Consider the following 54,872-nt stretch of genomic DNA (forward strand, 5'->3'; position numbering starts at 1 on the left):
CGCCGACCGCGAGCCCAGCTTCGACTGCTCGACGATCTCGCTCGAGCCCGTCGCCGTGGAGCGCTGGGACCAGTGGATCTTCGTCAACCCGGACCCGAACGCCGAGTCGCTGGCCAGCGTCACCGCCCCGATCCGCGACCTGACCGACGGCGTCAACGCCCAGCTGCGCGAGTACGAGTTCCAGGTCCGCTACGAGTACGACATGGAGTGCGACTGGAAGCTCTGGGCCGAGAACGCGCTGGAGTGCTACCACTGCCCGACGCTGCACAACACCAGCTTCGGCAAGACCTACGACGCCTCGCCCGACGCCTACGCGATCGAGTCGTGGGAGGACAGCATCTGGCACGCCAGCCCGATCAAGTGGCTTCCCACCGGGGTCGACCCGAAGGGCCTGCAGGGCTTCCGCTTCGCCTTCACGTTCCCGTCCTCGTTCTACGCCCTCGACGACTACGTCGGCTTCGTCGGCTCGATCCAGCCGGTCTCGCCCGGCAAGAGCTGGGCCTTCGTCGACATGTACGCCAAGCCCGGCGCCGACGAGCGCGTGGTCAAGGAGTGGCTGGACATGTGGGACCGCACCCTGGTCGAGGACAAGGCCGCCACCGACATCCAGCAGATCGGCTACAACTCCGGTCGGGTCCCGCACGGCCAGATGATGGTCGACTCCGAGGGTCCGCTGGTGCAGTTCATGCGCACCACGCTCAACCGGTTGCGCTGATGGCCACCCGCGTCGTCGCCGACCTCCACGCCTGCCAGGGCTACGCGAACTGCCTGGTCAACGCGCCGGACGTCTTCGACCTCTCCGAGGAGGGCAAGGTCGCGATCCTGGTCGAGGACGTCTCGCACCTGGACCGGCGCGAGATCGAGGACGCCGTCGCCTCCTGCCCGGCCGCCGCACTGCGCCTGGAGTCGGCATGAGCCGCGTGGTCGTGGTCGGCGGGTCGGTCGCGGCGGCCAAGACCGTCCAGGGGCTGCGCGAGCGGGGCCACGACGGCCCGATCGTGCTGGTCTCCGACGAGCCGCACCCGCCCTACGACAGGCCGCCGCTGAGCAAGGAGTACCTCGCCACCGCCGATGCGGCGTCCCTCGAGCTGCTTCCTGCGCAGTGGTACGCCGACCACGACGTCGAGCTCCTGCTCGGCACCAGCGCCACCGGTGTCGACCTGCAGGCCCGGCGTCTGGAGACGTCGGCCGGCTCGATCCCGTACGACGATCTCGTGATCGCGACGGGAGCGCGTGCCCGGACCCTCCCCGGGGCCGATGCGGTGACCGGCGTACACACGCTGCGCAGTCGCGGTGACGCCGACGCCCTGCGTGAGCAGCTGGCCCCCGGGGCCGAGGTGGTCGTGATCGGGGCCGGGTTCATCGGCTTCGAGGTCGCCTCCACCGTGCTGGGCCTGGGGGCTCGGGTCACCGTCGTCGAGGCCGCCCCGGCACCGCTGGGGCGCAGCCTGGACCCGGCGACCGCTGCGGTGCTGGTCGACCACGCCCGCGCTGCCGGTGCGGTGGTGCGGACCGGGGTGGCGATCAGCGAGCTGAGCACCACCGACGGTCGTGTCGACGCGGTGCTGCTGGCCGACGGCACCCGGCTGCCCGCCGATGTCGTCGTGGTCGGGATCGGGGCCACGCCCACCGTCGGCTGGCTGGAGGACTCCGGCCTCCCCGTCGGACCGCACGGTCTGTCCGCCGAGATGACCGGGGCGGTCGCGCCGGGCGTGTGGGCGGTCGGTGACGTGGCCGGCTGGTCGAGCCCGGAGGGCGAGGGCCGCCGGCACGAGCACTGGACCTCGGCCAGCGACCAGGCCCGGGTGGTGGCGCAGAACATCGTCGCCCAGAACACCCCCGACCCCACCGACCCCACCGACACCCCCGACGCCGCCGCCGCCCCCGCCGACACCACCCAGGCCCGCACCACCTCGGGCCCCGACTACGTCTGGTCCGACCAGTTCGGCCTGCGGATCAACATCATCGGCGAGCCCCTGCTGGCCGACACCCTTGTCCGGGTCGACGACACCCCGGCGACCCTCACCGTGCTCTACGCCGCCCGCGGCCGACTCGTCGGCGCGTGCATCGCCCACCAACCGCGGCTGATGGCCCAGGCTCGTGTCTGGGTCGCTCGGGACACGCCCGTGGATCAGATCCCGCTGTGGGTGGAGCAGCAGAACTCACAGGACCCCTCAAGGAGCTACGCATGACAACGTCAGCACCGCAGGAACCGCCTGCCACCGCGACGCACCCCGGTGCGCACGCCACCGAGATGGTGCGCACCCTGACCTGGCGCGACGGCTTCGTCTTCGCCCTCAACATGCCGATCGGCCTCTTCCTCACGCTGGGCTACACGGTCGGTGCGATCGGCGGCTGGACCGCGATCACGATCTGGGGTGTGGCGTGCTTCTTCGCCCTGCTGCAGAACAACCTCTTCGCCGAGATGGCAGGGATGTTCCCCAACCGGACCGGCGGGATCTCGGTCTACGCCTACGAGGGTTGGAAGCGGTACTTCGCCCCGCTCGGCGCGATCGCCGCCTTCGGCTACTGGATGGGCTGGTCGCTCTCGCTCTCGGTCGAGGGCGTCGTGCTGGGCACCCTGATGGAGCAGGCGTTCTGGCCGCACAACTCGATCAGCGTCGACCTGCCGGGACTGCACGCCCTGGGGCTGCCGTACCTGATCGCGATCGCCGCCCTGGTCTCGGCGTGGGCACTCAACTACTTCGGCATCAAGATCGCCTCCGGCGTCGCGAACATCACCGGGACGCTGCTGATCCTGGGCCTGATCGTGCTGGTCGTCGGACCGTTCGTCTCGCCGCACGCCCACTTCGACGCCTCCCAGATCGGCTGGCACGGGACCACGCAGCACCTGGACTGGAAGGTCGTCGTGGTGTGGTTCTACATCACCGCGTGGACGACGTACGGCACCGAGGTCTGCGCCTCCTTCACCGCCGAGTACAAGCGACCGGCCAAGGATGCCGCCAAGGCGCTGCGCGTCTCGGGGGCCTTCATCATGGGGCTCTACATCCTGGTGCCGTACGTGATGGCCGGTGCGCTGGGTGACGGCACGATCGGCTCCAACCCGGTGAACTACATCGGGATGGCCTTCGATCAGATCCTCGGCTCGTGGTCGTGGATCGGGGAGATCCCGATCATGGCGGCGTTCGTGATCGCGATGATGACGGCGACCGCCGACGGTGGCCGCTCGCTGTACGGCATCGCCCGGGAGGGCGGCACGATCAAGCAGCTCGGCGTGCTCAACCGGTACGGCGTCCCGGGCCGTGCCCTCACCACCGACATGGTCCTCAACATCATCATCCTGCTGGTCCTCGGCGAGCCGATCGCCATCCTGCTGGCCAGCAACCTGGGCTACCTCAGCGCCGTCACCCTGGCCGTCGGAGCGTTCGTCCTGCTGCGCCGCGACCGCCCTGACATGGAGCGCCCGACCCGGCTGTCGAACATCTGGGTGCCGATCGCCTGCGCCCTGTTCCTGATCGACACCTTCGCGATCATCATCGGGATCACGAACCCGGCGCTGACCGGCTACGGCGGCTTCAAGGAGACGGTGATCGGGATCGGGATCCTGCTCTTCGCCGCGGTGCTGTGGTGGTTCCGCCAGCAGGTCCAGGACAAGACCACGATCGCCTGGCGCATCCGCGACGACGAGGACGACCTCCGTACGCCGGCCACCGACCCGTCCGACGGCCGCGAGCCGTCACTGCCCACCCGCCACTGACATCCGATCCACCGAGATCCACTGAGATCCGAGAACGAGAAGGACAACCATCATGCGCGCTGTACGTGTGAGCGAGTACGACAAGGCCCCCACCATCGAGGAGGTCGACGACCCGAGGCTCACCTCGCCCCTCGACGTGATCGTCAAGGTGCAGGGGGCCGGGGTGTGCCGCACCGACCTGCACATCATCGAGGGGCAGTGGGAGGCCAAGAGCGGCGTCACCCTGCCCTACACGATCGGGCACGAGAACGCCGGCGAGGTCGTCGAGATCGGCTCCGCGGTGTCGAACGTCGCGGTGGGGGACAAGGTGATCCTGCACCCGCTGGCGACCTGCGGGCTGTGCCTGCCGTGCCGGGCCGGCGACGACGTGCACTGCCAGAACTCCCGGTTCCCCGGGATCGACGCCGACGGCGGGATGGCCGACCTCCTGCTGACCTCGGCACGCAGCGTCGTCCCGCTGGCCGACAACCTCCGTCCCGCCGACGTGGCTGCCCTGGCCGATGCGGGGCTGACCGCCTACCACGCGGCCCGCAAGGCGGCGGCCTTCGTCAGGCCCGGCGACACGGTCGCGATCATCGGTGCCGGCGGTCTGGGCCACATCGGGATCCAGGCGATGCGGGCGCTGAGCGCAGCCCGGCTGGTGGTGATCGACTCCTCGGCCCAGGCGCTCGCCCTGGCCGCCGAGCTCGGTGCCGACGAGACCATCCTGGCCGACGCCGGCGACCCGGCCGCGCAGCTGCTCGAGCTGACCGGCGGTCACGGTGCCGCTGCGGTGCTCGACTTCGTCGGTGAGGGCTCGGCCCTCGACTACGGCGTGCGGATGCTGCGCCGGGCCGGCAACTACTACGTGATCGGGTACGGCGGGGACCTGGTGGTGCCGACCATCGACATCATCTCCGCGGAGATCAACTTCGTCGGCAACCTGGTCGGGACCTATCTCGATCTGGTCGAGCTGATGGCGTTGGCCGCCGACGGTCGGGTCACGCTGCACACGGCGACGTACGCGTTCTCCGACGCGCTCACGGCGCTCGACGACCTCCACCACGGTCGGGTCCGGGGGCGGGCGGTGCTCGTTCCCGACGCCGAAGCCTGAGCGAACCGCACCCCTACACTGGCCGGGTGCGACGGATGGCAGACATCGAGCAGAACTCCACCACCCCGATCGTCCTCGATGACCTGGATCGTCAGATCCTCGCTCGACTCGCCGAGGACGGCCGGATGCCGTACCGCCAGCTCGCTCGCGAGCTGGGCGTCTCCGAGGGGACGATCCGCGGTCGTACGGGCCGGATGGAGGAGAACGGCATCCTCCGGGTGGTCGCGATCGCGGACCCCACCCGGATGGGCCACAACGTGCTCGCGTTCCTGCTGATCAAGGTCGCACCCGGTCGGTCGGGAAGCGTCGTCGACGCCCTGGTCGCGTGGCCCGAGGCCACCTACGTCTCCGACTGCGTCGGCGAGGCCGACATCTACGTGCAAGTCGTGTGCCGGGACAACCAGCACCTCCACGACCTGCTCAACGACCGCATCGCAGCGGTCGACGGCATCACCAGCGTCAGCACCAGCATCGAGCTGAAGATGCACAAGATCTCCTACCAGTACAGCTGATCGACTCGCCTCGGGGCACTCGCCGGGTTCGAGCCGCAGCACTCGAACCGAAGTGAGGAACCCCATGACCGCACGACTCCAGGACAAGGTCGCCTTCGTCACCGGCGCAGCCCGTGGACAGGGCCGCAGCCACGCCGTCCGGCTCGCCGAAGAGGGCGCCGACGTCATCGTCACCGACATCTGTGGCCCGGTCGGCGACACCGGCCGGTTCTACGGACCGGCCACGCCCGAGGACCTGGCCGAGACCGTCAGGCTGGTGGAGGCCGCCGGCCGCCGGGCGATCAGCTACCAGGCCGACGTGCGTGACTACGACGCGCTCGCCTCAGGTCTCGCCAGCGCCGTCGCCGAGCTCGGCCGGCTCGACATCGTGTGCGCCAACGCCGGCATCTTCCAGTTCGGTGACGACGTCGCCGAGACCGGCATCCAGGACTGGGCCGACGTGATCGACGTCAACCTCAACGGCGTCTTCCACACCTGCAAGGCCGCGGTGCCGCACATGCTGGCGGCGGGCAACGGCGGCTCGATCGTGATCACCTCCTCCGACGCGGGCACCAAGGGGTTCGCGAAGTTCGGCCACTACGTCGCCTCCAAGCACGCCGTGATCGGGCTGATGAAGACGCTGGCGATGGAGGTCGCCGAGCAGCGGATCCGGGTCAACGTGGTGGCGCCGACAAACTGCAACACCCCGATGATCCAGAACGACGCCGTGTGGCACCTGTTCCGGCCCGACCTGGAGACGGTGACGCTGGAGGAGTTCGCCGAGTCCTCGGGCACGCTGCTGGCGCTGCCGGAGCCGTGGGTGGAGCCGGTCGACGTCTCGAACGCGATCGTCTTCCTCTCCTCCGACGAGGCGCGCTTCGTCACCGGTGTGGTCTTCCCGGTCGACGGTGGCTCCTCGATCATCTGAGCCTTCGGCTGACGTACGTCGACCCGGCACCTTCTGTGGAGGGTGCCGGGTCGACGTACGTGCGGAGGAGGGTCAGCGGGTGACGCTCAGTCCTCGCAGGATCAGCTCCCACATCGCGTCCAGGTTGTAGCGGGTCGGGTCCAGGGCGGTGGCGTTGCCGCCGGTGAGCTCACGGTCGGCGATCCGGGTGAACTCCTCGACGCCGAGGAACATCCCGACGATGATGCCGGCGTAGGTGACCGGGTCGAGGTCGGAGCGCATCTGACCGAGCAGCTGGGCCTGACGCAGCCGGTAGCCCAGGTAGTCGCACCAGTCGTCGAACGGCGAGGCGATGTCGTCGTCGATCGCGTCGGCCTCGCGGGCGAGCTTGATCGCGGCCCGGGCGGTGACGTCGTCGCGCAGCTGGCGGCCGAGGATGCCGAGCAGGGAGCGGATCGCGGCCAGGCCCTGGACGCCCTCGCCCTCGACCAGCCGCTGCACCCCGGGCCAGGTGGCGTGCTGGCGCTCGATCAGGGTGCGGGCCAGCTCGGACTTCGAGGAGAAGTGGAAGTAGACGGCACCGCGTGTCATGCCGGTGCCGAGCACGATCTCGGCCATCCCGGCGCCGACGTAGCCGCGCTGGTCGAAGACGCGTGCAGCGGCGAGGAGCACCTTCTCGCGGGTGTCGATCGCGCGGTCCTGCAAGGCCATGAGTCGTCTCCGAAGAACAGTCGTGAAACCGCGTATCTGTGGAGGCGATACGCGGTGTGAATACCCACGTTAGCCAATGCGAACACCACCACGCACCAGCAGCGGACGTGGTACTGACGGTATGCCGGGCGTCGTCGTCGTACGGGCGGAGAACCCCCGCTGAGGGACCGAGGTCCTTCACCCGACGTTCACCAGATGGCCCGGGAACGTTGTCCGGCGGACCTGTTGTTTCGCTCCACCCCCCGGTGTCAGGCTCGACGCGTCGGAAGGTTCGGACGCATGACATACCGATCGGTTGGTTTTGTGCACTCGGGGGCACTGACAGACCACAGCACGGGCGTCTCGCAGGACCGACCGGCGCGTGACCGGAGTGCCACATCAGGCGTGGTGAACCGGAGGCGCCCGCACCGGGGACTAGCCGATGCGGGCGCGTTGGTCGGGTCTGACCTGCAGACGCGACTGGAACAAGAGATTAAGGAATCGAAACAATGAAGTCGAAGTTCCTCATCACCGGCGTGGCGGCTGCCGCCGTTGCCAGCACCATCGCCATGACGGCCCCCTCCGCTCTCGCGGACCCGCCGTCGGGCACGTACCGCACCTACGCCGCTGTCGGCTCGGACACGATCCAGGACGTCTGGAACGCTCTGGCGAACACCGGTGGCGCCCTGGCCGGCGACGACATCGCCTCCTACGACGCCTTCACCACCCCCGCCACCACCACGATCAAGACCAAGGCCGCTGGGGCGACCTTCACCCGCCCCACCGGATCGGGTGAGGGCGTCAAGGCCCTCAGCGCCGTGTGGGACTCCAGCTACGCCGGTCACGCCTACAAGGGCACCGCGCTGGTCAACGGCGAGGTCGACTTCGCTCGCTCCTCGTCGCGTCCCTCGGGCACCGGCACCGCCCTCACCTACGTGGCGTTCGCGCGCGACGCGGTGAGCGTGGCCTACCGTCCGACCACCGGGCTGTCGGCCGGTCTCGACCTGACCACCTCGCAGCTGACCGAGCTCTACTCCGGGGTCAACGACTCGACCAACGACTCGGGCACCGCGGCCACCGTCGCGATCGTCTCGGGCGTGCCGAAGATCAACGGCGTGACCGTGGCGCCGAAGATCCCGCAGTCCGGTTCGGGCACGCGGTCGTTCTTCCTCGGTGCGATCGGCGTCACGACACCGGCCAGCTACGTCGAGACCAGCACCGCTCCCAGCACGCTTGCTGAGAACAACGGTGCGTCGATCCCGAACGGCGGCGACCTGATCCCGTTCTCGGCGGCGCAGTGGATCGCCCAGACCAAGGGCACCACGACGTCGACGATCTCGGGTCTGGAGATCGCCAAGGTCAACGGCTCGGCGCCGACCAACGGTCTGACCGGCGCCAGCGCCGCGCCGGGCCCGCTCTTCGGCCACACGGATGCCAACGGCCGCTACGACACCACCCCGGCCACCGGCGTGGGCACGTTCAACCGCGACACCTACAACGTGGCCGACACCGCCAACCTGGGCAACGACCCGGTCCTGGCCAACGCCCTCACGACTGACGTGAAGTCGGCCGCGGCGCGGACCACGATCACGAACTACGGCTTCGGCAACCTGAGCTACGCCGGCAGCACCGCCCTCACCGGCCCCTACGTCCACTGATCCCTGCATGCTCGGCCGGTGGCGAACACGTCGCTGGCCGGGCATGTCCCCTCCTCCTGAGAGACAAGGTCCTCCGATGCACCTCCGATCCCGTCGTCCCCTCCTCACGCTGGTTGCCGGCGCACTCGCGCTCACGGGCGTCGCCTGGTCGGCGGCGCCGACCGAGGCGCTCAAGCCGCAGGGCTCCCGCGTCGAGCTCCTCTATGGGTCGCCCGACCCGGCCCAGGCGATCACCGAGGCCAATACGCTGTTCGACTGGATCGGGCGTTCCCTCTACGTCTCGCAGGCCAACACCCTGCCCGACTCCGGATGCCACAGCGACGACCAGTTGGCCGAGGCCGTGGTCGAGACCACCGCCGACGGCTCGGCCGAGTCGCCGGTGGTGCCCAACGACACCACGGGCCTCTCCTCGCTCTTCACCTGGTCTTTCCCCGGCGAGGTCTTCAACGGCGCCAACACCGTGATGGGGGCCGACAAGCACGACTTGATCAACGGGCTCAGCGGAAGTAGCTCGCTCTACACGCACGAGGGCTGGACGGCCAGCCCGAAGGTCAAGACGTCCTTCATCGCCAAGCTGTGGCCGGCCGGCACTGCCCTGAGCCTGGTCGTGGTCTGCGTGCTGCCGACCCCTGACGCATCGGGTGAGTACATCGTGCGGCGCGACGCCACCGGCCACGCCGCCACGTCCTGGCTGAACTTCGTCACCGTCGCCAGCCCGACCAACCCCGCCTGGACCTCGCAGGGCTGGCGCCTCGTCTCGCCCAAGACGGTGCCCACCGTCGGGGTGGCTGCGTCGTTCGGAGCCGACGGCACCTCGGGGAACGTCACCGTCTCCCTCAAGGGCGAGGGCGTCTCCGTGCTCAGCGGGGCGACCGGGAGCGTGGCGCTGTACGCCGGTGAGTCCACCACGGGCACGCCGGTCGGAACGGCTGAGGTCGCCGCCGGCACCGCCACCGTCCCGGTCTCCGGCCTGACGCCGGGCTCGGTGGTGAGCTACACCGCCGTGTACACGCCCGACGCCGCCGCTGAGGCGACGTACGCGTCGGCCACCTCGGACACCGCGACGTTCCAGGTCGGCAAGGCCGCCGTCGCGACCACCACCGCCCTGACCGTGACCGGAGCGCTCGTCCAGGGCCAGCCCCAGACGCTCAGCGCCACCGTGACACCCGCCAACGCCGGCGGCACGGTCACCTTCAAGGACGGCGCCGCAACGCTCGGGACCGTGGCCGTCGCCTCGGGCCGGGCGAACCTCACCCGGGTGCTCTCCGGCGGGGAGCACAGCCTGACGGCGACGTTCAACCCCACCGACACCACGGCGTACGCCGCCTCCAGCTCGCCGGCCCAGTCGGTGGAGATCGCGTCGCGGACCGCCAGCACCGTGACGCTGACGGCTCCGGCCGGTCGCTACGGCACTGCCACCACGGCGTCGGTCGCCGTCACCTCGGCCGGCGCTGCGGCGACCGGCTCGGTGACGGTCACGCTCGACGGCAAGCCCGTGCGCACCGTCGCGCTGGCCAACGGCCGGGCGAACGTGGCCCTGCCCGCCACGACCGGAGCCGGTCGTCACGCCCTCGCCGCCAGCTATGCCGGCAGCGGGACCGCTGCTGCGGCGACCGGATCGACGACCCTCACCGTCGCGAAGGCCACCTCCCGGGCCAGCCTCACGGTGACGCCGAAGAAGGTGACCAAGAAGCTGGCGCGCAAGGGCAAGGTGGCGGTCAGGATCACTCTCACCTCGCCCGGAAGCTCGCTCCGTCCCCGCGGACGGGTCACCCTCACGGTCGGCGGGCGCACGGTCGCCGGGACCGTCGGTGCCAACGGCACCGTGACGGTGAAGCTGCCCAAGTCCACGGCCTCGAAGCTGACCGTGGTCCTCACCTATCGCGGCGATGTCAACGTCTCCGGTACGTCGGCCCGCCTCGTGATCAAGGTCAAGCGCTGAACCTCCTGCCATGACGTCGGGGCTCGGGCTGTCGCACAGCCCGAGCACCGACTCATGCTCCGCACTTCGCTCTCTAGGACGACATGGTGAACACCACTCGAGCATTCGCATCCACCTCGGTACCAGGCGTCGCCGCCGGCCTCGCCCTGGCGCTGGTGAGCGCGTTCGTGCTGCTCGCTCCGGGGGCGGCCGACGCCACCGCCACAGCCAGTGACGGATCGGACTGGGGATCCCAGGGGAAGCTGTCGAGCGACAGCGCGGTGACGCTGCGGTGGGACAACACCGACAATCCGGCCGGCTCGGTGGTTCCCCGCGACTCTCGTCAGGCTCTGCCGCACACCGACGGCAAGACCTACGCGAGCGTGTCCAAGTCGATCCGCGACGCCTACGCGGCGGCGTTCGGCGCGGGCAACGGACTCGGCGGCCTCCAGGTGAGCGTCTCCCAGACCCGGGACCTGGTCAATCAGGCGGTCACGGTCGAGGTGTCAGGCGGCACCGGAGGCACAGCCGTCCCGGGAAGCGGCATGGCCAGCTACGTGCAGGTGTTCCAGTGCTGGGGCGCGATGGGAGCCGACGGCAAGCCCGACTCGGAGGCCGCCGATCCCGACCCCGCCACCTGCCAGACCGGGGCCGGTGGCGCGGACTGGGTGTCGATGACCCGGCAGGAGGACCGCTTCGTCGGCGGGGATGCCGCACTGCTCAAGGGCGGCGACTGGTCGACGTACGCCCAGGCCGCCGCGACCGGGCGGCAGGACCCGCCCTTCCTGACCGTCTCCGGCGACGAGGACGGCAGCGTGCTCAACCAGAAGAGCACCTACTTCAACGCCACCACCACCAACGAGCTCTCCCACGCCACGCTGGACGGTCGCGGCGCCGCCCAGCGCAGCTTCGAGATGCAGACCGGCAGCGAGGCGCCCGGGCTCGGATGCGGCTACCGGACCGATGCAGCCAGCACCCGCACCTGCTGGCTGGTGATCGTGCCGCGGCTGGCACTCAACACGATCGCGGACTCCCAGATGGGTCCGATCTCCCCCTCGATCTGGGGACAGCGCCTTCAGGTCCCGCTCACCTTCCAGGACGTTCCGACCGCCTGCCCGAACGGCCGGGCCCGGGCACTGATCGCCGGATCGGAGATGGCTCGGAGCGCGTTCGCCTCGTGGACGCCCGGTGTGTGCGAGAAGGAGAAGCTGACGCTCGGCTACTCCACCGTCCCGGACTCCGTCGCCCGGACGCAGTACGCAGGCGGGGGGAGCGACGCGATCCTCACCTCCGAGCCGATGGCGAGCACGCAGCGGGCGGTCTATGTGCCGGTTGCCCTGACGGCTCCGGTGATCGGCTACACCTTGGACTACAAGCCTGAGTGTGTCGCCTCCGCGTCGTTGGCGATCGCCGACGTCGCCACCGAGGCGGCGGCGAGGAAGTGCGGCTATGACAGCCTCGCCGATCTCACGACCGACCGCGCCAAGAGCGGCTCCCTCGTCCGCGACCTGCGGCTCACCCCGCTGCTGATCGCGAAGCTGCTGACCCAGTCCTACGGCTGGGCCAGCATGGACGAGCAGCTTCCCTGGCTGGTCCACGCGCCGGTCAGCCTCTTCGCCGACCCGCAGTTCACCGCGCTCAACCCGCAGCTCCACCTCGGCCGCTTCGGTGGCAACGGTGACAAGCGGCTCGCCTCCAGTCTGCTGGTCGAGGCGAGTCGATCCGACGCCGCCAGTCAGCTCTGGAACTGGCTGTTGGCCGACCCGGCCGCGTCGTCGTTCCTCGCCGGATGCCCCGACGCCGAGGGGATGGCGATCAACCCGTTCTACTCGGCACGGACCTACACCTCGTGCCGTTCCCAGGCGACGGCCTTGGAGAGTGCTGCGGCTGCGGCTCGCAAGGCCACCTCGAAGCCCGACGGCTACGTCGACCTGGCGGTCAGCTACCCGCCCGAGGGCTCCCCGTACCCGCTCCCGGAGTGGTACGACGGCGGCCACCCCGCGGGCGCTCGGTCCAAGACCGAGACGGACTGGCTGCCCCGAGACGACTCGATGGCCATCACCGCGCGGAACACCTTCAACGGCGGGAAGAAGGCCGCCACCCAATGGTGTGCCACCTCCGTCGACGACAGCTGCCAGCCATCGCCGGGCAAGTGGGTCGCTCCGAGCGGGAAGATCGCCTTCGGCGATCGCCAGGCCTTCACCGTCACCGACGCCTCCTCCGCGGCGCGCTACCGGCTCCCGACGGCGACGCTGTGCGACGACGACGGGAGGCACTGCGTCGGTGCCACCACCGCGAGCCTGCGGGTCGCCGCCGATCAGTTCGAGCGGTCCTCGGTCTCCAACGTCAGGTCCCCCGGTGACGCCGACCTCGCCGACGGCGCCTACCCGCTGACGATGCCCGTCTACGCCGCGGTCCGGCCCACCCTCGATGCGGCCACCCGGACGGCGTACGCCGACGCGCTGACGTTCCTCACCGGCACCGGTCAGACGGCCGGGCTCCAGGTCGGTGACCTTCCGCCCGGCTATGCGCCGCTCACCAAGACACTGGCCAAGGACGCGGTCGACGCGATCGCCGCCCTGCGCGCCGGGCTCCCCACGACGGCGGTCTCGCCCTCGGCCACCCCCTCGACCAGCACCACCGCCCCCTCGACCACCCCCACCTCCGGGGCCGGCACCGGTCCCAACCCCGGTGGCACCGGGATCACCGTGCCTGAGGGCACCACCCCCGGTGTCACCACCGTCGCAGCCCCCGGGCCGGCGACGGTGACGCCGGGGGCGCTGGTCCCGACCGCGGCGGGGACGGAGACGTGGCCGAAGTACACGCTGCCGCTCGGTCTGGCGATCGCGTTGTGGTGCGGTCTGTTCGGGCCGCTGATGCGGACCCGCGCACGGTTCCGGGTGAGCCGATGAGCACGCTGCTGCCGGAGTACCCGGCCGAGGGGATCGACGACGCCAAGCCGCAGCGCGTGGTGACGACGTACGCCGCCGTCGACCGCGCCTTCCGCGAGACCAGCCGCGGCGCAGGCACCTTCGTGCTGCTGGTGATGGTGCTGGTCGGGGCCTTCCTCACCATCCGGGCGGTCAAAGCGATCTCCTCGGTCGGCGTGGTCGACTTCGTCACCACCCAGAAGTGGTCGCCGGAGACCAACCACTTCGGCATCGCCGCGGTGCTCACCGGCTCGGTCCTGATCGCGGCCGTGGCGCTGATCGTCGCGGTCCCGGTCTCGCTCGGCGCAGCGCTCTTCATGAGTGAGATCGCCACCGGGCGGGTGCAGAAGACGATCACCAGCCTGGTCGACCTGATGGCCGCGGTGCCATCGGTGGTCTACGGCCTGTGGGGGCTGGCGTTCCTCCAGGTGCACGTGGTGCCGTTCGCGCGCTGGCTGTCGACGTACTTCGGCTGGTTCCCGCTCTTCCACGTGGACGGGGTCGACCCGAAGAACCCGCTGCCCAACGACGCGCTGTACACCTCCTCGACGTTCATCGCCGGGCTGGTGGTCGCGCTGATGACCATCCCGATCATGACCTCGATGATGAACGAGGCGTTCTCCCGAGCTCCCGCCGGGGAGCGCGAGGGCGCCTACGCCCTGGGGGCGACGCGCTGGGGGATGATCCGCAAGGTCGTGCTGCCGTTCGGCAAGGGCGGGATCATCGGCGGCGTGATGCTCGGCCTGGGCCGGGCGCTGGGCGAGACGATCGCGATCTACCTGGTGATCTCGCCGGTCTTCGCGATCAACCTGCACCTGCTGCAGAACGGCTCGAACTCGGTCGCCGCCCTGATCGCGCTGCGCTACGGCGAGGCGAACCCGTTCTCGATGTCGGCGCTGATGGCCGCCGGTCTGGCGCTCTTCATCCTCACCATGATCATCAACTTCACCGCCTCGACGATCATCGCCCGGTCCCGCTCCGGCGCCGAGAGCGAGGGCTGAGATGACGACCACCGCCCGACGTACCCCGCTGGCGACCGTCACCCCGCGTGACGGACTGGCGCCGCTGACCAGCGAGCCGCCCCGGATCCGGATCGGGCGCTCCCGGCACGAGGTGCTGGCCCTGATCGGCGCCGCGGCCGCCGGACCCGCGATGGCGCTGCTGCTCGGTCCCGTGCTCGGCCTGATCGGCCTGGGCTGGGTGCCGCTGGTGGCCTACCTGTGGTTCGTCATCACCTACGGCGTGCTGATCTCCCTGACCGAGAACGGTCCCGCGGTGCGCGACCGGTTCTGGTCCGTCGTGCTCTGGTCGGCCGGGATCTTCATCATGGTGATGCTGGCCCTGGTGATCGGCTACACCCTGGTCCGCGGTGAGTCGGTGTTCCGGGAGCTCAACTTCTCCAACTGGCGCAAGAACTTCTTCACCGACGACATGGGGCTGACCGGGCCGCTGTCCCCGCTCAGCCAGGGCGGCATCTTCCATGCCCTGGTCGGCACCCTGGAGCAGATCGGGATCGCACTGGCGATCACCATCCCGCTCGGCACCGCCACCGCGGTCTTCCTCAACGAGGTCGGCGGGCGCTACGCCCGGTTGGTCCGCACCGTCGTCGAGGCGATGACGGCGCTGCCCTCGGTCGTGGCCGGTCTGTTCATCTACGGCTCGGTGATCCTGCTGGTGACCAAGCAGTTCAACGGCTTCGCGGCGTCGCTGTCGATCACGGTGCTGATGCTGCCGATCATGATCCGCTCCGCCGACGTCGTCTTCCGGCTCGTCCCCGGCAACCTGCGTGAGGCAGGGCTGGCGCTCGGAGGCGGTCAGTGGGCCGTCGTACGCCGAGTGGTGCTGCCTACCGTCCGCTCGGGCCTGACCACCGCGATCATCCTCGGCACCGCGCACGGGATCGGGGAGACCGCCCCGGTGCTGCTCACCGCCGGTGTGACCAACAACCTCAACTGGAACCCGTTCAACGGCCCGCAGGTCTCGCTGCCGCTGGCCGCCCTGGAGTTCATCAAGAGCCCCGAGCCCGGGATGAAGGCGCGCGGCTTCGCCACCGCGGCGTTCCTGATGTTCGTGGTGCTGATCCTCTTCGTCGCCGCCCGGCTGATCGGCGGGCAGCGGGCCGGGGAGGTCACCGACCGGCAGCGCCGTCGGCTCGCGGTCCGCTCCGAGCACGACCTGGGCCGGATCCAGGGCAACCACGACGTCGTCGCGGCGGCCCTGGCCCAGCTCCGTCCGGTCCGCCCCGACTCCGGGGTGGTCGACATCGCCAAGGCCCGGGCCCTGACCGCGCTGGAGGAGACCGACGGCGCCGGCCTGACCCACCGATCCACCTCAGGAGACGACTCATGACTACCGCCTCTCGCCTCGTGACCCGGCTGCGGGCACCGCTGCTCGGCCTCGGCGTGCTGCTCCTCATCGCCGCCGCGGCGTTGTGGCCCGCGACGCTGCCGACGGCCACCGCAGCGTCGTACCTGCGGATCAGCGGCGCCGGCTCGTCGTGGGCCGGCAACGCGCTCACCCAGTGGACCACCGACGTGAAGGCCCAGGGGGTGACCGTCGACTACAACCCGAACGGCTCCTCGCTGGGGCGGGCGAACTTCGCCAACCGGTTGACCGACTTCGCGGTCTCGGAGATCCCCTACAAGGGCGACACCTCCGACCCGCAGGACAACAGCTCGCCCGGGTTCTCCTACGGGATGCTGCCGGTCGTCGCCGGTGGGACGTCGTACATGTACAACCTCCAGGTCAACGGCAAGCGGCTCACCACCCTCAAGCTCTCCCAGGCCGCGCTGGCGAAGATCTTCTCCGGCCAGGTCACCACCTGGAACGACCCGATCATCGCCGCGACCAACAAGGGCATCGCGCTGCCAGCCCAGCGGATCACGGTCGTGGTGCGCGCCGACGGCTCCGGTGCCACCGCGCAGTTCACGCTGTGGATGATGCGGCAGTTCCCGAAGGACTACGCGAAGCTCTGCGCCAAGGCGGGCTGCAACGCGGACAACGCCACGTCGTACTTCCCCTACCAGGGGCTGTCGAACTTCGTCGCCCAGACCGGATCGAACGGCGTGACGACGTACACGGCCAACACGCCGTACACGATCAACTACGACGAGTACTCCTACGCCCAGGGCGTCGGCTTCCCGGTCGCCCAGATCGAGAACGCCGCCGGCTTCTTCACCGTGCCGACCGACACTGCGGTGGCGGTCGCCCTGACCCAGGCCAAGATCAACACCAACAAGGCCTCGGCGAACTACCTGAGCCAGGACCTGTCGGCGGTCTACGCCTACAAGGACCCGCGGACCTACCCGATCTCGGCCTACTCCTACCTGATGGTGCCGACCCAGACCTACGGCTCCTTCAACAACGCCAAGGGCGCCACGCTGGCCTACTTCTCCACCTACAGCCTGTGCGAGGGCCAGCGCACGATGGGCGCGCTGGGCTACTCGCCGCTGCCGATGAACCTGGTGCTGGCGGCGATGGACCAGGTCAGTCGCATCCCCGGCCTCGACTCGGCCACGGCCTCCCTGATCGCGAGCACCAAGAAGGGAGCCAGCACCGGCAACGCCAACCCCTGCAACAACCCGACCTTCAAGCCCGGCGACTCGCCGTCGGTCAACCAGCTGGTCAAGACCGCGCCGTTCCCCGAGGGCTGCGCGGCGGCCTGTCAGGCGCCGTGGACCGGGGTCTCGGCCGCGACGAACAACGGTCCCGGCACCAAGAAGGGCACCAAGACCGGGTCCTCGGGCGGTGGCACCACCCCGACCGCGGGGACCAGCGTCGCCGCGGTGCCCACCGCGGGCAGCGTGCCGACGGGGGTCCCCTCGGCCGGGTCCTCGGTCCCGGCGACCGCCTGTGACCCCGACACCGGTGTGTGCGGCGGTGCCAACGTCACCACCGACGGCACCCAGCTGACCGCCAGCCCCGCAGTGATCGACGGCCAGTCCACCTGGGGCCCCGCCCAGGTGGCGCTGATCCTCAGTGTCCTGATCGGGCTGCTCCTGATCTTCGCCCCCGCCGTGGTCTCCCGTGCTCTCGACGTACGCCGGCCCGGGGCCGGCTCCGCCGCTGCGGGCTCGGCGACGGAGTCCAGCGGTGACGGAGCGGGCCGGTGACCGAGCAGGGCATCGTGGCGCGCTCGGCCGGCACCTGGTCGATGCGCTGGCCGGCCGGGCTGCCGCGGGTGCGGCGCGAGGTGATCGACAGGCCGCCGGACTACCGGGTCGTGATCGTCTCGCACGCGATGACGATGGTCTCGGTGCTGCTCCTGCTGATCCTGGTCAACCTGATGCTGGTCGGTCAGGTGCAGCACTTCACCGCCCAGCACCGGCTCTACGGGGAGTTCCGCCAGCAGCTCGCCGAAGGCGCCGTGCCGATCGGCCAGACCGACGTCGACGGCCACCTGATCACGCCCGGCTCCCCGGTAGCGCTGCTCCGCATCCCGTCGCTCGGCATCGACGAGGTGGTCGTCGAGGGGACCAGCTCGAGCGAGACCATGCAGGGGGTCGGCCACCGCCGCGACACCCCGCTGCCCGGGCAGAACGGCGTCTCGGTGCTGATGGGTCGGGCGGCGGCGTACGGCGGGGTGTTCCGGCACCTCGGCCAGCTGACCCGGGGCACGGAGTTCTCGGTGCAGACCGGCCAGGGGGTGGCGCGTTACCGCGTGATCGGCGCCCGGACCGCCTCGACGGCGCTGCCCGCGCTCACCCCGGAGAAGGGCCGGATCACCCTGATCACCGCCACCGGGGGAGCGTTCCGTCCCAGCGGGGTGATCCGGGTCGACGCCGACCTGGTCTCCACCGCCTTCCCCCGGCCCGCGACCGTGATCGCTCCGGGGGCGATCCGGGGTGCCGAGAACGCCCTGCGGGGCGACACCTCGCACGCCTTCGGCCTGTCCTGGCTCGCCGAGCTGCTGGTCGGCCTCGCGGTCGCGGCGACCTGGGCCTGGAAGCGCTGGCGACCCGCCGCCACCTGGATCGTCTTCACCCCGATCCTCGCGCTGGTCGGGTTCGCCGTCGCCGGCGACATCTGCACGTTCTTTCCCAACCTGATGTAGGAGCTGAGATGACCTCCGATACCGACAACAGTGCCCCGGCCGAGACCGAGGCCGGCGACGCTGCGATGACCACGGTGATCCCGGTGCCCACCCCTGAGGCCGCTGAGACGTCGTACGACGACCACGACGGCTCCGGGCGTCGGGGGCGCGCCGGCAGGATCGGCCTGGGCGGTCTGCTCGGCTTCCGCGGCCGGTCGCGGCAGGGTGCCGACCTGGAGTACCAGCCGTCGGCGCTGCTCTCCTCGCGGCTCTCGGGCTCCTCGGCGGCCGAGCTCCAGGCGCGGGAGATCACCGCCTGGTTCGGTGACCACAAGGTGCTCGACCGGGTCTCGCTGACGATGGAGGCAGGGCAGATCACGTCCCTGATCGGGCCGTCGGGGTGCGGCAAGTCGACGTTCCTGCGGATCCTCAACCGGATGCACGAGATGGTGCCGAGCGCGTCGCTGTCGGGGCAGGTGCTGCTCGGGGAGCGTGACATCTACGCCCCCGAGGAGCGCGTCACCCGGGCGCGGCGCGACATCGGGATGGTCTTCCAGAAGCCGAACCCGTTCCCGGCGATGTCGATCTACGAGAACACCATCGCCGCCCTCGACCTGTGCGGGGTGAAGGCCAGCAAGGCCGAGCAGGACTTCCTGGTCGAGGACTCGCTGCGCAAGGCATCGCTGTGGGACGAGGTGAAGAACCGGCTGCACCAGCCCGGCGGCGGGCTCTCCGGCGGTCAGCAGCAGCGGCTGTGCATCGCCCGGGCGCTGGCGCTCTCGCCGCAGGTGCTGCTGATGGACGAGCCCTGCTCGGCGCTCGACCCGACCTCGACCCGGCGGGTGGAGGAGACCATCGCCGACCTGCGTGGGCAGGTCACCGTGGTGATCGTGACGCACAACATGCAGCAGGCGGCGCGGGTCTCGGACCACTGCGCGTTCTTCCTGGCGGCGCAGAACACGCCCGGGGTGATCGTCGAGCACGGCGACACCACGGCGATGTTCAACAACCCTCAGGACGAGAGGACCTACGACTACGTGAACGGGCGCTTCGGATGAGCGGGCGGCCGGGACCCGATCCGTCGTCGCGGGTGGTGCTGCTCCATCCGCGGGGGCCGCGGTCGGTGCCGGGTGTTCCGGGGCTCGGCGGTTCGGGTGGCTCTGCTGGTGCGGGCGGTGCGGGTGGGGCTCCGGGGGCGCCTGGCGGCGGCGAGCAGGCCCAGCTCTCCGGGGCGGCGTCGCACTGGCTCGACGCCGGGCCGCTGGCCGGATGGACCTGGCACGAGCGGCGCCGCCAGCGCACCATCGCCCCGCGCCGCGAGCTGAGCATCGTGCTGACCGAGGTGGTCGACCCGCGCGGGTCGGAGGTCCTGGCCGGCTGGATCCGGGAGCAGCGGCTGCTGGTCGAACCGCTGCAGCGCCTGCCCGCGGTCGTCGCGGGCACGGTCTTCTGGCGGCTGGCGATCAACCGCAAGCCGGTAGCCCTGTGTGCCCTGCCCGCCCCGAACGTCAGGGTCGCGTTGGGGCGTGCCCGGCGCCTGATCCGTGGGGCGGCCCGACTGCAGCTCTCCCTGGGGTACTTCCCCGAGCAGCTCGACCCGCGGTGGGTGGTGCGTGACGGTGGCGTACCGGTGCTGATCGGCCTGCCGCAGCAGGTGCTGACCGCTGCGGCGGAGCCGGAGACGAGTCTGGCGGGGCTGCTGGGTGGTGCGACGGTGCAGAGCTACGTGCATCGGGCGGGGGAGCCGGCGCTGTGAGACGTGCGGGCGCTCAACTTCCAACGAACTCCTAATTTTGAAAAGGTTTGAAGTTCGCTAGGAGTTGGGCCTACGGTGGTGATCGAACTTCAAACTTTGCCGAACTTAGGAGTTGGTTTGAAGACGCCGATGCCGCCTCCCGATGTCACTGCTCTGCGGGTCGCGATGATGCAGGAGGACGCTGACCGTTTTCTGCATGTCCTCGACCTGGTGCTGCACGGGAGCGCCTTGACGACGCGCTACCTGCCGTGGGACAAGGTGCGCTACAAGCAGCCGCCGGGCGATCTCAGTCATGAGGAATGGTGGCTGGGCATCAAGTTCGGGCGTCGAGGTGCGCAGCGCGACCTGCCGGCGTTGCGCGCGATCGACGGTACTGCGTTCTCGTACCTGCTTCCGGACGAGGTTCTGGCGGGGGTCGACGCCATCACCCGCAACGCAAGCGGCGCGATCACCATCAGCGAGGAGGTCACCAACCCGGCGACCAGGGATCGCTACATCGTGAGCTCCCTGATCGAGGAAGCGATCACCTCGAGTCAGCTCGAGGGTGCCGCGACGAGCAGGCGGGTCGCCAAGGACATGATCCGTAACGGCCGGACGCCGCGTGACCGCAGTGAGCGGATGATCTTCAACAACTACGTCGCGATGCGGCGAGTGACGGAGTTGCGCGACGAGGCCATGACTCCTGACCTGGTCTGTGAGATCCATCGGATCGTCACCGACGGCACACTCGACACGCCTGAGTCGGCGGGCCGCATCCAGGATGACGATGCCGATCGGATCGCCGTGTGGGGAGATGGTGATCAGCTGCTGCATCGGCCCCCCGTCGTGGCCGAGCTGCCGGACCGTCTGGAGCGGCTCTGTGCCTTCGCCAACGGCGAGGGCGACGAGGCGTACCTCTCCCCGGTCCTGCGGGCGATCGCTGTCCACTTCATGATGGGGTACGACCACTACTTCGAAGACGGCAACGGGCGGACCGCCCGGGCGCTCTTCTACTGGACGATGCTGCGCAACGGCTACTGGCTGACCGAGTTCCTGGCGATCAGTCGAATCCTGAAGCAGGCGCCGTCGAAGTACGCCCAGTCGTTCCTGTTGGCCGAGCAGGACGACGGCGACCTCACCCACTTCTTCATCTATCACCTCAACGTCATCACCAGGGCGATCGATGAGCTGCATGGCTACCTCGCGGTCAAGGCCGAGGAGCTGCGTGGGCTCCAGCGGGCGATCAAGGCCACTCCGGGAGAGTTCAACCATCGTCAGCTGGCCGTCCTGGAGCACGCGACCAGACATCCGGACGCGGTCTACACCGTCGACAGCCATGCCCGGAGTCACCATGCCTCGGGTCAGACCGCGCGCAATGACCTCGCCGATCTGGAGAAGCGCGGTCTCCTTCGACGGAGCAAGCAGGGCCGGCGATTCGCCTGGGTGCCCGCCGTGGATCTGGCTGATCGGCTGGTGCGCGACCGCCTGACAGGTGATCGCGCGGTCGCGCCGGAGGCACAGACCCCGCCGAAATGACTGAAGCCCGGACGATGTCCGGGCTTCAGGTTCTCCGCCATGCGGATGGCGGATCTGGGGGGATTCGAACCCCCGAGGGCTTGCACCCAACACGGATTCCAGCCGTGCGCCATAGGCCACTAGGCGACAGATCCAAGAAGGACCCTACTGGTCGAACCGGGTGACGGGGAAATCGAGTCGCAGCCTTCCGGGGACGACCACTAGCCTGTTCCGGTGAGTGCGACATTGACGGTCAAGCAACTGGCGGCCGGACATGGCGTGACCTCCCTCTTCGAGGGCCTGGACCTGGTGATTGCGCCCGGTGACCGGATCGGTCTGGTCGGCCCCAACGGCGCGGGCAAGTCGACGCTGCTGCGGACCCTGGCCGGTGAGCTGACCCCCGAGGAGGGCGCGCTGACGCTCAGCCCGCCGACTGCGACCGTCGGCTTCCTGCCCCAGGAGACCGAGCGCCGTGCCGGGGAGTCGGTGCGCGGCTACCTCGCCCGCCGTACCGGCGTCCAGGCGGCGACGGAGCGCTACGAGACCGCCACCGCTGCCTTCGCCGAGGGCGTGGAGGGGATCGAGGACGAGTACGCCGAGGCGCTCGACCGCTGGCTCGCCCTCGGTGGCGCCGACCTCGACGAGCGTGCCGAGCAGGTGGTCGCCGAGCTCGGTCTGGGCGTCGACCTCGATCAGCCGATGACCTCGCTCTCGGGCGGGCAGGCGGCCCGGGCGGGGCTGGCGTCGATGCTGCTGGCGCGCTACGACCTCTTCCTGCTCGACGAGCCCACCAACGACCTCGACCTGGACGGCCTCGACCGCCTCGAGCAGTTCGTCCTCGGCCTGCGGGCCGGGGTCGTGATCGTCTCCCACGACCGCGAGTTCCTGGCCCGCACCGTCAACCGGGTCGTCGAGCTCGACCTGCATCAGCACCAGATCAACGTCTACGGCGGCGACTACGACTCGTATCTGCACGAGCGGGAGATCGCCCGGCAGCACGCCCGCGAGGCCTACGAGGAGTACGCCGACAAGCTCGGCTCCCTCAAGGACCGGATGGTGACCCAGCGCAACTGGGCGACCCAGGGGGTGCGCAACGCCCGCCGCAAGCAGGCGACCGAGCGGGACAAGTTCGTGAAGAACTTCGCCGCCGACTCGGCCGAGAAGCAGGCGCAGAAGGTCCGTCAGTCCGAGAAGGCGATCGAGCGGCTGGAGAAGGACGCCGTCGAGGAGCCGCGCAAGGAGTGGGAGCTGCGGATGGAGATCGCCGCCGCCCCGCGCTCGGGCGCGCGCACCGCGGTGCTCCGGGGTGCCGTCGTACGCCGGGAGGGGTTCGTTCTCGGCCCGGTCGACCTGGAGGTGGCGTGGGCCGACAAGATCGCCATCACCGGGCCCAACGGCTCGGGGAAGTCGACCCTGCTCGGCGCGCTGCTGGGCAGGATCGCCCTCGACGAGGGCACCGCCGAGCTCGGTCCGGGGGTCGTGGTCGGCGAGATCGACCAGGCCCGGGCGCTCTTCGAGGGTGACGAGCCGCTGGTCGACGCCTTCCAGCGTGCCGCCGTCGGGGGCGACGCGTCGGCGATCGCCGCGATCGCGCCGGAGGAGGTTCGCACGCTGCTGGCCAAGTACGGCCTCAAGGGCGACCACGTCGTCCGCCCCGCAGCGACCCTCTCCCCGGGGGAGCGGACCCGGGCGGCGCTGGCGCTGCTCCAGGCCCGCGGGGTCAACCTGCTGGTCCTCGACGAGCCCACCAACCACCTCGACCTGCCGGCGATCGAGCAGCTGGAGTCGGCGCTGGACGCCTACCCGGGCACGTTGCTGCTGGTCACCCACGACCGGCGGATGCTGGCGGCGGTCAGCACCACCCGGCAGCTGCGCGTCGAGGACGGACAGGTCACGGTTCTGGGATAGTGCGGGGGTGGACGAAGCGCTGACGACGATGGACGAGGCCCACCTGGCGCAGGCGGTCGACCTGGCCGTAGCCAACGTGGAGGCCGGAGGCGGCCCGTTCGGCGCCCTGATCGTGGCCTCGGAGACCGGCGAGGTCGTCGCCACCGGGGTCAACCGGGTCACCCACGACCTCGACCCGACCGCGCATGCCGAGGTCACCGCGATCCGGCACGCCTGCCGCTCGATCGGGGACTTCTCGCTGGTCGGCTACACGCTCTACACGAGCTGCGAGCCGTGTCCGCTCTGTCTCTCCGCGGCGCTGTGGGCCCGGCTGGACCGGGTGGTCTTCTCCGCGAACCGTGACGACGCCGCCGAGGGCGGCTTCGACGACCGGGCCTTCTACGACCTGTTCGCCACCCCGCGCGACCAGTGGTCGATGCGGGTCGATGCCCTGCGCCTGGACTCCTCCTTCGCCCCCTTCGCCGCGTGGCAGCGCCACGACGGTCGTACGGACTACTGAGCCGGATCGCGACATGAGCTTCGGCGAGCTGGCACTGATCGGTCTGATCGGCCTGCTCGGGCCGTTGCTCGCGCTGCCGAAACGACTGCACCTGCCGGTCGTGCTCGGCGAGCTCGCCGCCGGGGTCGTCGTCGGTGCCAGCGGGTTCGGGATCGTCGACGCCTCCCAGGAGACCTTCGGCATCCTGGCCGACGTCGGCTTCGCGCTGGTGATGTTCGTCGCCGGCACGCACCTGCCGGTCCGGGCGCGCAGCTCCTCGACGGTGCTGGTGCGCGGTGCGGTCAGGGCGGTGCTGGTCGGGCTGGTCGCGGTCGCGTTCGGGGTAGCCCTGGCCCGCCTCTTCGACCTGCCGCACTGGTCCCTGTACGCCGTCCTGATCGGCTCCTCCAGCGCAGCGCTGGTGCTCCCGACCCTGGACTCCCTGGGGCTGAGCGGTCCGAAGGTCGGCGACCTGCTGCCCCAGGTGGCCATCGCCGATGCCGTCTGCATCGTCGCCCTGCCGCTGGCGATTGACCCGGCGCACGCCCCGCGGGCGGCACTGGGGGCGCTCGCCGTGGTGGCGACGGCCGCGGTGATGTGCGCGATCCTGTGGTGGCTCGAGCACATCGGCGTACGTCGTCGGGTGCACGAGGTCTCCGAGCGGCGTCGCTTCGCCTTGGAGCTGCGGATCCAGCTGGTGCTGCTCTGCGCGATCGCCGCGGTCGCCGTCGGCACCCACGTCTCGATCATGCTGGCGGGCTTCACGTTCGGGCTGGCGGTCAACATCGTCGGGGAGCCGCGGCGGCTGGCCAAGCAGCTGTTCGCCCTGACCGAGGGCTTCTTCGGGCCGCTCTTCTTCGTCTGGCTGGGCGCCTCGCTCCAGCTGCGCAACCTCGGCCAGCACCCCTCGATGCTGCTGCTGGGCGTGCTGCTCGGGCTGGGCTCGGTGCTCGCGCACCTGGCGCCGCGGCTGCTGGGCCAGCCGATCCCGCTGGGGCTGATGGCGGCCGCACAGATCGGGGTGCCGAGTGCTGCGGTGACGATCGGCACCCAGGAGGGGCTGCTGCGTGCCGGCGAGGGGTCGGCGCTGATGCTAGGGGCGCTGGTGACGATCGCGTTCTCCGTCGTCGGTGGGGCCCTCGCGGCCCGGTCGAGCGCCGCGTCGGCCGGCGTACCGTCGCCGGGACAGGCCTCCGGATTGGAGCCTCCCGCCTCGGGTGCCTAGACTCCCTCCCAACCCCTCGTGCGGCAGCATCTCGCCGAACCTCCCCAGGGCCGGAAGGCAGCAAGGATACGTGAGCTCTGTTGGGTGCACGGGGGGCCTTTTTGTCCCCTGACGCCGAGATCCGGGTTCACCACCGCCGAGATCCGGGTTCCTCACGGTCGAGATCCGGGTTCCTCACGGTCGAGCTCCGCTCCCGTGAAACTTTTTTCATGAAACTTCATCCCATCGGGAATGGGTCTTCGCATGGCGTAGTTACTTCTGAAAACGAAGTACCTACTCAATCAGGAGAAACACCGTGTCTCTGCTCCGCATCGACTCCAGCATCCTCGGCGACTACTCCGCCAGCCGCGCTCTGGCGAACACCGTCCAGGAGCACTGGATCGCCGAGCACCCCGGCGCCACCGTCGTGGCCCGCGACCTCGCCGCCAACCCGGTCCTCGGTTCCTCCTGGATCGCTGCCGTCTCCGGTGGCAACACCCCGGCCGAGAGCCGTACCGCCGAGCAGAACGCCGCGCTCGCGCTGTCCCAGGAGCTCTTCGACGAGCTGACCTCGGCCGAGACCATCATCCTCGCCACCGGTCTCTACAACTGGGGCGTCAACCAGCTGGTCAAGTCCTACCTCGACCAGGTCATCGTCATCTCCCAGCCGCTGGGCGAGATCCTCAAGGGCAAGGACGTCGCGATCGTCGTAGCCCGCGGTGGCTACTACGGCGAGGACGGCCCGAAGGCCGGCTGGGACCACGGCACCGACTACCTGGTCCGCATCTTCTCCGAGGTCTGGGGCGCCAACGTGACCGTCGTCGAGCGCGACTTCACCCTCGTCGGCGTCAACCCGGCCCTGGACTCCTTCGCCGAGCAGGGCGCTGCGCTCAAGACCGCCGCCGAGGAGAAGGCCGCCGGTACCGGTCAGGCCCTCGCCACGGCGTACACCGAGCGCAAGTCCGCCTGAAGCACGCTCCGCTGACCCGAAACCCGGTCCCCGGGTGACGAGTGCGGCACAATCCCAGGGATGAACGAGATGGTGGAGACCGCTGAGTGTCACGGCGCGCCGCAGTGCGACGCCGCGCTGAGCGCCGCCTTCTCGATCCTGGGCAAGCGCTGGAACGGCGTCATCCTCGGTCTGCTGGCCGAGGATGACGCCCGTTTCGCCGACCTCGGTCGCGGGCTCGCGTCGGGGATCAGCGACTCGGTGCTCTCCTCCCGGCTCGCCGAGCTGACCGAGCTCGGCCTGATCGAGCGGATCGTCGCCGAGGGGCCGCCGGTCTCGGTGCGCTACTCGCTGACGGCTGCCGGCCGGGCTCTGATCCCGGCGCTGCAGGCGCTGAGCGGCTGGGCGAAGGAGCACCTGCCCTCGCCGGCGGCGGGCTCTGCGGGCTCGGCGGCCTCACCCGCAGGCGACTAAGGTTGGCGCGTGGAGACCCCCCTCGCGCTGTACCGCCGCTACCGGCCCGAGACGTTCGCCGAGGTGATCGGTCAGGATCACGTCACGACGCCGCTGCGGGCCGCCCTGGCCAACAACCGGGTCAACCACGCCTACCTCTTCTCCGGGCCGCGCGGCTGCGGCAAGACCACCTCGGCGCGCATCCTCGCCCGGGCACTCAACTGCGAGCGGGCCCCGATCGCCGACCCGTGCGGTGAGTGCGAGTCGTGCCGCGACCTCTCCCGTGGCGGGTCCGGCTCGATCGACGTGATCGAGATCGACGCAGCCTCCCACGGTGGTGTCGACGACGCCCGCGACCTGCGCGAGAAGGCGTTCTTCGCCCCGGTGAAGAGCCGCTACAAGGTCTACATCATCGACGAGGCCCACATGGTCTCCACGCAGGGCTTCAACGCCCTGCTCAAGCTGGTCGAGGAGCCGCCGGAGCACCTTCGGTTCATCTTCGCCACCACCGAGCCCGAGAAGGTCATCCCGACCATCCGCTCGCGTACCCACCACTACCCGTTCCGGCTGATCCCGCCGCGGCTGCTGTCGGCCTACCTGGGCGAGATCTGCGAGCGTGAGGGCGTCGCCGTCGAACCGGCCGCGATGCCCCTGATCGTCAGGGCCGGCGGTGGCTCGGCCCGCGACACGATGTCGGTGATGGACCAGCTGCTCGGCGGTGCCGGGCCGGCCGGTGTCACCTACGACCTGGCCGCCGGCCTGCTCGGCTACACCCCGGACACCCTGCTCGACGAGGCCGTCGACGCCTTCGCTGCGCGCGACGGCGCCTCGGTCTTCGGGGTCGTGGACAAGGTCATCGAGACCGGTCAGGACCCGCGCCGCTTCACCGAGGACCTGCTCCGCCGGCTGCGTGACCTGGTGATCATCTCCGCGGTCCCCGGCGCCACGGCCACGGGCCTGATCGACGTCGCCTCCGACGCGGGGGAGCGGCTGGAGTCCCAGGCCCGGCGCTTCGGCGCGGCCGACCTCTCCCGTGCCGCCGACCTGGTCGCCTCCGGGCTCACCGAGATGCGCGGCGCGACCGCTCCGCGGCTGCTGCTGGAGCTGATCTGCGCCCGGGTGCTGCTGCCCGGGGCGGACGGGGACCAGGGCTTCGGTGCGCGGTTGGATCGGTTGGAGAACCAGTTCGCCTCTGGCCGACTTCCGGCTTACTCACCGCCGAGTTCCGGGTTCGCCACGCCTCCTGCGGCGCCGTCCGTCGTCCCCAGTACGCCGCCTCCCGCGGCACCCGCTGTGGCCGACGTACGCCGGGAGGAGGGCGGCCCCGCCGCACCTGCGGCTCCGCAGGCACCGGCTGCTGTCGCGCCTCCGACGGCCCCGCCGGTTCCGACGCCTGCTCCCGAGGCTCCCGCGCCGAGCGCCGTCGCCCCGAGCGCCCCCGCACCCAGCGCCCCCGCACCCAGCGCCCCCGCACCGAGCGCGGCCGAGCAGGACGACCCGTGGGGCCCGCAGGCACCCGCCGTACCGACCGGATCGGCGCCGCGAATGGAGGAAACCCGGAACTCGCCGGTGGCGAACCCGGAAGTCGGCGGTGGTGAACCCGGAAGTCGGCGCGAGGCGGCGCCCGCTCCCGTTGCCACCCCTCCCGCCCCGACTCCCGCCCCCACCCCGACCCCTGCTCAGCCGGGCATGGGCACCATCGACGTGCGACGGCTCTGGCCCGAGATCGTCGACCGGACCAAGTCCAAGCGCCGGGTGGCGTGGATGCACCTGACCCAGAACTGCCAGGTGCTGGGGCTGGAGGGCGACGTGCTCACCCTCGGCTTCATCAACGTCGGCTCGCGGGACTCCTTCGACTCCGGCGGCTACGGCGACGTGCTCCAGCAGGCCGTCGCCGAGGTGGTGCCCGGGGTGACCTGGCGGATCAACGCGATCGTGGCGCCCTCGGCGCAGCCCGGTGCCGTCAGCGCCGGCCCGTCCGGCGGGGGCGGCTACGGCCAGCAGCCTCAGCAGCAGGCCGCTCAGCAGCCCCAGCAGGGCTACCCGCAGCACGACGCCACTCAGCCCGCCCAGGGCCACCAGAACCATCAGAGCGACCAGAACCATCAGAACCACCACGCCAACCAGGGCCCCCAGCACGGCCAGCCCGACCCGTACGCCCAGCACCAGGCGGCGGGCGACTACCCGCCGCCGGAGCCCCCGCCGTGGGACGACCACGGCGGCGCACCGGACTGGAACGCCGCCGATGCCGCGGTCCACGCCGACGACGAGATCACGGAGGACGAGAGCCTGAGCGGCGCGGAGCTGCTCGAGCGCGAGCTCGGGGCCACCGTCATCGAAGAGATTCCGAACCAGTGAACGACCAGTGAGAGGCTTGACCCATGACTGAATCGCCCTTCGGCGGCCTCGACCTCAACGCCCTGCTCGGCCAGGCCCAGGCCATGCAGGCCAACATCGCCGAGGCCCAGGACCGGCTCGCGGAGGCCACCGTCACCGGCACCGTGGCCGGCGGCGCCGTCTCCGTCACCCTCAGCGGTGTCGGCGACCTGCTCGACGTCGACCTCAAGGCCGGCGAGTTCGACGGCTCCGACCCCGACTCGCTGAGTGACCTGGGTGACCTGATCGTGGCGGCGTACCGCGACGCGAAGTCCCAGGCCGACGCGCTGGCCGCGCAGAGCCTCAGCCCGCTGGCCGGGGGCCTCGGCTCCTTCCTCGGTGGCGAGGACGGCCCGGCCGCCCCGCCGATGAAGCTGGGCTTCTAGTGGCGCCCACGGCGCCCGCGACCCCGATCCTGAAGTGAGCCGGCGTTGTACGAAGGCGTAGTCCAGGACCTGATCGACGAGCTCGGCCGACTCCCCGGCGTCGGTCCGAAGTCCGCCCAGCGGATCGCGTTCCACCTCCTCCAGGCCGACCCCGAGGACGTGCAGCGGCTCGCGACCACGCTCCAGGAGGTCAAGCGGCGAGTGAAGTTCTGCTCGATCTGCTTCAACGTCTCCGAGGAGGAGACCTGCCGGATCTGTCGCGACCCGCGCCGCGATCCGACGGTGCTCTGCGTCGTCGAGGAGTACAAGGACGTCGTCGCGATCGAGCGCACCCGCGAGTTCAAGGGGCGCTACCACGTCCTGGGCGGTGCGATCAGCCCGATCGACGGGATCGGCCCCGATCAGCTCCACATCCGGGAGCTGCACCAGCGCCTGGGTGACCCGCAGATCGTCGAGATCATCCTGGCCACCGACCCGAACCTCGAAGGCGAGGCCACGGCGACGTACCTCACCCGCCAATTGAGCCCGTTGGGCTTGCGCATCACGCGGTTGGCGAGTGGACTGCCCGTAGGCGGAGATCTCGAGTACGCCGACGAGGTCACGCTCGGCCGGGCGTTCGCTGGACGACGCGCGGCGGAATAGCCCACCAGGGCAGGAACGACAGGAGGGCTGTGATGGAGCAGAACGCGACACCGGCGGTCGACGAGGACTTCGCTACGGAGATCGCCGACCAGATCGAGTCCTTCCTGCTGGCGTTGAAGGCGATCGGCACCGAGGCCGACGCGGGCCGTGCGATCCCGCTGCTGCTGCTGGAGGTGAGCCAGCTGCTGCTGGCCGGCGCGCGTCTCGGCGTACAGAACGACTTCGAGCCGCGGGAGGAGTTCCAGCCCGACGTCGGCCCGGAGGCTGACGTCGACGAGCTGCGGATGCGGTTGGCGGAGATCCTCGGCGACGTCGACACGTACAGCTTCGTCTTCGATCCGTACGCCCCCGAGGTGGTCGACTCCCAGCTCTCCGACGACCTCGCCTCGATCGCGACGGAGCTGGAGAACGGGCTGCGGCACTACCGTCGTGGCGACCTCGCCGAGGCGCTGTGGTGGTGGCAGTTCTCCTACGTCAGCACGTGGGGGAACGTGGCCGGTGCGGTGCTCAACGCACTGCTCACGGTGGTCTCCCATGACCGCCTGGACGCCGAGCTGGTGGACGAGGCTGACCAACTGGCGGTCGCCGATGAAATAGTGGGTGGCGCGCCCCTCTAGACTTGGTTCCCGTGGGAATCGTTGTCCAGAAGTTCGGCGGCTCGTCGGTCGCGGACGCGGCGGGCGTCAAGCGAGTCGCGCAGCGCATCATCAACACCCGTAAGGCGGGCCATGACGTCGTCGTGGTCGTCTCCGCCATGGGTGACACGACTGATGAGCTGATCGACCTCGCCAATGAGGTGTCGCCGCTGCCCCCCGCCCGTGAGCTCGACATGCTCCTCACCGCCGGTGAGCGGATCTCGATGGCGGTCCTCGCCATGGCGATCCAGACGCTCGGCCACGAGGCGCGTTCGTTCACCGGGTCGCAGGCCGGTGTGATCACCGACGCCGCGCACGGCAAGGCGAAGATCATCGACGTCCGGCCCAGCCGGATCACCGAGGCGCTCAGCGACGGTGCGATCGCGATCGTGGCGGGCTTCCAGGGCGTCTCCCAGACCACCAAGGACATCACCACGCTCGGCCGTGGTGGCTCCGACACGACCGCCGTGGCGCTCGCCGTCGCCCTCGAGGCCGACGTCTGCGAGATCTACTCCGACGTCGACGGCATCTTCACCGCCGACCCGCGGATCGAGCCGCACGCCCGCAAGATCCCGCGGATCTCCTACGAGGAGACCCTGGAGATGGCGGCGCAGGGCGCCAAGATCCTGCACCTGCGGTGCGTCGAGTACGCCCGCCGTTACGACATGCCCATCCACGTCCGCTCCTCCTTCTCTGAGAAGGAGGGCACCTGGGTCGTCAAGGCCGAGGACGTCAAGGACCCCAACGCTCAGGAGCCCGCCATGGAAGAAGCAATCATCACGGGCGTGGCCCACGACCGTAGCCAGGCCAAGATCACCGTCGTCGGTGTCTCGGACAAGGTCGGCGAGGCCGCCTCGATCTTCCGTGCGATCGCCGACGCGCAGATCAACATCGACATGATCGTGCAGAACGTCTCGGCTGCCGCGACCGGTCTGACCGACATCTCCTTCACCCTGCCGCGCAGCGAGGGCCAGGCCGCGATGTCGGCCCTCGCCCGCCTGCAGGACACCGTCGGCTACGAGCGTCTCCAGTACGACGACTCGGTCGGCAAGGTCTCCATCGTCGGTGCCGGGATGTCCAGCGCCCCCGGCATCTCCGCCCGCTTCTTCGAGGCGCTCTCGGACGCCGGCGTGAACCTGGAGATGATCTCCACCTCCGAGATCCGCGTCTCCGTGATCGTCACCGAGACCCAGGTCGAGACCGCCGTCAACGCTGCCCACGCGGTGTTCGACCTCGGCTCCGACGAGGTCGAGGCCGTCGTCTACGGCGGGACGGGTCGCTGACATGGGCATCAACATCGGTGTGGTCGGCGCGACCGGTCAGGTCGGCGTCGCGATGCGGCAGATCCTGGCCGAGCGGAACTTCCCGGTCGACACGATCCGCTTCTTCTCCTCCCCGAAGTCCGCCGGCACGGTGCTGACCTACGAGGGCCGCGACGTCGTCGTCGAGGACGCCTCCACCGCCGACCCGAGTGGCCTGGACGTCGCGCTCTTCTCGGCCGGGGCGACCGCCTCGCGCGCCCTGGCGCAGAAGTTCGTCGACGCCGGCGTGATCGTGGTCGACAACTCCAGCGCGTTCCGCAAGGACCCGTCGATCCCGCTGGTCGTCTCCGAGGTCAACCCGGAGGCTGCCGCGGCGGTGATCGAGGCCGGGCGCGGCATCATCGCCAACCCGAACTGCACCACGATGGCCGCGATGCCGGTGCTCAAGCCGCTGCACGAGGCCGCAGGCCTCAAGCGCCTGGTGGTGTCGACGTACCAGGCCGTCTCCGGCTCCGGTATCGCCGGTGTCTCCGAGCTGGCCGACGCCGTCGCGTTCGCCGGTGACAAGGCCCGGGAGCTGGCCTACGACGGCGAGGCCGTCGCGTTCGCCGAGCCCGGCGTCTACAAGCGGACCATCGCGTACAACGTGCTGCCCTTCGCCGGGAACCTGGTCGAGGACGGCCTCAACGAGACCGACGAGGAGCAGAAGCTCCGCAACGAGTCCCGCAAGATCCTCGGCATCCCCGAGCTCCTGGTCTCCGGCATCTGCGTCCGCGTCCCCGTCTTCACCGGCCACTCGCTGGCAGTGAACGCGGAGTTCGACAACGAGCTCACGCCCGAGCGCGCCACCGAGCTGCTCGCCGACGCCCCCGGCGTCGAGCTGGCCGAGATCCCGAACCCGCTCGCCGCTGCCGGCAAGGACCCGTCGTACGTCGGCCGGATCCGCACCGACGAGGGCGTGCCCGGTCACCGCGGCCTGGCGCTGTTCATCTCGAACGACAACCTGCGCAAGGGTGCCGCTCTGAACACCGTCCAGATCGCCGAGCTGGTGGCGGCCGCACGCTCCTGACGGCGCGTCTGCTGCGTTGCTCGGGGCTCGCCGGCCGCGCGTGTCGCAAGCGTGCGGACCGAGCCTGTGACTCACCCAAGGACCCCGCTTCGGCGGGGTCCTTGGTCGTGGTGCGAGATTTTCCTACTGACCAGTAACGTGTGACGCGTGTCACGTGTACCGTGCCGAACATGACCACTCGCGCTCGGGCGCTTGCCGCCACCACTGTTGCCGGTCTCGCGTTATCGCTGGGACTCACGTTCGCGCCGGGGGTGACGGCTCAGGCCGCCAGCCCCACCGACGCGTTCTACAGCTACACCGGGTCGACCCCGTTGGCGCAGCTCGCGCCCGGCACGGTGCTGCGCACACGCACGATCCCGTACTCGATCCAGGGGCTCAGCCTGCCGATCAAGGCGGTGCAGGTGCTCTACCGCACCCGTGACGAACAGGGCCGGGCCGTGGTCAATGCGACCACCGTCGTACGGCCGCTGATCACGATCGGGAAGGCGAAGGTGGTCTCGTACCAGTCCTTCTACGACTCCCTGAACCCCGCCGACGAGCCGTCGGTGGCGATCGCGGGCGGACAGGGGATCGGGCCGGCGTTCACCAACATCGAGACGGCGCTGTTCTCGCCGCTGCTGCTGGCCGGCTTCACGATCAACATTCCCGACACCGAGGGCCAGACCGCCGACTTCGCCTCCGGGCGCGAGTACGGCTACACCACCCTCGACTCGCTGCGCGCGATCGGCGGTGCCTCGGCGACCGGCGTCTCCCCGACCAGCCGGACGGCCCTGATCGGCTACTCCGGGGGCGCCATCGCGAGCGAGTGGGCCGCCGAGCTCGCGACGTCGTACGCGCCGGACGTGGCCAGCAACCTGGTCGGCACCGCGATCGGCGGCGTGCTGGTGGCGCCGGGTCACAACCTGCACTACGTCGACGGCTCGGGGCTGTGGGCCGGGGTGATGCCGATGGCCATCGTCGGCATCGCGCGGGCCGCGGGCGCCGACCTGACGCCGTACCTCAGCGACTACGGCAAGCAGATCTATGCCGAGATGCAGACCAAGACCATCGCCCAGGTGCTCGGCGCCTACCCGGGGCTGACCTGGAAGCAGCTGGCCAAGCCCGAGTACGACCAGCCGGAGAAGGTCGGACTCTTCCTGCAGCTCGCCAACGAGCTGATCATGTCCACCGGCGGTACGCCGAACGCGCCGATGTTCGTCGGCCAGGGCACCGGCGGCGAGCTCGAGGGCACGCCCGCGAGCGCGACGTACGGCAAGGGTGACGGCGTGATGCTCGCCGGCGACGTGCGGACCCTCGCGCGGACCTACTGCGACCGCGGCGTGCGGGTGCAGTACCGCGAGTACGCCACCTCGCACTTCACCTCGATGGTGCCGTGGCTGCCCGAGGCACTGGCCTGGACCACCGCCCGGTTCACCGGGCTGACGGCGCCGTCGAGCTGCGGCTCGATCGCGGTCGGCAACTCACTCGCACCGCAGGCCGCGCTGAACTGACCTGCGCTGACGGCTGACGGCCGTCGAGTCTCGCCACGGCGGGCTCGGCGGCCGTCTCCCGTTGTCTGCGGCCGTCAGTGGTCGTCGGAGGGCTCGATGTACCGCGTCGTCACCAGGTGGCTGCCCAGGTAGCCCACGATGCACAGCGCCGGGACCAGGACGATCGAGGCCCAGCCGTCGAGGACGTTGAGCAGCGCCAGACAGCACACGATCGCCACGAAGGCCAGGGCGAGGAAGCTGATCGACATCGCGCTGCCGGTGTGGGACAGCGCTCGCAGGAGTACGCCGCCCAGCAGCACGCCCCCGGCGATGATGACGGCCAGGATCGGCAGGCCCGCGTTGCCGCAGCTCGCCGTGCCACGCAGGCTCGCGCATCCGCGCAGCGCACCCGCCGCGGCGACGACCAGGGCGATCCCGACGGTGAGGCCGGTGATCACGGCTGTCGCACCGATCCCGTACGGCTCCCGCGGCGGCTTCGGGTCGCGCACGGGCTTCGGTCGGGGGACGCGGGGCGCGGTGTCGCGGGTACGGCGTCGACGGGTGGTGTCGGGCTCGCTCGCGTCGATGCCGGACATCGCGACGGCGGTCTCCGGCGTGGCCGATCCTGCGGAGAGGGCGGCGGGCGCCGAGGAGGTCGAGGTGGTCGAGGTGGCCGCAGGAGCGCTGACGGGCTCCGCGTCCGGCTCCGCGACGGGGGTCAGGACCAGGGTCGGCTCCACCGGCACTGCCGCGGCGGCCTCGACCACAGGCTCAACGGTCGCCTGCGGCTCGGCCTGCGGCTCACGCCTGCCGCGCGGCGGCTTCGGCTTCTTCGCGCGGCCGAAGCTGATCTCCAGCGACGGCCGCTGCTCGTCGGATGACCCCATGTGCCGAGTGTGCCATGTCACACCGGGGCGGTGAATCGGGTCTACGGTCGGATCGTGGCCAACTTCTCTGACTTCCAGCTCGGTGTCTACTTCGCCGGTCTCGGCGGGGAGGTGCCGACGCTGCCGTTCACCGCAGCCGCCCTCGCCGACCGGGCCCGCGCGACTCTCGCCGACCCGCTGTGGGACTACGTCGCGGGCGGGGCGGGGGACGAGCAGACCCAGAGCGGGAACGTCGCCGCCTTCGGTCGCTACGGGATCACGCCGCGGATGCTGGCCGGGGCCGCCGAGCGCGACCTGAGCGTCGACCTCTTCGGGATGCGGCTGCCCAGTCCCGTCTTCCTGGCGCCGGTGGGCGTGATCGGGATCTGTGCCGAGGACGGCCACGGGGACCTCGCCGCTGCCCGGGCGGCCGCGCAGACCGGCGTACCCCTGGTGGGAAGCACCCTGATGGCGGACCCGCTCGAGGACGTCGCGGCGGCGCTGGGGGACACGCCCGGGTTCTTCCAGCTCTACACGCCGACCGACCGGGAGGTGGCCGAGAGCCTGGTGCGTCGGGCCGAGGCCGCCGGGTATCGCGCCCTGGTGGTCACCCTTGACACCTGGTCGCTGGGCTACCGTCCGCGCGACCTCGCGCACGGCATCTTCCCGCAGCTGCGCGGCGCGTGCCTGGCGAACTACGCGGCCGATCCGGTCTTCCGCTCCCGGCTCGCCGCGCCGCCGGAGGAGGACCCGAACGGCTTCGTCGCGCACTGGGCGATGACCTTCGGCAACCCGTCCCTGACCTGGGACGATCTGGGGTGGCTGCGGGGCCTGACCGACCTGCCGCTGGTGCTCAAGGGGATCTGTGCGGCCGACGACGTACGCCGGGCAGTGGACGCCGGAGTGGACGGGATCTACTGCTCCAACCACGGCGGACGTCAGGCGGCGAGCGCCCCCGCGCTGGGCTTCCTGCCCGGGGTGGTCGAGGCCGCCGGTGACGTGCCGGTGCTCTTCGACTCCGGGGTGCGCTCGGGGGTCGACGTGGTCAAGGCGCTGGCGCTGGGGGCGACGGCGGTCGGGATCGGACGGCCCTATGCGTACGCGGCGGCCGTCGGCGGGGACGACGCCGCTGGTTCGATCGCGCACCTGCTGCACTGGATGCTGGCCGAGGCGGACCTGACGATGGGGCTCAACGGCTACCGGACGGTGGCCGATCTGCGGGAGCCGGGCGCCGTCTTCAGGCTCCCCTGAGGCGCCCCGAGGGGGTCCTGAGGCCGCGACACGGAGACGTTCGCGGGGGAGATGTTTGGGACTTTCGGCCCGTGGATGGCATAGTCACTGAGTCTTTCCTGTGAAAAGAGGGGAGATCGCTCCGGCTGCGCTGAGGCCCGTGACGGCCGGGGGAGACATCGAGGGATGTGAGTCACGGGCACGGGGGCACCACCGCATCGCACGATGCATCGCCTCGACCGAGCAGGTTTCGGTCCGAGGCTTGGGGCTAAGGCAGACCGCGTCGATCACATCGGCGTCCTGCCCGGACAACAGCAGTCCGAGTCCGACAGGTTCACCTTCGCAAGCGTCGCTGTGGAAGTACTCTCATGTCTCCTGCCCAGAATCCTGGGATTCGCCGTGCGCTGACGCGTTTGCGCACGAAGCTCGCACTCCTGCTCGTCACGTTCCTGAGCGTGGCCCTGGTCGGTCTGATCCCGACCCCCGCGCACGCCACCACGGCTGCGCCGATCACGATCCACACCGCCTCGGTGAAGCGGGCGGCGGTCAAGATCGTCTCTCACCGGATCATCAACGTCGCCGCGTCCCGCAAGGGCACGCCGTACCGCTACGGCGGCACCACCACCAGCGGCTTCGACTGCTCGGGCTACACCCGCTGGGTGTTCAAGCGCCTGGGCGTCTCCCTGCCGCACCAGTCCGCGGCCCAGGTCTCGCGCACCTACCGGGTCCGCCACCCCCGCATCGGTGACCTGGTCTTCTTCACCAGCGGCGGCCACGTCTACCACGTGGGCATCTACGCCGGCTCGCACAAGGTCTGGCACGCGCCCTACACCGGCGCTCGCGTCCGCAAGGAGCGGATCTGGACCGGCTCGGTCTTCTACGGTCGGGTCAAGGGCCTGAAGAAGGCGCTGACCAACGCCGCCTGGAAGATCGTGAAGAAGGCGCGGGCTACGCACGCGACCAATATCTGATCGCGCTGGTCCTGTCCCGATCGGTGTAGCCGCACCGTCACCTGGTGACCGTGCCACTACACCGATCGGGGCTCAGCGCTGTTCTCGACTAGTTGGCCTCCGCAGAGGCCTCATGTCGCAGTTCGGTGACGGTGTTGATGCCGTTGGTAAAGGACGCCTCATGTGTGCCCATCCCCGGAAAGTGGACGGAGTCATCGCTCGAGACGACGCCGATCCCGGCCGCCCCGAGCGCCGACATCCATTCGCCCTGGTGGCGACCGTCGGGGCGACGCTCCAAGAGCACGACAACCTTCCGGAGAGAGGTCACCGAGTCCGCGAACTGATCCGGATCTGAACCGACGAGGACGCCGATGCGGAAGGTGACTGAGGGCAGAACCGTGTCCGTGCTGAGTGATCGAACGTCCCGCAGAGTGACCATCAGGGTCCGCTCATCGGCGCGTGGGTCATCCCAATCCACAATCTTTGCCTGCGGCTCGTCATTCACGAGGTGGGTGTCGTCGTAGATCACGGCCTCGTCCCGGGTGACGGAAGAAACGGTCCCTTCGACGACGTCCTCGCTGAACTTCACCTTGATGGTCGAGGACCCCTTGGTGTACTCGCCGGGGTGATTCGGCAGCGCTTCGCGCAGTGTGGCGGGGCCGGTCCTTGATACTTGCTGGTGAACGGTGGCCGCGCGCTCGAAGAGGTAACCTCCTGGCGAGTCCGTCGCTTCTGTCGAGGACTGCGTGGTGCCGCATGCGCTGATGCTCAGCATTGCCGCGACGCCTAGCGTGAGGGCGAAGGAGGTATGTGTCAGCTTGGACATATGGTGCCTGCTGTCGCGGATTGTGTGAGGGCTGCGGCGAGGTGGGCGAGGTCATGTGCGGAGTAGGCGGGCGTAGACGAGTCCACGCAATCATCCATGCATCCTGCGGTCAATGCCCGGTGGGCGAGCCCGAGGGCATGCCCAATCTCGTGACACGTGATCCAACGTCGCGGTGTCACCGTGTGCGCGTTGAAGTAGAGGGTGCTGATTCGAACGTGTGCCTGCTGACAGCGATTTCCGGGAGTGATGGTGGCGCAGGTCGTGACGCCGCCCATTCCGGTGATCCCATTGGTGGTCCAATTGGCGTCCAGTGCCGCTTCGCACCAATCGGTATAGGGTGCGTCGTGCATGACAACATCGGTCGTAGATGCAACCGAGGAAGAAAGGGAGGTCGACCACGACGTTGCGTCAATAAGATCTCGGGCCCATGTCGTGGTGTTTTTGAGAGTTGCGCTGGGAGTTTCGTTGTTGGCGGTCGAGTAGGCAAAGCTGACTGACTTGTCGTCAGTCATGATCCCGCCAGCGCATTGCCCGTGCGATCCAGTGGCTCCGAACCAGTTTCGCTGACGCTGGCGACGTCCAGCAGAAGGCCGCCAAGCAGATGAGTGACAGCAGGAGTTGCAGTGCAGCCCTTTGTCGTTGGGACGGTGGCAGGCGGAATGGCCTGGATGACCGTAGTTCTCGGTGGGGTTTGATTCGCATTGACCAAGGCTCCGACGGTCGGGCGCTTCGCGCCGAAGGGTGTGCCGAATTTGGGCGAGGATATTCCCGAAACTTGTAACTTCCGTCCCAATTCTTGGGTAGTCAGCGGGCGCAGAGTTCCTCGCCCGCCCCCTCGGCATCAGGTGCCTCGGCCGGGGCGACCGTGGCACTGCCCGAGGAGACCGCGACGCCGACCCCGGCGAGTGAGAGCACGATGCCGAGCAGCTGGACCATGCTCAGCGACTCCCCGGCGACCAGGGTGCCCAGGGCGACGCCGCTCAGCGGGTTGAGCAGGCCGACGACGCCGACGATGCCGACCGGCAGGTGCTTGATCGAGCCGAACCAGAAGACGTAGGCCAGCGAGGTCGCGATCAGGATGCTGAACGCGAAGCCGAGCACGGCCTTGCCGTCGGGGGCGTGCGGGGTGCCTTCGGCGATGGCGGCCACGATGGTGAGCATCAGGCCACCGAGGGTGACCTGCCAGGCCGTGGAGGCCAGCAGCGGCGTACCGTCGGCCCATCGCTTGCTCAGGGTGGCGCCCAGCGACGATAGCGTGACCGCCCCCAGCGAGGCGCAGATGCCCCGCACATCGAGTCCGCCGTCGGCGCCGCCGATGAGCAGGAGTACGCCGGCAATGCCCGCCACCGCCCCGATCATCATCCGGCCACTGGGCCGTTCGCTCAGCATCGCCCAGCCGAAGCCGGCCAGGGCGAGCGGGGTCAGCGCCATCATCGAGGAGGCGACGCTCGCGGGCAGCAGGTGCGCGGCGAGGTAGACCAGCAGGAAGAACGCGCCGATGTTGAAGACGCTCAGCACTGCCGCACGCCACCACCAGCGGCCGCGGGGCAGCTCGCGGGCGATCGCCAGCAGGATCAGGCCTGCGGGGAGTGCGCGGATCGCCGAGCCCCACAGCGGGTCCTCGACGGGCAGCAGCTCCCGGGTCACGACGTTGTTCGCGCCCCAGGCCAGGGGAGCGATCGTGCTCAGCGCCAACCATTTAACTTCCACGAAACAATCATATCTCTTCCATGGAAGATAATCTGTCTCCGTGGTCATCTCCATCGACGACGTCATGGCGCAGTGGCAGCGCGAGCGCCCCGATCTCGACGTCACCCCGCAGGCCGTCTTCGGTCGACTGCACCGGCTCGCGGATCAGACCCGCGACACCCTCATTCGCGGGTACGGCGCCTTCGGTCTCGGCGAGGGCGAGTTCGACGTGATGGCGGCGCTGCGCCGCGCCCCCGGGGAGCTGGCCCCCGGCGAGATCGCCCGCTACACGATGGTCACGACCGGTGCCGTCAGCAAGCGGCTCGACCGGCTGGAGGAGGCGGGCCTGATCGCCCGCCGCACCAGCGACGTCGACGGCCGCGCCAGGGTGGTCGGCCTGACCGAGGCGGGGCGTCGCCTGATCGACGAGGCGTTCACGGCCCACATCGCCAACGAGCATCGGCTGCTGAAGCCGCTCAGTCGCGAGGATCAGGACCAGCTCGTCGTACTGCTGGAGAAGTGGATGGCCGGGCTGGCGGGGGAGGGCTGAGGCCGTCCGCGCCCGCGGGGCTGAAATGCAGAAGATCCGGACCCTTGCGGATCCGGATCTTCTCGATCTCTGGTGAGATCATCGGGTCGGGGTGACAGGATTTGAACCTGCGGCCTCTTCGTCCCGAACGAAGCGCGCTACCAAGCTGCGCCACACCCCGAACTGCTCAGCCGTGTCGGCCTCACAAGCATGTGAGCATAGCGGAGCCAGGTCGCTGACCTCTAATTGGCCCGCACTTTCGGCACCAGGGTCAGCAACGTGGCCTCGGGGCGGCACGCCACCCGCATCCGGATGTACGGGTTCGAGCCCAGGCCCGCCGACACGTGCAGCCACGCCGACCCCGGGTCGCCGGGCCGCGAATCGGCCGGGTGTCGGCTCAGGCCGCGGGCGCGGGCGGCGTCCAGGTCGCAGTTCGTCGCCAGCGCCAGGCTGTCGCCTCCGCCGCCGAGCAGCGGGACGCGGACCTGGCCACCGTGGGTGTGGCCGGCGATGATCGCGTCGTACCCGTCGGAGGCGAACTGGTCGAGCACACGCAGGTACGGCGCGTGCGTCACGCCCAGCCGCAGATCGGCGGTCGGGTCGGCAGGCCCGGCGACCGCGTCGAGGTCGTCGTACGTCAGGTGGGGGTCGTCGACACCGGCGAACGCGAGCGCCAGCCCGCCGACGGTGAGCGCCCCGAACCTGTTGGTCAGGTCCAGCCAGCCGTACGACGACAGCCGCCCGACCAGCTCCCCCCACGGCAACGCCGGGTGATGTGTCGCCCGTCGCCCGTCGTCGGGCAGCAGGTAGCGCAGCGGGTTGCGCATCCCCGGCTCGAAGTAGTCGTTCGAGCCGAGCACGAAGGCGCCGGGGACCTCCAGCAGTGGCCCGAGCGCATCGACCAGCGGACCGACCGCGTCCCGGTGGGCCAGGTTGTCCCCGGTGTTGATCACCAGGTCGGGGCGCAGCACCGACAGGCCGGAGAGCCAGGCCAGCTTGGCGGCCTGCGTCGGCACCAGGTGGATGTCGGACAGGTGCAGCACCCGCAGCGGTGTCGCGCCCTCGGGAAGGGCCGCGACCTCGACCTCACGGAGCGTGTACTGCCGGGCCTCCCACAGGGCGTAGGCGGCGGTTCCGGCTCCGGCCAGGGCGGCCAGTGCCGCCGTACGGCCGAATATCTGTGCGCTCCCCATGCCTCCAGGCTGCCACAATGGGGTGCATGAGCCTCAAGGAAACCATCCGCGCCGACCTCACGACCGCCATCAAGGCCCGTGACGAGGTCCGCTCCTCGACCCTTCGGATGGTGCTCTCGGCGATCACGAACGCCGAGGTCGCCGGCAAGGAGGCCAAGGTGCTCACCGACGACGAGGTGCTCACCGTGCTGACGTCGGAGGCGAAGAAGCGCCGCGAGGCGGCCGTCGCCTTCGAGGACGGCGGTCGTGCCGAGAGCGCCGCCAAGGAGCGCGCCGAGGCCGCGGTGATCGCCGACTACCTGCCCGAGCAGCTCACCGAGGACGAGATCGCCGCCCTCGTCGCCGCCACCATCGCCGACCTCGGTGTCGCGGGCGACGGGATGAAGGCGATGGGTCGCGTGATGGGCGCCCTCCAGCCGAAGATCAAGGGACGCGCCGACGGCGGTGTGGTGTCGGCCCAGGTGAAGGCCGCGCTCGGGGCCTGACGCCGTGCTCCGGCGTGCGGTGCTGGCGGGTGTCCTGGTGGCGATCGTCGTCGGGGCCATGATCCTCGGCTGGGGTCAGACGCTCGATCGCTGCACGACGGGCTCCAACGAGACCTACGGCTGCCTGGGGCTGGCCGTGGTCGCCGTCGTCGCCGGCCCGGTCCTGGCGGTGATCGCGGTGACCATCGTGGTCGCGATGGTGGCGCGCGGGGGTGTCCGCCATGCCCTGCTGTGCGCGCTGGCCAGCATCGTCGGAGCGTACGGCGTGTGCACCCTGCTCGCTCAGGTGATGCCGACGCTCAGCTTCGTGCTCGGCGCCGTGATCGTCGGGCTGATCAGCTTCGGTTGGGTGCTCGGCGTCCCAGGCAAGCGGTAGGGGCAGCCGGAGCGGAGATCCCGGGGGTGGCTAGCGGTCAGTGACCGTTGCCGCCCCCGTTGCCATTCCCATTGCCGTTCCCGTTGCCACGGCCCTTGTTGTTGCCGCCGCCGTTGTTCTTCTTCTTGTCGTTCTTCTTGGCGGGGGTGGCCGACTTCACCACCGGCTGGGAGAGGATCTTGATGTTCTTGAGCATGTCCGGTGTCGCGGGCTGCATCGAGGCCGGCGGGGCGGTGAAGTTCTCGGGCTGGAGGCTGTTCTGGATCGGGTGCATGGCGTCGGCCCACATCGGTCCGGCGAAGCCGGAGCCGTTCGTGGCGTGAGCGGTCGTGCCGGCGATGGAGACGCCGCCTAGTGGGATGGGTGTCCCGGACGAGTTCGCGCCCGCGATCATGGCGGCGGTGGCGATCTGCGGGGTGTAGCCCATGAACCACACCGACTTGGCGCTCTGGGTCGTTCCGGTCTTGCCCGCCGACGGGATGACCGTGCCGTTGGATGTCTGCAGGTTGGTGTGGCCAAGGTTGTAACCGAAGCCGCCCGGCTCCTGGACGCCGCGCAGGACGTCGTTGACCCCGTCGGCGACGTCGTTGGGCAGCACCTGGGTGCAGCTCGTCGGGTACTTCTTGATCGTGTTGCCGGCCGAGTCGAGGATCGCGGTGACCGGACGGGCGTCGCAGTGCAGGCCACGCGCCGCGAAGGTCGCGTAGGCCCCGGCCATCTCCAGCGGGGAGACGTCGACGACGCCGAGGGTGAACGACGGCTGGCGCTCGTGGGTCGGGTCGGTGAGGAAGAGCCCCATCGACTTGGCGAGCTTGAACGGCTCGCACACGCCGGTGACCTGCTCGAGCTGGGCGAAGAAGGTGTTCACCGACAGCCGCGTGCCGGTGTAGAGGGTCATCCGGTCGCTGGTCGTCGAGTTGCCGACCTTCCACTCGCCGCCGAAGGCGGGCGAACCCGGGCAGTTGGCATAGGCACTCTGCGGGAACGTCATCGGCGACGGCGAGTTGATCGACGTGTTCAGGCCGACCCCGTCGCGCAGGGCCACGGCCAGCGTGAACGCCTTGAACGTCGAGCCGGCCTGGAAGCCGTTGGCGTCGCCGTACTCCTTGGGGACCGTGTAGTTGAGGTAGGTCTGGCCCTTCTTCTTGTTCGAGCCCATCGGGCGCGACTGGGCCAGGGCGAGGACGTTGCCGGTGCCCGGCTCGACCTCGGCGATCGCGCCGAGAGCCTGGTCGGTGGCGTAGACGTGCGCGGCGACCGACTTGTCGGCGGCACGCTGGTTGTCCAGGTTGAGGGTGGTCTTGATCGTCAGGCCGCCGGAGTTGAGCAGCTTGCGGCGGTCCTCGACGGTCTGGCCGAGCGCCGGGTCGGCGAGCAGACGACGCAGCACGTAGTCACAGAAGAACGGCGCGCTGGAGTTCACGCAGCCGTTGCGCGCCTTCTGTACGTCGAGCCCGAGCGGTGCCTTCTTCGCTGTGGCGGCATCGGCGGCACTGATCACGTTGAGCTGCGCCATCCGGTCCAGCACGACGTTGCGTCGCGCGATCGCGCGGTCGGGTGCGTTCGTCGGGTCGTAGCCGGTCGGGTTCTTCACCAGTCCGGCCAGCACTGCCGCCTGGGTGAGGGTGATCTTGTCGGAGTTGACGTTGAAGTAGTGCTTGGCCGCGGCCTGGATGCCGTACGCGCCGTCACCGAAGTAGGCGGTGTTGAGGTAGCGCTCCAGGATCCAGTCCTTGGAGTGGGCCTGCTCCAGCGCGATCGCGTAGCGCAGCTCCTTGATCTTGCGCGAGTAGGAGTCGGCGGTGACCTCCTTGCGCTCGGCGTCGGTCTTCGCCTGGCCGAGCAGGGTCAGCTTCACCAGCTGCTGGGTGATCGACGAGCCGCCCTGGACGGTGCCGCTGTTGGCCTGGTTGGTGATGAAGGCACGCAGCGTGCCCTTCAGGTCGAGCGCACCGTGCTGGTAGAAGCGGTAGTCCTCGATGGACACGATCGCCTGGACCATCGTGCGCGAGATCTGGTTGAGCGGTCGGGTGATGCGGTTCTCGTCGTACAGCGTCGTGATCACGCGCCCCTCGGCGTCGACGATCTTGGAACGCTGCGAGAGTTCACCGGTCTCCAGCTCGGTGGGGAGCTGTCCGATCCCTCGTGCGACGTTGCGCGCACCGATCCCGGCGACCCCTGCAAGAGGGATCGCCAACAGGGCGACCACGACGCCGAGCACGACGGCGACGGCTGCCATCACTCCGAGTCGGGTCAGGACCAAGTCACGTGCACCGGCTGTCCTCGACATGCGCCCAAGGGTACGTGACGCCCGTGAGGGACTAGGAGGCATAGCCCGAACGGACTAGGCAACTTGGGGCTTATGGGACTTTCTGCACGTTGTCACTGTCCGTTTAACTTTCACACTGGGGACAGCCTTCACCATCCCCTCGGGACCGGGGTGGGGGCTTTGATTGGGTAAGGACGAGATCATGTGGGTTGAAGAATGGGCCCTGAGAGCTGCGTGCAGATCCAGTGAGCCTGACCTGCTGTTCGTCAAAGGCGCGGAGCAGAACAAGGCCAAGCAGGTCTGCACCACGTGCCCGGTTCGATCGGAGTGCCTCGCGGAGGCGCTGGACAACCAGATCGAGTGGGGCGTCTGGGGTGGGATGACCGAGCGCGAGCGCCGGGCACTCCTGAAGCGGAAGCCGAACGCGTCGTGGCGCGCGGTGCTCGAGACCGCGCGGCAGAGTGGCTCGCCGGTCACCACCGCGCCCGAGCTGCATGCCGAGCTGCAGGCCGAGCTCCAGGACTGACGTCCCCCGTCGGCCCGACCTCACCCCTGGGTCAGGAGCTCCCCGACCTCGCGCAGTCCGCCGAGGTCGTGCACGTCGGCGGCCAGCGCCGGCACCACCGTGATCGGCACCTGCGGGTGTGCCGCACTGAATCGATCGGTGAGCTGACGCTCCCGGGCGACCCGGATCGCCCGATCCGCGTGCAGGCGCAGCAGCCCCGCGGTGAGTCCGTGGTCCTCGGCCGTCGAGCGCTCCAGCTGCTCGGCCCCGGCCAGCGCCACCGCAGGGCTCAGGTCCCCGGCCGGTGAGGTGGTCGCCCGGTTGACGATCAGGCCGGCCAGCGGCATCCGATCCCCGCTGAGTCGTTCGACGAAGTACGCCGCCTCCCGGAGCGCGTCGGGCTCGGGAGCCGCGACCACCAGGAACGCCGTCCCGCGTGCCTGGAGGAGCGCATAGGTCTGCTGGGCCCGCTGCCGGAACCCGCCGAAGACCGTGTCGAGGGCGGCGACGAACGTCTGCAGGTCGGTGAGGAACTGGCCGCCGAGGATCTTCGACAGCGCGCCGGTGATCATCCCGACGCCCGCGCTCATCAGCCGCGCCGGACCCTTCGCGGGCAGCAGCAGCGTCTTGATCAGGCGCCCGTCCAGGAAGCTGGAGAGCCGGTCGGGGGCGTCGAGGAAGTCCAGGGCGCTCCGGCTCGGCGGAGTGTCGACCACGATCAGGTCGTAGTCGCCCTGGCGGTGCAGCTGTCCGAGCTTCTCCATCGCCATGTACTCCTGGGTTCCGGCGAACGAGCTCGACAAGGCGATGTAGAACGGGTTGGACAAGATCGCGGCCGCCTTCTCCGGGGTGGCCTGGGAGAGCACGACCTCGTCGAAGGTCCGCTTCATGTCGAGCATCATCGCGTCCAGGGACCCGCTGCCGTCGACACCCTGGACCGGCCGGGGGGTGTTGTCGAGCTGGTCGATCCCCATCGACTGGGCGAGCCGGCGGGCCGGATCGATGGTGAGGACGACGACCTTGCGGCCGCGCTCGGCGGCCCGCAGCGCCAACGCCGCACTGGTGGTGGTCTTGCCGACCCCGCCCGACCCGCAGCACACGATGATCGAGGTGGAGCGGTCGTCGATCAGGGCATCGACGTCTAGGTCCGGTGCCTGGGAGGGCTTGTGGGCCAGGGGCCCCACCCGCAGCCTGCCGCTCATCGGGCGGCCCCGGCGTCGGTCATGCCCTGCTCCACCAGCAGGGCGGCGAGCTCGTAGAGCCCGCCGAGGTCCACCCCGCCCGCCAGCCGGGGCAGCTCGTACGTCGCCACGTCGACGTCGGCGATGCGGGAGCGTTGCGTCTCCTCGACCGCCCGGCGCTCCGCATGGTCGGCCGCGTCGGTGAGCAGGCCGTCGATCAGCTCCGTCGACGGCTCGATCCCGACCAGCTCGAGGTCCTGCTCGATCCGCGAGGTGTCCAGGGTGCTGGCCAGGGCCGCCTCGAGCTCGTCGGCGTCGAGGTCGCGGGGGCGGACCTGGTTGACGATCATGCTGCCGACCGGCAGCCGTGCCGAGCGCAGCTCGGCGATCCCGTCGATGGTCTCCTGGACCGGCATCTCCTCCAGCAGGGTGACCAGGTGGACGGCGGTCCGCGGGGAGCGGAACAGGGTCATCATGGTGTCGGCCTGGTGCTTGATCGGGCCCGCCTTGGCCAGCCCGGCGACCTGGTCGCTGACGTTGAGGAACTGGGTGATCCTGCCGGTCGGGGGAGCGTCCAGCACGACGGCGTCGTAGTGCCGTGCGCCCTTGTTGCGGCTGTTGCGCTCGACGGCCTCGAAGACCTTGCCGGTGAGCAGCACGTCGCGCACGCCCGGGGCGACGGTGGTGGCGAACTCGACCACGCCGAAGCGGTCCAGCGCCTTCCCGGCGCGGCCGAGCTTGTAGTACATCGCCAGATACTCCAGCAGTGCTGCCTCGGCCTCGATGTGCAGGGCGTACACGCTGCCGGGGCGTCGGGTCGGGGCGCCCGCGGGGTCGGGCAGGGTCAGGCCCGTGGCGATTCGGGTCTCGGCGTACGGGAGAGGATCGACGTCGAACATCCGGGCGATCCCCTGGCGTCCCTCGACCTCGCACAGCAGGACGTTCCGGCCGTCGCTGGCCAGGGCCAGCGCGAGTGCGGCGGCGACCGTGGACTTGCCGGTGCCACCCTTGCCGGAGACGACATGCAGACGCACGGAGGCCTGCGGAGACGTCATGATGCGCAGCCTACTTCTCAGGCGTCGGCGTGGGTGTGGGTTCCGGGGCCGCCCACCTTCGCACTGGGCAGGTCGGCCAGCGACCAGGTCAGCTCGTAGGTGCGGGCGTAGCCGGTGTGGGCGATCCGCCAGCCGTCCGCGGTGCGCCGGTAGCGGTCCTCGTAGAACGCCGCCCCCTCGAGGATGAAGTCGAACGCCGGCACGATCACCTTGTCCTGGAGGTACCAGCGCCCGGTCGCGAGATCGGGGTCGTCGGGGTCGAGGGTGATCTCGGGGTGGTGGACCTGGTGGAGGGTGATGATGCCGTCGACCAGATGCTCGCGCATGTAGGCCACCAGGGCGCTCGGGTCGGCGAAGGCCAGGCCGTTGTAGTCCCCGGTGGCCTCAGCGGTGAAGCAGTCGGCGAACCCGTCCCACTGCTTGGTGTCGAGCAGCCGGACATAGCGGTACTTGAGCTGCTCGATCGCCCGGGTGTCATCGGCCGGATCTAGAACACGTTCCTGCATAGGGACGACTGTAGGGTTCAGGCATGACCACATGGGAGTACCAGGTCGCCCCGATTCTCAACCACGTCGCTGGGCAGATCCTCAACAACTTCGGCGCTGACGGCTGGGAGCTCGTCACGATCGTGACTACTGACTCCGGCAACGGCGCCACTCAGTCCGTCGGCTACTTCAAGCGACCGGTGACCGCATGAGCACCGTCGAGTCGCGCCTGGCCGAGCTCGGTCTGACCGTCCCGGAGGTCGTTCCTCCGGTCGCCGCCTATGTGCCGGCCAAGCGGGTCGGCAACCTGATCTACACCTCCGGCCAGCTCCCGATGCGCGACGGCGCCCTGCTCGCCACCGGCAAGCTGGGCGACGGCGTCTCCGTCGAGGTGGCGACCGAGGCCGCCCAGCAGTGCGCCCTCAACGCCATCGCCGCAGTCAAGGCTCTGATCGGCGACCTCGAGCAGGTCAAGCAGGTCGTGAAGGTCGTCGGCTTCGTCGCCTCCACCCCCGACTTCACCGGCCAGCCCGCCGTGATCAACGGTGCCTCCGAGCTGCTGGCCGCGGCCTTCGCCGACGGCGCGCACGCCCGCTCGGCCGTCGGTGTCCCGGTGCTGCCGCTGGACGCGTCGGTCGAGGTCGAGATCATCGTCGAGGTCTGAGACCTGATGACGTCGTCGGAGCAGCAGCGCGTCCCGGTCGAGCCGCGCGATGCGGCCACGGTGCTGCTGCTGCGTCCTGGCACCACCGCGCCGTTCGAAGTCTTCGTGATGGTGCGGCGCCAGTCGATGGCGTTCGCTGCAGGCGTCGTCGCCTTCCCGGGCGGCGGCGTCTCCGCCGAGGACTCGTCCCCGGTCGCCCCGGAGTGGGTCTCGCGTCTGGGTGTGACGTCGCCGGCGCAGGCCGCCGGCGTGGTCGGCGCCGCGGTGCGCGAGCTCGCCGAGGAGACCGGGGTCGTCGTCCCGGTCTCCGGCCTCGGGCTGTGGGACGCGTGGACCACGCCCGTCGACGTGCCGAAGCGCTACCGGACCTGGTTCTTCACCGCGGTCCTGCCCGAAGGCCAGGAGGCCCTCGAGCTGTCCACCGAGTCGTCCTCGGTCGCCTGGGTCTCGCCGACCGACGCGCTCGACCGCGCCGACAGTCGCGAGTGGTCGCTGATGCCGCCGACGTACTCGGCCCTGCTGCGGCTGGCGACCTACACCTCGGTCGAGGACGTGATGGCCGCGACCGCCGCTGCCGGGGTCGAGATGTTCACCCCGATCGTCACCGACGACGGCGTACGGCTGCCGGCCTGGGCCAGTGAGCTGGCCGCGGCACGTCCCGGAGCACGCTGGACATGACCGAGGCGTGGAGCGGCGGGGAGTACGGCCCGCACAGCTGCGTGCTGGCAGCCAACCCCGGCATCATGACGCTGGACGGCACCAACACCTGGGTGCTGCGTTCGGGCGAGCGGTCCGTCGTGGTCGACCCCGGCCCGTCGCTGATGACGCACCTCGACGCGGTGCGCTCGGTCGCCGGTGACGTCGCCGAGGTCCTCCTCACGCACCACCACCTGGACCACTCCGAAAGTGCGCGCGAGTTCGGCGAGATGGTCGGCGCCCCGGTGCGGGCGCTCGACCCGTCGCTCAGCCTCGGCGCCGAGGGGCTCCGCGCCGGTGAGGTGATCTCGGTCGGCTCCTCGCTCGAGATCGAGGTCGTCGCCACCCCCGGTCACACCTCGGACTCGCTCTCGTTCTGGGTGCCCTCGGCCTCGGCCGTGCTGACCGGCGACACCGTGCTCGGCCGGGGCACGACGGTGGTCGCCCATCCCGACGGCTCGCTCGGTGCCTACCTGGACTCACTCGACCGGCTGCGGGCGCTGGCCGAGGAGCGCGAGGTCTCCTGGATCTGGCCCGGCCACGGTCCGGCGATCGCTGACGCGTTGGCCCTGTTGGACTACTACATCGCGCACCGCGCCTCCCGCCTGGAGCAGGTCGAGACGGCGTTGGCACTGGTCCCGCCCGACACCCTGGGCGACGATCTGCCGCGCGCGGTCGTCGAGATCGTGTACGCCGACGTGGACCCGGTGCTGTGGGGTGCGGCCGAGCTGTCGGTGCGGGCACAGCTCGCCTACCTCGCCGAATTCCGGGTTTAGCACCGCCGAGATCCGGGTTCGCCACGGACGAGATCCGGGTTCGCCACGGGTGAGTTCCGGGTTTCTCACGGTCGAGATCCGGTTTCCCCACCGTAGGGTGCGTTCGTCACTTCTGTCCCAGAGGTGGCCGTGGAGCGTCCACAGGCAGGGTGCTCGCGGTGTGCGTCCACAGGCCGCCGGAGGGCGATGGCGGTCGCAACGGCGGTCGCGCAGGCTGCCCGCATGAGCCGTCCCCGCCGTCCCGTGCAGATACCCGCCCGGCCCTTCACCACCGCCGAGGCGATGGCGATCGGGTTGACGTGGCGGGATCTGTCGGCAGCCGTCGCCCGAGGTTCGGTACGCCGTGTGGTGCGCGGGCTCTTCGTCCCGCCCGGCTCGGCCGATGATTGGGAGTCGAGGGCAAGGGCCGTTGCCCTCGTGGTCGGCTCCGAGCACGTGGTGATCGATCGGACGGCAGCGTGGATCCACGGCGTCAACACGCTCACGCTGCTGGAGAGCTCCACGCCTCCTCCGGTCGAGGTGGCAGCGGCACCGTCCGCGCACGCGACCGAACGGGGTGACGTCATCGGCCGCAACCGTGACCTCGCCGAGCACGACGTGATGACCGTGGGCGGGCTCCGGGTGACGACCCCGTTGCGCACGGCCCTCGACCTCGCCCGCCACCTGCACCGGCGTGAGGCGCACGCCTGCCTCAACGAGTTCGCCCGGCTCCACGGCATCCGGTCCGAGGACCTCGCCGCCGAGGTGCCGCGGTTCAAGGGGCGCCGCGGGGTGGTCCAGCTTAAGAGCCTGATCGGGCTGATCGATCCGGCGGTCGAGTCCCAGCGCGAGTCCTGGACGCTGCTCGCGCTCGCCGACGCGCGGGTGCCGCTGCCCCAGGCGCAGGTCTGGGTCGAGGTCGATGGCGTGCCGACGTACCGCTTGGACTTCGCCTGGCCCCTGCACAAGGTCGCGGTGGAGTACGACGGCGTGGCGGCGCACCTCATGACCGAGGAGCAGCGGCTCCATGACCGAGAGCGTCGTCGCGTGCTGCGCGAGCTCGGCTGGCGGGTGGTGGTCGTGCGCAACGGGGACTTCACCGGCCGGCGCCTGGACCGCTGGATCGGTGAGGTGCGTGCGGCGCTGAACGCTCAGACCTACTCGCCGTTGCGCTGGAAGCCGCGGCGGTGAGGAACCCGGATGTCGAGCGTGGTGAACCCGGATGTCGGCGGTGGCGAACCCGGAATTCGGTCAGGCGCAGTTGCCCGTGGACACCTTCGTCGTGCGCTGGGTGCCCTGCTCCGCCAGCTGGGAGACCTGGGCGGTCGTCAGCGCGTAGCCCGTGCTCTGGTCCGTCACCGAGGCCGCGAAGACGACGCCGACGACCTTGCCGGCGGCGTTGACGATCGGGCCGCCGGAGTTGCCCGGGCGGATCAGGCCACGCAGCGAGTAGACGTCGCGGATCACGGTGCCGGTGCCGTAGATGTCGGGGGAGCGCAGCCGCTGCTGGGCCCGGATCCTGCCCGCCTCGATGTCGAACGGGCCGTCCTCGGGGTAGCCGAGGATCGCGACCCCGTCGCCTGCCTGGGCGCTACCGGCGAAGGCCAGCGGGGTGGCCGAACCACTGTCGAACGCGATCACGGCGATGTCCACGCCGGGGTCGTAGAGCACGACCTTGCCGGCCTCGTCCTTGTTGCCGAGCGAGACGCTGGGCTGGCTGACGCCGGCCACGACGTGGGCGTTGGTCATCAGGTAGCCCGGCGCGATCAGGAAGCCCGAGCCCTCGACGCCGCGCCCGCACGAGTTCGCGCCGCGCACCTTGTAGACCGACTTCTCGGCCTTGATCACGTCGGCGTCCTTCTTGAGGCTCTCGGGCCCCGGACCGACCTTCACGATCCGTTCGGGGGCGAACGGCTCGAGATAGCGCGGGAAGAACGACGTACCGACGACGTTGTTGAACCGGTCGAGCGCCTTGGCGGCCGAGGCCGGCATCACCCCGTCGACCTCGGAGAGCACCGCGGAGCTGCGCACCGCCGACGTGATCGTGCCGATGTGGGTGCCCGAGATCGCGACCCCGAGCGCCCAGGCGACCACCAGCACCGCGCCGGCCGAGAGCAGCGCCCCGCCGCAGGCATCGAGCGCGCGCACGGGCCGCCAGCTGATCTTGTCGCGCACCCGGGCCCCGAGGAACTGGAGGACTCCCTGGCCGATCGAGGCGGCCACGATCACGATGAAGAGCGCACCGAGGGAGACCCAGACCGACGGGTTGGCGTTGCCCAGCAGCTTCGGCGAGGCCCAGACCCCGACCACACCGCCGAGCAGCAGCCCGATGGTGGCGAAGGCGCCGGTGATGAAGCCTTGCCAGTAGCCGGAGAGGGCGTACGCGAAGACGAGCGCCAGGAGGCACCAGTCGAGCCAGTTCACTCCGAGACCTCCGGGGTGTCGGTGCCACCGGCGCGCTCGCGCCCGGCCAGCATGTACGCCGGCAGCTCGACCTCACGGGCCTGCGGCAGGGGTTCGATCCAGCCCAGATGGGTGAGGAAGCGCTCGACGATCCCGCCGGTGAAGCCCCACAGGATCACGTCCTTGTCGGGGCCGATCAGGAAGCCCGGGCTGCGCCAGCCGTGGCTCGGGGAGATCACCGTGATCCGGTGGGCAGGGTCGACCAGCTCTGCGATCGGGACGCGGTAGATGGCGTGCACCTCGTCCACCGAGGCGGGCAGCAGCTCGCGGTCCTCGGACCACCAGCCCAGCACGGTCGTGACGGCGAAGTTGCTCGGCGGCAGCCACAGCTCGGGCAGGTGGCCGACGACCTCGACGCTGAGCGGGTCGATCCCGGCCTCCTCCTCTGCCTCGCGCAGAGCCGCCTGGACCGTCGACTCGCCCGGGTCGAGGGAGCCGCCGGGGAAGGAGACCTGACCGGGGTGGGAGCGCATCGTGTGGCTGCGCTCGGTGAGCACCAGGTCGGGGCCCTGAGCGCCCTCGCCGAAGAGCATCAGCACTGCCGAGCGACGTGGGTCGGCGCCGTCGGGCACGGTGAACCGGGTCAGGCGGTCGGCGGTGATCGTCCGCGCGCCCTCGATCACCGGTGCGAACCAGTCGGGGCCCGTCACGACAGGGTCGTCCCGAGATGCTCGTTGACCATCGCGACGACCTTCGCGACCGAGTCGAGGCCGCCCTTGACCACGGTGACCTTGCCCTCGGCCGAGAGGAAGATGAAGGTCGGCAGCGCCGGGACGTGCAGCTTCGTCTCCTGGATCTTGCCGTCGAAGTCGAAGACCTGGGGGTACGTCGCCTTCCACTCGCCGGCCTGCTGGAGGGCTACGCCCGGGTAGGTGTCCTCGAGGTCGATCCCGAGGATCGGCACCTGGCTGCCGTAGGTGCGGTGGAACTCGCCCAGCGCCGGCATCTCCTTGCGGCACGGCTCGCACGCGCTCGACCAGACGTTGATCAGGAGCGGACCGGTCAGCGTGGACAGGTCGACGCTCTGACCGCCGCCCAGGCACGGCAGCACGACCTTCGGCAGGCCGCCGTTGCTGGTCGTCGCCGCGGGGCAGGCCTCGATGGCGGCCTTCTGCTTGAGCGCCACCAGCTCGGGGGTGTCGACCTTGATGTCCTTGGCCTTCGGCGCCGTCAGCGACGGGGAGCCGCAGGCGGCGAGGACGAGGAGGAGTACGCCGGCCAGGGCCGCTCCGAGCGTGCCGGCCCGCCGGGTGTGACGCTTCATCAGTTCGGCCCTTCGGTGCGCAGCAGCTTGGTCGCCGCCTCGAGATCGGTCGGGCCCTCGCCGAAGCTCGGGCAGAGCTTGGCCACCGGGCACGCGCCGCAGGCGGGCTTCTTGGCGTGGCAGCAGCGCCGGCCGTGCCAGATCAGGTGGTGGGACAGCATCGTCCAGTCGCGCTTGGGGAACAGCTCGGCGATGGCGAACTCGACCTTGACCGGATCGGTCTCGGTGGTCCAGCCCAGTCGGCGGACGAGGCGGCCGAAGTGGGTGTCGACGGTGATGCCCGGGACGTCGAAGGCGTTGCCGAGGACGACGTTCGCGGTCTTGCGGCCGACGCCGGGGAGGGTGACCAGGTCGTCGAGTCGGCCGGGCACCTGGCCGTCGTACTTTTCGACGAGGGTGGCGCTCAGGCGCAACAGCGCGTCGGTCTTGGCACGGAAGAAGCCGAGCGGCCCGACGATCCCCTCCAGGACGGTGCGGTCGGCGGCGGCCATCGCGCGCGCGTCGGGGTAGGCGGCGAACAGCTTCGGCCGGACCGCGTTGACCCGCTTGTCGGTGGTCTGCGCCGAGAGCACGGTGACCACGAGGAGCTCGAAGGCGTTGTCGAAGTCGAGCTCCGCCTTGGCGTCGGGGTAGGTCTCGGCGAGGATCCGATCGATCTTGCGTGCACGGCGGACGAGGGCGGTTCTCGTTTCCTCCTGGCGGCGCACGCACCCAGCCTACGGGGGGCCTCCGACATTTAGCCTTTGAGTGGGTCCGCGGGCGGGCCGAACGTCCGACCGGGACACGTGGTGATCCCTGACTTCTGAGTGGTCGTCCGCGGGCCCGGTGTCTGGTCGAGCGGTGTCCTTGTTCGGGAACTTGGAGCCAGCC

General features: G+C 70.1%; 54 protein-coding genes, 2 tRNA genes and 1 other RNA gene (1 of these 57 cut by a window edge). 41 read left to right on the plus strand and 16 right to left on the minus strand.

Going from position 1 to position 54,872, the window contains the following annotated elements; all coding sequences use genetic code 11:
• The 7 genes from Q1V88_RS07125 to Q1V88_RS07155 all read left to right on the plus strand — a co-directional run.
• Positions 1–715: the 3' portion of an aromatic ring-hydroxylating dioxygenase subunit alpha gene (locus Q1V88_RS07125; RefSeq protein WP_300679828.1), read on the plus strand. It extends 392 nt beyond the left edge of the window; only the last 715 of its 1,107 coding nucleotides appear in the window; its start codon lies off the left edge, out of view; its stop codon occupies positions 713–715.
• On the plus strand, positions 715–915 hold the full coding sequence (locus Q1V88_RS07130; RefSeq protein ID WP_300679830.1) for a ferredoxin: 201 nt from the start codon (positions 715–717) through the stop codon (positions 913–915). Before Q1V88_RS07125 ends, Q1V88_RS07130 begins: the two co-directional genes overlap by 1 nt.
• A complete protein-coding gene (locus Q1V88_RS07135) occupies positions 912–2,192 on the plus strand; it encodes an FAD-dependent oxidoreductase (protein ID WP_300679832.1) in 1,281 nt (426 codons plus the stop codon). The genes Q1V88_RS07130 and Q1V88_RS07135 overlap by 4 nt, the downstream gene beginning before the upstream one ends.
• Complete coding sequence (locus Q1V88_RS07140; protein WP_300679834.1) at positions 2,189–3,718, plus strand: APC family permease; 1,530 nt, start codon at positions 2,189–2,191, stop codon at positions 3,716–3,718. Before Q1V88_RS07135 ends, Q1V88_RS07140 begins: the two co-directional genes overlap by 4 nt.
• A gap of 52 nt (positions 3,719–3,770) precedes the next feature.
• Entirely contained in the window at positions 3,771–4,811 is a 1,041-nt protein-coding gene (locus tag Q1V88_RS07145; RefSeq protein WP_300679835.1) for an NAD(P)-dependent alcohol dehydrogenase, read from the plus strand.
• A gap of 35 nt (positions 4,812–4,846) precedes the next feature.
• Positions 4,847–5,323 (plus strand): Lrp/AsnC family transcriptional regulator, encoded by a 477-nt coding sequence (locus Q1V88_RS07150; protein ID WP_300679954.1) that lies wholly within the window; start codon positions 4,847–4,849, stop codon positions 5,321–5,323.
• A 64-nt stretch (positions 5,324–5,387) separates the two neighbouring features.
• Positions 5,388–6,230, plus strand: a complete 843-nt coding sequence (locus Q1V88_RS07155) for a mycofactocin-coupled SDR family oxidoreductase (protein WP_300679837.1) — start codon at positions 5,388–5,390, stop codon at positions 6,228–6,230.
• Between the two features lie 72 nt (positions 6,231–6,302).
• Here Q1V88_RS07155 and Q1V88_RS07160 read toward each other — a convergent pair whose 3' ends face one another.
• Positions 6,303–6,920: a ScbR family autoregulator-binding transcription factor gene (locus tag Q1V88_RS07160; RefSeq protein ID WP_300679839.1), complete on the minus strand. Its 618-nt coding sequence runs from the start codon at positions 6,918–6,920 to the stop codon at positions 6,303–6,305.
• Between the two features lie 488 nt (positions 6,921–7,408).
• Here Q1V88_RS07160 and Q1V88_RS07165 point away from each other — a divergent pair, with 488 nt between their 5' ends.
• The 10 genes from Q1V88_RS07165 to Q1V88_RS07210 all read left to right on the plus strand — a co-directional run bounded on the left by Q1V88_RS07165 (position 7,409) and on the right by Q1V88_RS07210 (position 21,711).
• Positions 7,409–8,557 carry a hypothetical protein gene (locus tag Q1V88_RS07165; protein WP_300679841.1) on the plus strand — a complete coding sequence of 383 codons (1,149 nt, stop codon included), beginning with the start codon at positions 7,409–7,411 and terminating at the stop codon, positions 8,555–8,557.
• 76 nt (positions 8,558–8,633) lie between these two features.
• Positions 8,634–10,499: an Ig-like domain repeat protein gene (locus Q1V88_RS07170; RefSeq protein WP_300679843.1), complete on the plus strand. Its 1,866-nt coding sequence runs from the start codon at positions 8,634–8,636 to the stop codon at positions 10,497–10,499.
• An 86-nt stretch (positions 10,500–10,585) separates the two neighbouring features.
• On the plus strand, positions 10,586–13,390 hold the full coding sequence (locus tag Q1V88_RS07175; protein WP_300679845.1) for a hypothetical protein: 2,805 nt from the start codon (positions 10,586–10,588) through the stop codon (positions 13,388–13,390).
• Positions 13,387–14,409: a phosphate ABC transporter permease subunit PstC gene (gene pstC, locus Q1V88_RS07180; RefSeq protein WP_300679847.1), complete on the plus strand. Its 1,023-nt coding sequence runs from the start codon at positions 13,387–13,389 to the stop codon at positions 14,407–14,409. Before Q1V88_RS07175 ends, pstC begins: the two co-directional genes overlap by 4 nt.
• 1 nt (position 14,410) lies before the next feature.
• Entirely contained in the window at positions 14,411–15,757 is a 1,347-nt protein-coding gene (locus tag Q1V88_RS07185; RefSeq protein WP_300679850.1) for a PstA family ABC transporter permease, read from the plus strand.
• Positions 15,754–17,520: a substrate-binding domain-containing protein gene (locus Q1V88_RS07190; protein ID WP_300679853.1), complete on the plus strand. Its 1,767-nt coding sequence runs from the start codon at positions 15,754–15,756 to the stop codon at positions 17,518–17,520. Before Q1V88_RS07185 ends, Q1V88_RS07190 begins: the two co-directional genes overlap by 4 nt.
• Positions 17,517–18,461 carry a sortase gene (locus tag Q1V88_RS07195; protein ID WP_300679856.1) on the plus strand — a complete coding sequence of 315 codons (945 nt, stop codon included), beginning with the start codon at positions 17,517–17,519 and terminating at the stop codon, positions 18,459–18,461. The genes Q1V88_RS07190 and Q1V88_RS07195 overlap by 4 nt, the downstream gene beginning before the upstream one ends.
• Positions 18,462–18,694: 233 nt before the next feature.
• Entirely contained in the window at positions 18,695–19,498 is an 804-nt protein-coding gene (locus tag Q1V88_RS07200) for a phosphate ABC transporter ATP-binding protein (RefSeq protein ID WP_300679956.1), read from the plus strand.
• Complete coding sequence (locus Q1V88_RS07205; protein WP_300679859.1) at positions 19,495–20,196, plus strand: hypothetical protein; 702 nt, start codon at positions 19,495–19,497, stop codon at positions 20,194–20,196. Before Q1V88_RS07200 ends, Q1V88_RS07205 begins: the two co-directional genes overlap by 4 nt.
• A gap of 117 nt (positions 20,197–20,313) precedes the next feature.
• Complete coding sequence (locus Q1V88_RS07210; protein ID WP_300679862.1) at positions 20,314–21,711, plus strand: Fic family protein; 1,398 nt, start codon at positions 20,314–20,316, stop codon at positions 21,709–21,711.
• Between the two features lie 46 nt (positions 21,712–21,757).
• Here Q1V88_RS07210 and Q1V88_RS07215 read toward each other — a convergent pair.
• Positions 21,758–21,845: transfer RNA gene (locus Q1V88_RS07215), tRNA-Ser, on the minus strand.
• A 79-nt stretch (positions 21,846–21,924) separates the two neighbouring features.
• On the opposite strand from Q1V88_RS07215, the gene Q1V88_RS07220 reads away from it, so the two are divergent.
• The 13 genes from Q1V88_RS07220 to Q1V88_RS07280 all read left to right on the plus strand — a co-directional run bounded on the left by Q1V88_RS07220 (position 21,925) and on the right by Q1V88_RS07280 (position 34,542).
• Entirely contained in the window at positions 21,925–23,598 is a 1,674-nt protein-coding gene (locus tag Q1V88_RS07220) for an ABC-F family ATP-binding cassette domain-containing protein (protein ID WP_300679869.1), read from the plus strand.
• A 7-nt stretch (positions 23,599–23,605) separates the two neighbouring features.
• Entirely contained in the window at positions 23,606–24,097 is a 492-nt protein-coding gene (locus tag Q1V88_RS07225) for a nucleoside deaminase (RefSeq protein WP_300679872.1), read from the plus strand.
• 13 nt (positions 24,098–24,110) lie between these two features.
• Positions 24,111–25,301 (plus strand): cation:proton antiporter, encoded by a 1,191-nt coding sequence (locus Q1V88_RS07230; RefSeq protein WP_300679875.1) that lies wholly within the window; start codon positions 24,111–24,113, stop codon positions 25,299–25,301.
• Between the two features lie 10 nt (positions 25,302–25,311).
• Positions 25,312–25,402: signal recognition particle sRNA small type (ffs, locus tag Q1V88_RS07235), an RNA gene on the plus strand.
• Between the two features lie 194 nt (positions 25,403–25,596).
• Entirely contained in the window at positions 25,597–26,250 is a 654-nt protein-coding gene (locus Q1V88_RS07240) for an NAD(P)H-dependent oxidoreductase (protein WP_300679878.1), read from the plus strand.
• A 60-nt stretch (positions 26,251–26,310) separates the two neighbouring features.
• Complete coding sequence (locus Q1V88_RS07245; protein ID WP_300679880.1) at positions 26,311–26,703, plus strand: helix-turn-helix domain-containing protein; 393 nt, start codon at positions 26,311–26,313, stop codon at positions 26,701–26,703.
• Between the two features lie 9 nt (positions 26,704–26,712).
• Positions 26,713–29,040 carry a DNA polymerase III subunit gamma and tau gene (locus Q1V88_RS07250; protein ID WP_300679883.1) on the plus strand — a complete coding sequence of 776 codons (2,328 nt, stop codon included), beginning with the start codon at positions 26,713–26,715 and terminating at the stop codon, positions 29,038–29,040.
• A 23-nt stretch (positions 29,041–29,063) separates the two neighbouring features.
• A complete protein-coding gene (locus tag Q1V88_RS07255; protein ID WP_300679886.1) occupies positions 29,064–29,444 on the plus strand; it encodes a YbaB/EbfC family nucleoid-associated protein in 381 nt (126 codons plus the stop codon).
• A 45-nt stretch (positions 29,445–29,489) separates the two neighbouring features.
• Positions 29,490–30,086, plus strand: a complete 597-nt coding sequence (gene recR / locus Q1V88_RS07260) for a recombination mediator RecR (protein ID WP_300679889.1) — start codon at positions 29,490–29,492, stop codon at positions 30,084–30,086.
• Between the two features lie 32 nt (positions 30,087–30,118).
• Positions 30,119–30,703 carry a DUF5063 domain-containing protein gene (locus tag Q1V88_RS07265; protein ID WP_300679892.1) on the plus strand — a complete coding sequence of 195 codons (585 nt, stop codon included), beginning with the start codon at positions 30,119–30,121 and terminating at the stop codon, positions 30,701–30,703.
• An 11-nt stretch (positions 30,704–30,714) separates the two neighbouring features.
• Entirely contained in the window at positions 30,715–32,004 is a 1,290-nt protein-coding gene (locus Q1V88_RS07270; protein ID WP_300679895.1) for an aspartate kinase, read from the plus strand.
• A gap of 1 nt (position 32,005) precedes the next feature.
• Positions 32,006–33,052 carry an aspartate-semialdehyde dehydrogenase gene (locus Q1V88_RS07275; protein ID WP_300679897.1) on the plus strand — a complete coding sequence of 349 codons (1,047 nt, stop codon included), beginning with the start codon at positions 32,006–32,008 and terminating at the stop codon, positions 33,050–33,052.
• 170 nt (positions 33,053–33,222) lie between these two features.
• Positions 33,223–34,542 (plus strand): lipase family protein, encoded by a 1,320-nt coding sequence (locus Q1V88_RS07280; RefSeq protein ID WP_300679899.1) that lies wholly within the window; start codon positions 33,223–33,225, stop codon positions 34,540–34,542.
• A gap of 74 nt (positions 34,543–34,616) precedes the next feature.
• Here Q1V88_RS07280 and Q1V88_RS07285 read toward each other — a convergent pair whose 3' ends face one another.
• Complete coding sequence (locus Q1V88_RS07285) at positions 34,617–35,408, minus strand: hypothetical protein (protein ID WP_300679902.1); 792 nt, start codon at positions 35,406–35,408, stop codon at positions 34,617–34,619.
• 54 nt (positions 35,409–35,462) lie between these two features.
• Here Q1V88_RS07285 and Q1V88_RS07290 point away from each other — a divergent pair, with 54 nt between their 5' ends.
• Positions 35,463–36,638, plus strand: a complete 1,176-nt coding sequence (locus tag Q1V88_RS07290) for an alpha-hydroxy-acid oxidizing protein (protein ID WP_300679904.1) — start codon at positions 35,463–35,465, stop codon at positions 36,636–36,638.
• A 392-nt stretch (positions 36,639–37,030) separates the two neighbouring features.
• The gene (locus Q1V88_RS07295; protein WP_300679907.1) at positions 37,031–37,588 is read left to right on the plus strand and encodes a C40 family peptidase; all 558 of its coding nucleotides are present in this window, start codon (positions 37,031–37,033) and stop codon (positions 37,586–37,588) included.
• 88 nt (positions 37,589–37,676) lie between these two features.
• Here Q1V88_RS07295 and Q1V88_RS07300 read toward each other — a convergent pair whose 3' ends face one another.
• The 3 genes from Q1V88_RS07300 to Q1V88_RS07310 all read right to left on the minus strand — a co-directional run bounded on the left by Q1V88_RS07300 (position 37,677) and on the right by Q1V88_RS07310 (position 40,103).
• Positions 37,677–38,393: a hypothetical protein gene (locus Q1V88_RS07300; protein WP_300679910.1), complete on the minus strand. Its 717-nt coding sequence runs from the start codon at positions 38,391–38,393 to the stop codon at positions 37,677–37,679.
• Entirely contained in the window at positions 38,381–38,905 is a 525-nt protein-coding gene (locus tag Q1V88_RS07305) for a hypothetical protein (protein WP_300679913.1), read from the minus strand. The genes Q1V88_RS07300 and Q1V88_RS07305 overlap by 13 nt, the downstream gene beginning before the upstream one ends.
• Positions 38,906–39,197: 292 nt before the next feature.
• On the minus strand, positions 39,198–40,103 hold the full coding sequence (locus Q1V88_RS07310) for an EamA family transporter (RefSeq protein WP_300679915.1): 906 nt from the start codon (positions 40,101–40,103) through the stop codon (positions 39,198–39,200).
• A 40-nt stretch (positions 40,104–40,143) separates the two neighbouring features.
• Between Q1V88_RS07310 and Q1V88_RS07315 the strand changes: the two genes are divergently transcribed.
• The gene (locus Q1V88_RS07315; RefSeq protein WP_300679918.1) at positions 40,144–40,632 is read left to right on the plus strand and encodes a MarR family transcriptional regulator; all 489 of its coding nucleotides are present in this window, start codon (positions 40,144–40,146) and stop codon (positions 40,630–40,632) included.
• Between the two features lie 86 nt (positions 40,633–40,718).
• On the opposite strand, the gene Q1V88_RS07320 is transcribed toward Q1V88_RS07315, so the two are convergent.
• Together Q1V88_RS07320 and Q1V88_RS07325 are read right to left on the minus strand one after the other, a co-directional pair.
• Positions 40,719–40,792, minus strand: a tRNA-Pro gene (locus Q1V88_RS07320).
• A gap of 61 nt (positions 40,793–40,853) precedes the next feature.
• On the minus strand, positions 40,854–41,804 hold the full coding sequence (locus Q1V88_RS07325; RefSeq protein ID WP_300679921.1) for a metallophosphoesterase: 951 nt from the start codon (positions 41,802–41,804) through the stop codon (positions 40,854–40,856).
• Between the two features lie 17 nt (positions 41,805–41,821).
• Between Q1V88_RS07325 and Q1V88_RS07330 the strand changes: the two genes are divergently transcribed.
• Both Q1V88_RS07330 and Q1V88_RS07335 read left to right on the plus strand, forming a co-directional pair.
• Positions 41,822–42,289, plus strand: a complete 468-nt coding sequence (locus tag Q1V88_RS07330) for a GatB/YqeY domain-containing protein (protein WP_300679924.1) — start codon at positions 41,822–41,824, stop codon at positions 42,287–42,289.
• 4 nt (positions 42,290–42,293) lie between these two features.
• Entirely contained in the window at positions 42,294–42,665 is a 372-nt protein-coding gene (locus tag Q1V88_RS07335) for a hypothetical protein (protein WP_300679926.1), read from the plus strand.
• 37 nt (positions 42,666–42,702) lie between these two features.
• On the opposite strand, the gene Q1V88_RS07340 is transcribed toward Q1V88_RS07335, so the two are convergent.
• Positions 42,703–44,904, minus strand: coding sequence for a transglycosylase domain-containing protein (locus Q1V88_RS07340; protein WP_300679927.1), 2,202 nt, complete (start codon positions 44,902–44,904; stop codon positions 42,703–42,705).
• A 229-nt stretch (positions 44,905–45,133) separates the two neighbouring features.
• Between Q1V88_RS07340 and Q1V88_RS07345 the strand changes: the two genes are divergently transcribed.
• Positions 45,134–45,460, plus strand: a complete 327-nt coding sequence (locus Q1V88_RS07345; RefSeq protein WP_300679958.1) for a WhiB family transcriptional regulator — start codon at positions 45,134–45,136, stop codon at positions 45,458–45,460.
• A 20-nt stretch (positions 45,461–45,480) separates the two neighbouring features.
• Here the strand turns inward: Q1V88_RS07345 and Q1V88_RS07350 are convergent, their stop codons facing one another.
• Genes Q1V88_RS07350 through Q1V88_RS07360 form a run of 3 tightly spaced genes read right to left on the minus strand, consistent with a single transcriptional unit; the run spans position 45,481 to position 48,181 of the window.
• On the minus strand, positions 45,481–46,641 hold the full coding sequence (locus Q1V88_RS07350; protein WP_300679929.1) for an ArsA-related P-loop ATPase: 1,161 nt from the start codon (positions 46,639–46,641) through the stop codon (positions 45,481–45,483).
• Positions 46,638–47,675 (minus strand): ArsA-related P-loop ATPase, encoded by a 1,038-nt coding sequence (locus Q1V88_RS07355; protein WP_300679931.1) that lies wholly within the window; start codon positions 47,673–47,675, stop codon positions 46,638–46,640. The genes Q1V88_RS07350 and Q1V88_RS07355 overlap by 4 nt, the downstream gene beginning before the upstream one ends.
• A 17-nt stretch (positions 47,676–47,692) precedes the next feature.
• Positions 47,693–48,181, minus strand: a complete 489-nt coding sequence (locus Q1V88_RS07360; protein WP_300679932.1) for a nuclear transport factor 2 family protein — start codon at positions 48,179–48,181, stop codon at positions 47,693–47,695.
• A gap of 23 nt (positions 48,182–48,204) precedes the next feature.
• Between Q1V88_RS07360 and Q1V88_RS07365 the strand changes: the two genes are divergently transcribed.
• From Q1V88_RS07365 to Q1V88_RS07385, 5 genes are all read left to right on the plus strand, one after another.
• Complete coding sequence (locus Q1V88_RS07365; RefSeq protein ID WP_300679934.1) at positions 48,205–48,372, plus strand: DUF4177 domain-containing protein; 168 nt, start codon at positions 48,205–48,207, stop codon at positions 48,370–48,372.
• Positions 48,369–48,824 (plus strand): RidA family protein, encoded by a 456-nt coding sequence (locus Q1V88_RS07370; RefSeq protein ID WP_300679936.1) that lies wholly within the window; start codon positions 48,369–48,371, stop codon positions 48,822–48,824. Before Q1V88_RS07365 ends, Q1V88_RS07370 begins: the two co-directional genes overlap by 4 nt.
• 6 nt (positions 48,825–48,830) lie before the next feature.
• The gene (locus Q1V88_RS07375) at positions 48,831–49,502 is read left to right on the plus strand and encodes an NUDIX hydrolase (protein ID WP_300679938.1); all 672 of its coding nucleotides are present in this window, start codon (positions 48,831–48,833) and stop codon (positions 49,500–49,502) included.
• On the plus strand, positions 49,499–50,296 hold the full coding sequence (locus tag Q1V88_RS07380; RefSeq protein ID WP_300679940.1) for an MBL fold metallo-hydrolase: 798 nt from the start codon (positions 49,499–49,501) through the stop codon (positions 50,294–50,296). Before Q1V88_RS07375 ends, Q1V88_RS07380 begins: the two co-directional genes overlap by 4 nt.
• A 222-nt stretch (positions 50,297–50,518) precedes the next feature.
• Positions 50,519–51,466: a DUF559 domain-containing protein gene (locus tag Q1V88_RS07385; RefSeq protein WP_300679942.1), complete on the plus strand. Its 948-nt coding sequence runs from the start codon at positions 50,519–50,521 to the stop codon at positions 51,464–51,466.
• A 60-nt stretch (positions 51,467–51,526) separates the two neighbouring features.
• On the opposite strand, the gene Q1V88_RS07390 is transcribed toward Q1V88_RS07385, so the two are convergent.
• The 4 genes from Q1V88_RS07390 to nth are packed head-to-tail and all read right to left on the minus strand — an operon-like array spanning position 51,527 to position 54,709.
• Positions 51,527–52,699, minus strand: coding sequence for a MarP family serine protease (locus tag Q1V88_RS07390; protein ID WP_300679945.1), 1,173 nt, complete (start codon positions 52,697–52,699; stop codon positions 51,527–51,529).
• Positions 52,696–53,388, minus strand: a complete 693-nt coding sequence (locus Q1V88_RS07395) for a CoA pyrophosphatase (protein WP_300679947.1) — start codon at positions 53,386–53,388, stop codon at positions 52,696–52,698. The genes Q1V88_RS07390 and Q1V88_RS07395 overlap by 4 nt, the downstream gene beginning before the upstream one ends.
• On the minus strand, positions 53,385–54,002 hold the full coding sequence (locus Q1V88_RS07400) for a TlpA disulfide reductase family protein (protein ID WP_300679949.1): 618 nt from the start codon (positions 54,000–54,002) through the stop codon (positions 53,385–53,387). The genes Q1V88_RS07395 and Q1V88_RS07400 overlap by 4 nt, the downstream gene beginning before the upstream one ends.
• A complete protein-coding gene (nth, locus tag Q1V88_RS07405; protein ID WP_300679950.1) occupies positions 54,002–54,709 on the minus strand; it encodes an endonuclease III in 708 nt (235 codons plus the stop codon). The genes Q1V88_RS07400 and nth overlap by 1 nt, the downstream gene beginning before the upstream one ends.
• Between the last annotated feature and the right edge of the window lie 163 nt (positions 54,710–54,872).

Origin of the sequence: Nocardioides sp. (assembly GCF_030150155.1) — a bacterium.
Taxonomy (GTDB): domain Bacteria; phylum Actinomycetota; class Actinomycetes; order Propionibacteriales; family Nocardioidaceae; genus Nocardioides.

Bases quoted from the DNA above. Each gene is read 5' to 3' on its own strand.
- Q1V88_RS07130 (WP_300679830.1), top strand. From the start codon at position 715: ATGGCCACCCGCGTCGTCGCCGACCTCCACGCCTGCCAGGGCTACGCG.
- Q1V88_RS07135 (WP_300679832.1), top strand. From the start codon at position 912: ATGAGCCGCGTGGTCGTGGTCGGCGGGTCGGTCGCGGCGGCCAAGACC.
- Q1V88_RS07140 (WP_300679834.1), top strand. From the start codon at position 2,189: ATGACAACGTCAGCACCGCAGGAACCGCCTGCCACCGCGACGCACCCC.
- Q1V88_RS07145 (WP_300679835.1), top strand. From the start codon at position 3,771: ATGCGCGCTGTACGTGTGAGCGAGTACGACAAGGCCCCCACCATCGAG.
- Q1V88_RS07150 (WP_300679954.1), top strand. From the start codon at position 4,847: ATGGCAGACATCGAGCAGAACTCCACCACCCCGATCGTCCTCGATGAC.
- Q1V88_RS07155 (WP_300679837.1), top strand. From the start codon at position 5,388: ATGACCGCACGACTCCAGGACAAGGTCGCCTTCGTCACCGGCGCAGCC.
- Q1V88_RS07160 (WP_300679839.1), bottom strand. From the start codon at position 6,920: ATGGCCTTGCAGGACCGCGCGATCGACACCCGCGAGAAGGTGCTCCTC.
- Q1V88_RS07165 (WP_300679841.1), top strand. From the start codon at position 7,409: ATGAAGTCGAAGTTCCTCATCACCGGCGTGGCGGCTGCCGCCGTTGCC.
- Q1V88_RS07170 (WP_300679843.1), top strand. From the start codon at position 8,634: ATGCACCTCCGATCCCGTCGTCCCCTCCTCACGCTGGTTGCCGGCGCA.
- pstC (WP_300679847.1), top strand. From the start codon at position 13,387: ATGAGCACGCTGCTGCCGGAGTACCCGGCCGAGGGGATCGACGACGCC.
- Q1V88_RS07185 (WP_300679850.1), top strand. From the start codon at position 14,411: ATGACGACCACCGCCCGACGTACCCCGCTGGCGACCGTCACCCCGCGT.
- Q1V88_RS07190 (WP_300679853.1), top strand. From the start codon at position 15,754: ATGACTACCGCCTCTCGCCTCGTGACCCGGCTGCGGGCACCGCTGCTC.
- Q1V88_RS07205 (WP_300679859.1), top strand. From the start codon at position 19,495: ATGAGCGGGCGGCCGGGACCCGATCCGTCGTCGCGGGTGGTGCTGCTC.
- Q1V88_RS07230 (WP_300679875.1), top strand. From the start codon at position 24,111: ATGAGCTTCGGCGAGCTGGCACTGATCGGTCTGATCGGCCTGCTCGGG.
- Q1V88_RS07245 (WP_300679880.1), top strand. From the start codon at position 26,311: ATGAACGAGATGGTGGAGACCGCTGAGTGTCACGGCGCGCCGCAGTGC.
- Q1V88_RS07255 (WP_300679886.1), top strand. From the start codon at position 29,064: ATGACTGAATCGCCCTTCGGCGGCCTCGACCTCAACGCCCTGCTCGGC.
- Q1V88_RS07265 (WP_300679892.1), top strand. From the start codon at position 30,119: ATGGAGCAGAACGCGACACCGGCGGTCGACGAGGACTTCGCTACGGAG.
- Q1V88_RS07275 (WP_300679897.1), top strand. From the start codon at position 32,006: ATGGGCATCAACATCGGTGTGGTCGGCGCGACCGGTCAGGTCGGCGTC.
- Q1V88_RS07280 (WP_300679899.1), top strand. From the start codon at position 33,223: ATGACCACTCGCGCTCGGGCGCTTGCCGCCACCACTGTTGCCGGTCTC.
- Q1V88_RS07285 (WP_300679902.1), bottom strand. From the start codon at position 35,408: ATGGGGTCATCCGACGAGCAGCGGCCGTCGCTGGAGATCAGCTTCGGC.
- Q1V88_RS07300 (WP_300679910.1), bottom strand. From the start codon at position 38,393: ATGTCCAAGCTGACACATACCTCCTTCGCCCTCACGCTAGGCGTCGCG.
- Q1V88_RS07305 (WP_300679913.1), bottom strand. From the start codon at position 38,905: ATGACTGACGACAAGTCAGTCAGCTTTGCCTACTCGACCGCCAACAAC.
- Q1V88_RS07325 (WP_300679921.1), bottom strand. From the start codon at position 41,804: ATGGGGAGCGCACAGATATTCGGCCGTACGGCGGCACTGGCCGCCCTG.
- Q1V88_RS07330 (WP_300679924.1), top strand. From the start codon at position 41,822: ATGGGGTGCATGAGCCTCAAGGAAACCATCCGCGCCGACCTCACGACC.
- Q1V88_RS07340 (WP_300679927.1), bottom strand. From the start codon at position 44,904: ATGGCAGCCGTCGCCGTCGTGCTCGGCGTCGTGGTCGCCCTGTTGGCG.
- Q1V88_RS07350 (WP_300679929.1), bottom strand. From the start codon at position 46,641: ATGAGCGGCAGGCTGCGGGTGGGGCCCCTGGCCCACAAGCCCTCCCAG.
- Q1V88_RS07355 (WP_300679931.1), bottom strand. From the start codon at position 47,675: ATGACGTCTCCGCAGGCCTCCGTGCGTCTGCATGTCGTCTCCGGCAAG.
- Q1V88_RS07360 (WP_300679932.1), bottom strand. From the start codon at position 48,181: ATGCAGGAACGTGTTCTAGATCCGGCCGATGACACCCGGGCGATCGAG.
- Q1V88_RS07365 (WP_300679934.1), top strand. From the start codon at position 48,205: ATGACCACATGGGAGTACCAGGTCGCCCCGATTCTCAACCACGTCGCT.
- Q1V88_RS07370 (WP_300679936.1), top strand. From the start codon at position 48,369: ATGAGCACCGTCGAGTCGCGCCTGGCCGAGCTCGGTCTGACCGTCCCG.
- Q1V88_RS07375 (WP_300679938.1), top strand. From the start codon at position 48,831: ATGACGTCGTCGGAGCAGCAGCGCGTCCCGGTCGAGCCGCGCGATGCG.
- Q1V88_RS07380 (WP_300679940.1), top strand. From the start codon at position 49,499: ATGACCGAGGCGTGGAGCGGCGGGGAGTACGGCCCGCACAGCTGCGTG.
- Q1V88_RS07385 (WP_300679942.1), top strand. From the start codon at position 50,519: ATGAGCCGTCCCCGCCGTCCCGTGCAGATACCCGCCCGGCCCTTCACC.
- Q1V88_RS07400 (WP_300679949.1), bottom strand. From the start codon at position 54,002: ATGAAGCGTCACACCCGGCGGGCCGGCACGCTCGGAGCGGCCCTGGCC.